The sequence below is a fragment of the Bdellovibrio sp. ZAP7 genome, from assembly GCF_006874645.1.
Taxonomy (GTDB): Bacteria; Bdellovibrionota; Bdellovibrionia; order Bdellovibrionales; family Bdellovibrionaceae; genus Bdellovibrio.
In genome coordinates, this window is the sequence record NZ_CP030082.1 from 1,671,317 (window position 1) to 1,728,987 (window position 57,671).

Below are 57,671 nucleotides of genomic sequence, written 5' to 3' on the forward strand. Positions count from 1 at the left end.
GGCATTTCGAGCCATGACGTGGTTTCACGCTTGCGCCGTATTATGGGCACGAAGTCTGTCGGTCACTCCGGCACGTTGGATCCAATGGCGTCCGGCTTAATGGCCTGCCTGATCAATGAAGCGACCAAGCTTTCTCAATACATTCTGGAAGGTGACAAGGGCTACCGTGTGCGCATTCAATTTGGAATTCGCACAGATACCCTGGATACCACCGGAGAAACTTTGGAAACCAAGCCCGTCAGTCTGGTGCAGGAAACATTGCTCTCTGAAGCCATGAAACTGCAGGGTGAGATGGAAGTGGAAGTTCCGATTTACTCGGCCATCAAAGTTCAGGGTAAAAAACTTTACGAATATGCCCGCCAGGACAAAGACGTCGTAATCCCTAAAAAGGTCATGAACTTCTGGGATGTACAGTTTCTGGGAATGGGTGAGGATTGGGCCGAGTTTGATCTTCGCTGTTCTAAAGGCAGCTACATTCGTACTTGGGTGGACCTTTTGGGGCAGGCTCTTGGCTGTGGTGCGGCGATGAGTGCCTTGCGCAGGACATATTCGGCTCCCTATCATTTGCAGCAGGGGCAGACCCTGGAAGCGATTGAGGAGTGTGTAAAAAAGAGCACTTTTTCGAGCGCTTTTGTTGCGATGGATGCCGCTTTGCCGATGGTGAAGCGTATCCGCGTGAAGGGGCAGGATCAGGTGCTTTTGGGGAATGGCCAAATCAGCCATGACCTGCGTAGCCAGCTTATAGCTGTTTTTAAGCCCGAAGAAGACCAATACGTGCAGATTCTTGCCCTGGAGGGCGGGAAGCTTTTGGCCATTGTTGGCCTCGAGCCGGGGCGAGGATTTGTCCTGAAGCGCGTATTTAAATACTAATTATTTTCACTACTTGACCCCGCTTGCGGGCTCAGATAGAACCTTACAAAACCTGCCTAGGATCGACAGCCATGACGACTAAGGTGGGGAGTTTACAAACCGGCGGCAACGCCAACACAGGAGACGCTAATGGCAGTCACTAAAGAACAAAAAGCACAGATCGTTAACAAGTTCAAAACTGCAGGCCTAGATACTGGTTCAGCACAAGTACAAGTTGCTTTGCTTACAGCACGTATCAACGACCTTACAGTTCACTTCACTACTCACAAAAAAGATTTCCACGGTCGTCGTGGTCTTGTGACTCTAGTAAATCAACGTCGTAAGCTTTTGGATTACTTGCACCGCAAAGACGTTAAAGGTTATCAAACTCTTATCAAAGAACTTGATATCCGTAAGTAATCTCATCTTAAATAAGATACTAAAGAAGGGGCGTAATAGCCCCTTCGAACTTTAAAAAACAGGAAGCCAGCTGAGAAATCGCGCTGACTTCACAGTGAACAAGATTGTTCGCTGATGACTCCTCCGACGATGTCGGAGTGCAGACAATCTCGGAATGAATTTTGAGATGGCTTCCACAAACGGATGGCGAAAACGAATTTTCGCTAAATAAGGAGATTTAATGAAAACGACTGTAACTACTTCTGTAGGTGGAAAACAGATCACAATCGAAACAGGCCGTATGGCAAAACAAGCTGATGGATCAGTTCTTGTTTCTTCTGGTAACAACATGGTTATCGTTACTGCTGTTTCTTCTAAAAAACCTTCAGAGATGGACTTCTTCCCTCTGACTGTTGAATACATCGAAAAATACTATGCAACTGGTAAAATTCCAGGTGGTTACTTCAAACGTGAAGCTAAACCAACAAACGATGCGGTTCTTATCGCTCGCTTGATTGACCGTCCAATCCGTCCTTCTTTCCCAGAGGGCTACCGCTACGAGACTCAAGTTGTAGCAACTGTTCTTTCTGCTGACGGTTCGTTCCCTCTGGAAATCCTGGCGAGCTTGGGTGCTTCTGCAGCCCTTCACGTATCTGATATTCCATTCAATGGCCCAACGGCAGCAGTTCAAATCGCTCGCGTTGATGGTCAATTCATCGCCAACCCAACTCCACAACAAATGGAAAAATCCGATATGGATATGATCGTTGCGGGAACTCGCAATGGTTTGTTGATGGTTGAAGGTGAAACGAAATTCATCTCTGAAGCAGACGCTTTGGCAGCTTTGAAATTCGGTCACCAAGCATTGATTCCTCTTTTGAACGCGCAAGACGAATTGCGTGAAAAAACAGGTTCTGTAGCAAAACGCGCTTACACAGCTCCTTCTATTGATGCAGATTTCAAATCTTCTGCTGAAGCTTTCTTGCAACCTAAAATCGCAGCGGCGCTTGCGATCAAAGAAAAACAAGATCGTTACGCGGCATCTGCAGCAGCAGCTTCTGAAGCTGAAAAAACTTTGTTGGCTTCTATCACTGACAAAGACCTTTTGAAACAACGTAAAAAAGAACTCAACACAATCATCGAAGATCTTAAATACAAAGAAGCTCGTTCTATGATCTTGGATCGCAAAGTTCGTATCGACGGTCGTAACACCACAACTGTACGTCCTGTAGCGAACGAAGTTGGTATCTTGCCACGCGCTCACGGTTCAGGCCTGTTCACTCGTGGTGAAACTCAAGTTTTGGGTACTGTGACTTTGGGTACTGGTGACGATGAACAAATGGTTGATTCATTGTTGGGCGTTCAAAAACGCAAATTCATGCTTCACTACAACTTCCCTCCATACTCTGTAGGTGAAGTAGGTCGTATGAGCGGTACTTCTCGTCGTGAAATCGGTCACGGTAACTTGGCGGAACGCGCGCTTAAAGCAGTTCTTCCTGACCATGAGAAATTCCCATACACAATCCGTATCGTATCTGAAGTATTGGAATCTAACGGTTCTTCTTCAATGGGTACTGTATGTTCTGGTTTGATGGCTCTTCTTGATGCGGGTGTACCTGTTAAAGGGAACGTTGCTGGTGTGGCAATGGGTCTTATCAAAGAAGGCGACCGCGTAGCTGTCTTGACTGACATCTTGGGTGATGAAGATCACTTGGGTGACATGGACTTTAAAGTTGCTGGTACTGCTCAAGGTATCACAGCGGTTCAAATGGATATCAAAATTGACTCTGTATCTTTCGAAGTTATGGAGCAAGCGTTGTCTCAAGCTAAAGACGGCCGTATCCATATCTTGAACGAAATGGAAAAAGTGATGAAAACTCCTCGTGGTCAAATCTCTGAATTTGCTCCACGTATCGAGACTATCAAAATCCGTCCAGACAAAATCCGCGAAGTTATCGGTTCTGGTGGTAAAGTTATCCGTGGTATCACTGAAGCGACTGGCGTTAAGATTGAAATCGAAGACGACGGTACTATCCACATCGCATCCGCTGATCCTGAAGCAACTAAAAAAGCTATCGGCATGATCAACGACATCGTGGCAGAAGCTGAAGTAGGTAAAACGTATAAAGGCCGCGTAGTAAAAATCGCAGAATTCGGAGCTTTCGTTGAAATCCTTCCGAACACTCAAGGTTTGCTACACATCTCTGAGATCTCTAACGAGCGCGTTCGCGCCGTAACAGACGTTCTTAAAGAAGGCGAAACTATCGACGTAAAAGTTCTTGAAGTTGATCGTGCAGGCCGCGTGAAACTTTCTCGCAAAGCTTTGTTGCAACAACAGTAGACTCTGATGGCGCGCCAAGGTCGAAAGACCACGGCGCATAGGAGCAGGTTATAAATACTTTGTTCAAAAAATCTGAACTTTCTAACGGGATCCGAGTGATGAGCGAGTTTCATCCAGGGTCCCGTGCCGTTTCTATCGGTATCTGGGTTTTAACGGGGACGCGTGATGAAGTCCCGGCCATTGCTGGTATGTCTCACTTGCTTGAGCATCTGGTTTTTAAAGGCACCAAAACCCGCAACACTTATCAAATCGCAAAATCTTTGGAATCCTTGGGTGGAGAGCTGAATGCTTACACGACTCGTGAATACACGTGCTATCACGCGCTGGTATTGAAGGATCATTGGGAAAAGGCGTTAGACGTGTTGTCGGACCTGGTTTCCAATATGAATTTGGTTAAAAAAGAATTTGCTTTGGAAAAAGGCGTGATCCTGCAAGAGATCGCGATGTCAGAAGACTCTCACGAAGACGTAATTTATGACGTTCTTTATGATGAGGCTTACGGCAAGCATCCATTGGGTCGTCCCATCTTAGGAACCCCTGCCTCGATTGCTTTGATGAAGCAAAAACAGGTGATGGATTATTATAAGAAAAACTATACCGGTAAAAATATCATCGTGAGCGCCGCGGGATGCCTGGATCACGACGAGTTTATGACGGGTGTTCAAAAGCACTTGGGAAAGAAAGCTAAATCCACGCTTAAAAACACGCGCAAAAAGCCATCTTGGTTACGTCGTCGTCGTGTGATGGAAAAGCAATCGGAACAAGTGCACATGCTTTTGGGGCTGCCAACAGCGAGCTTCCGTGATCGTCATCGTTTTGAAGCGGTGATCACGAACACTCTTTTGGGTGGCGGCATGACTTCGAAACTTTACCAAAGTGTGCGTGAAAAGCGCGGCTTGGTTTATTCGATTTTTTCAGGACTCAACACCAACATCGATTCAGGGATGCTGAATATCTATGCAGCTTCTGAGTTAAAGAGTGTTAAAAAAGTTGGCGAGTTGATCTCCAAAGAATTCCAAAAGATCCGTAAAAACGGTGCGACTCGTTCGGATGTGGAGATGTTCAAGACGCAGGTGAAGGGCAGTATTCTGCTGGGCTCCGACGACATTGAAAATCGCATGACATCTTTGGCAGTCAATGAAATGGTATTTGGCCAATACAAGTCAGTGGATTCGGTGATCGAAGAGATCAACGAAGTGACGGTGGATTCGGTGAACGACTATATCCGCAATGAACTGACGACTGATAAAACATCCGGCGTTTTGCTGGGCACTGGTGTTGAGGATCTCAAAGACTGGTGGGAGGAGTTTGAACTATGAATAAAGTAACTGTAAAAATTAAAACCCTTGAGAATTTCAAAGGTGAGCTTCCTCAGTATCAATCTGCTGGAGCCTCTGGTGTGGATGTTCGTGCACAACTTGATGGCCCGGTTGTTTTGGAGCCAGGTCAACGTGCGATGATCCCGACAGGTTTGAGCTTTGAAATTCCATTGGGTTTTGAAATCCAAGCGCGTCCACGCAGTGGCTGGGCGGCAAAAAACGGTCTAACTGTTTTGAATACTCCAGGAACAATCGATGCGGACTATCGCGGTGAAGTTAAAATCATCGTGATCAATCTGGGCGATGCTGCGGTCACTATCGGTGATCAAGAACGCTGCGCTCAATTGGTGGTGGCTCCGGTTTACCAAGCGAACTTTGTTATGGCTCACGAACTGAGCGAAACAGAACGCGGTGCGGGTGGATTTGGTTCAACAGGCAGAGCATAGTTTAGAAAATTACCGACATTCTGGTCATAGTAAAAAGCCATGGTTGATAAAGCCGTGGCTTTTTTTGTTTATAAAGCTTTGGCTTTTGCGTTTATAAAGCCGTGGCTTTTGTGTCTATAGCGCCGTGGCTTTTGCGTTTATAAAGCCATGGCTTTTGTATCTATAGCGCCGTGGCTTTTTTATTGAGAGTGCGCAAGGTCAGTTTTTCAAGTTGCCAAGCATAGGGGAATGCGAAAGGCTTACTTATCTAGAGGAGTTTTTATGAAAAGTTTGATGATGATTTTGAGCGCGATGTTGGTTGTTTCTGCGGCGAAAGCAGCCGACAGCAAAGTGGGTTTCGTGGATATGCAAAAAGCTGTTCAAGCAACAGCAGCCGGTAAAAAAGCCAAAGCCCAACTGGAAGCTGATTTCGGAAAAAAGAAAAAAGACATCGAGAAAAAAGAAGCTGAGCTTAAGAAATTGGGCGAAGAGATGGAAAAGAAAAAAGCTGTTTTGTCTGAAGAGGCGTTGGGTAAAAAACAAGCTGAGTTCCAAGCTCAAATGATGAAATACCGTGAAGAAGTTCAAAAAAGCCAAATGGATTTGCAAAAAAAGCAAAATGAGCTGACAGGACCGATCGTAACTAAAATGAAAGAAGTGATTTCAAAAATCGCTAAAGAAAAAGGTTACACAATCGTGATGGAAAGCAACAACGGCGTCTTGTTCTCGACACCAGATTCAGATTTGACGGACGAGACAATCAAAGCCTTCGACAAGCTCTAAAAGGTACGGCCTTACTTTGTCCAGCGATTTAAAGCTACAGGAAATGACGGAGCAAGTCCTGTCGAGATCCTGCTAATTTCTAATAATAAAAAAGGCATCCTTAGAGATGCCTTTTTTATTCTGAAGCTCGTTTTTCGTTTCAGGATCTTCCGTCCGGACCGACGCAATCAGCAACCGCAGCGGAGGTGGAAATTACATTCTCGCCACTTCGATGCGGTTGTATAGCCATAGGAAGAATACGCAGGCGAACAGGATTGTCACCAATCGCAAAGCGCGGCGTTTTTCCATCTGGAAGTTTTCGCTTAAGCCCACCGCCATCAACATCGCGGTGAAGGCAAAACCCACCAATGTGATCGGCGGAATCAACTCAGACCCTGCTTGGAAAATAAAGAACGGGATGTTTGAGAAAAGTACCAGCGTAAAGATCAGGCGAAGGGAGCATGTTCTTTTTTCGAAGACCTGGAAGTAGTAATAAATGAAAACAGCCCCAAGCCATGCCATTACCACCGCGATAAATGGAGCAAAGATCAAACCAGAACCGATACGGTAAATGTTCGGCGGAATCAAACCAGAAATCACACCCGAGATCATAGAGATCACAATGATCGTGATCAGCAAAGTTGACCATTTCCAGTCAGGAAGATGTTTGATCTTCTGAACAGGATGGCGAAGGTAATCAATCACGTAATTGAAAACTTCTTTGGCTGTTTGCATCTTAGTGTCTTTACCAGGTGTCACATCACGATAGTCAGTCATAATCCCATTGCATCATGTCGGGGAGGGCTAAGCAAGTAAGTTCAGCTAACAATGCCTCGAGGACACCGCTAGGGCTCTGGCCGCTGCATACCCCGAACTCCGCGACACGCCATCCGTGGCTCACCGTCGCCGGCTTTGCCGGTTCGCGCATCGTGCGCCGACGGAGGTCGCTGCGTTCAGGGTATGCAGCGGCCAGAGCCCTAGCGGTATCCTCGGGCATTGAAGTTGTATTTGTTTGTTAGCCTTCGCGGAGATCCATTTCGGCTAGGGATTGTGACCTCTCTAGGAGGAGGCGGGCGTTTTGAAGTTGGGTGGCTTCGATCGCACCCAATGTGCTGAGTGAGGGGAGGGGGCGGCCGAACAGGATTATTTGGTGGAGGTTATATGCCCACTTGATGAAGAAGCTGCCTTTTTTGGATGGTAGGGTTTCGATGGTGGCTTGGGGAACGATGGGAGTTGTTAGTGAGGTTGCGGTTGGTTTGGTTTCGTTTCCGTTGATTTCAGTGATGCTCATCACGCAGTCGGGGCGGAGTTCGCGAAGGACGGAATCGAACTCCTGCAGAGTGGTTGAGTCCATGATCATGTGGAATTTTCTTTTGGCTTCGTCTTGCGATTTTAGAAACTCGATTAACCGGGATTGGCGTAGCAGTGGATTGCTCCATGGCAGTCTTAAATGGAAGACTTCGTAGCCGTGCTCTGCCAGGTAAGAGGGATAGATGTTCCAGTAGTTTGAGAAATAGAAAAAGCTCCGTTGGCCTGTGACGAACAACAGGGGCCAGCGGGTCAGTAAGCAGTTCGGTTGGAGTTCTTGATCGTAGTGTTTTTGTGCGCGCGCTTTGTTGGTCAAAACGGCTAAGGCGACTAAGAAAACGAAGAGGCTAAGAAGTAGGGCGAGTGTATCCACTCGCCCAGTATTGCGAATTAAAGAGAAGTGTTCAAGCGAAACGCGAAGTCAAAAGAGTCTTTGTCAGAAGGTTTGTTAACCAAGGCTGTGCGCGCGCTGGCTTCAACGCCGACAGAGATGTTTTGGTGAATTTGTGCGAACAAACCGCTGGCAATAACCAAAGAAGGCGTTGTTTCATCAACATGCAAATCCTGAATGGCATTGTCGTATTTCATCATGCGTGCAGAAAGACCCGTGCTTAAAGAGTAGTTCCAAACTCCCTGGATCGCATTTGTGTAACCAAATTTACCTTCCAGTTCGCGCAGCGAAAAAGAATCGCTGGTGCTGTCGTTCGAACCATAGTTGCGGAAGATCACTTCGCCGTAAAGATTGCGAGAGCTTAGATCGCGACCCGCAGAAAGTTGAACCCCTGTTGTGCGGCGATTGAAATTCGCACCGCTTGTAGAGACATTGGTGAAACCGTTGACGTAACCAATTCCGATGTGTGATTGAGGGCCATCAGCATCTTTTTTGATTTGTTCATAGCTGGATTTTTTTTGGCTTAATTCATTCACCAAGTCGTCATAGCTGACTTCCTGATAATCCGCGCCAGAAGCGGCCCAGACCATTGTAGAGGAGCAAATTGTAAAAAGGGAAACTACAGCGAATTGGATCGTTTTTAGTTTAGTCATAAGGTGATTCTAGCAAGGCTTTGTCATTTCTCAAAAATTGATCTTTCTTTCTGGACCTTGTTTCCGGCAGACTAGATATATGTTTTCTTTTTTCAAGTCCAAGCACAACTGTTACTGCGCCTTTTGCAAAACTCCCCGCAATATTTACCGTAAGAAAAATATCGGGTTGATGAATATTTTTGCAGCCGCGATGGCTTCTATCGTGGTGATGTTCGCGATCTGGCAGGAGTATGATCCCCGCGTGATGATCGCTTTCGTGGTGTGCTTGGCGATTTCGGAAGTGTTCGTGCAAATCCGCTGGCGTTTATCGGTGGTGTGTCGCACTTGTGGCTTCGATCCAATTCTTTATGTTAAAGATTCTGCTGCAGCGGCAGAGAAGGTGAAGTTCCAATTGGATCTGCGTAAGCAAGATCCTAAGTATCTGCTGACGAAACCTTTGAATTTGCCGACCATCACGCCTAAGAAGGTCGAAGCCCTTGAAACCAAGGGTAAAGGCAAGCTCGTTTCTCGATCTATTTAATGAAATAGCCGTATTTTACGCTTTATGGCCCTTCCGGAGTTGTTGCCAGCCGCAGAGGTTTATGCCAATTTAGGGGCATGAAAACTCTGATTGTGATTCCTACCTACAATGAAAAAGAAAATGTGCAGACAATCGTGCCTGCAGTCTTTGCTCAAAATTTGGGCGTTGATATTTTGGTTGTCGACGACAATTCTCCGGATGGCACAGGTTCCATCGTGCGTGAAATGCAAAAATCTCTACCACAATTGAATCTTCTTTCTCGCCCGGGCAAACAAGGCTTGGGTAAAGCCTATATCGCCGGTTTCCGCTGGGGTATCGATCAAGGGTATGAGGCCATTGTGGAAATGGATGCAGACTTCTCCCACCGTCCTGAAGATTTGGGTCCTCTTTTGAATACTTTGAAAAACAATGATTTCGCCGTGGGTTCTCGTTATGTCGAGGGCGGTCGCACGGTAAATTGGGGTATCATGCGCAAGATTATTTCTCGCGGTGGTGGTATCTATTCTCGTCTGATCTTGGGATTCCCCTTGAATGATTGGACGGGTGGTTTCAATGCCTGGAAAAAGGAAACTTTAATCGGTATTGATCTGGCAACTGTTGAATCCAACGGTTATAGCTTCCAAATTGAATTGAAATACAAAGCCATGAAAAAAGGCTTCAAGGGAGCCGAGTCTCCGATCGTTTTTGAAGACCGTCGCGTGGGGCAAAGTAAAATGTCTCTAAAAATCGTGCTTGAGGCATTCTGGCGTGTTTGGCTTATGCGCTTTAAGTAAGACCGTTTCGCTTCGAATTTTTCGAAGTGCGGCGGCTTTGCTTTTCTTATTCTGTCTGGTTCCTACATTAGTGCTTGCGCAGGCACAAAAAGGAACTGTCATTGCCGATGAGGCACAAGTTTATAAAGACCCTGATTTTGATGCGCCCGTGATGGCGGTCTTAAAACAGGGTCAGGTCTTGCAAATTTCCAAAGGAAAAAAAGGACCCTTCTATAAGGTCCGCTTGAAGCCAGGAAAAACCGGTTGGATTTCTGATGCAGAAATTCGTCCTGGTGTGATTACAAAACAAGACATGCATGAAGCTGCTCAAGAGGCTGAGGAAGCAGAAGAATCATCGGCTCGAGGCAAAAGACCTTTCTTTGCCAGTCGCTATCGCGGGCTTTCTTTGGATTTTATCGACTATGCTGAAGACACCATGGGTGGTCGTCGCAATGCTCAAACAATGTTCTTTGGTTTGAAGTTCAATGGTTATAACACGCTTTTTTCAGGCGACATGTACACCGAAAGCAATATCCTGTTTCACTCGGGCGCACCGTCTTACTACAAAGATTATACGGGCCACGACGGTGGTGGTTACATCGTGATTTTGGATTTCTTATTCCAAACGGTTTTGCCTAAAGGCAGAGATCTGATTTTCTTTTATGGCTTTGGACCGATGTTTAAGTACTCGCACTTTGATCTGACTTTAACAGGCTCTCCAGATCCATACTCTGCAGACGATATGACCCTGGGAGTATTATTCAATGTCGGCGCGGCCTATCGAATCAAACGGGTGTCGATCCGTCCTGACCTGAAATACTATTGGGAGAAGTCCTCCTACTGGGGTTACGGAATCAATCTTGGATTAGATTTCTAAAAGTGGATTCATATTAAGTTAGATTTTTGCCGCGCGTTAACGGTGACGAGTTGGACGCGGCTGGGTTACAACGCCGTCCATGCTTAAATCTATTTATCTTATCGGTCTTGTTTCGGTTTTGTTCTCTTCTTTGGCATTTGCTGGCGATATCAATGCCGCATTTGAATCTATTAAAAATACCGGAACTAATTTTGATCCAGATGGCGCGGTTTGCGAAGAGCTTGAGCGTGTTCGTTTGTCTCAGCAGTATCCTGCCGATAAGTTTTTGATTTCAGGCGATATTGAATACAGCACGGGTGGCCAGACCGTGGGTGAGCTTGATACGGTTGTGATCGACCGCACTACAGGCAAAGTCGTTTTGTTGGGTGAAGTAAAATGCTGGAAGAATTTTGATGGAGCTTTGCTTAAAGCCAAATCTCAGTTGCAGCGTTTCTTCTGGAATCTTCAGCAAAACCCAGCAGCGATGGCATTCACGTCGTATGACGGAATTCAATACTCAGCGGCACAATTTCCCTTGGACACTCCCGTATATACGGTGGGTCCTCAAGGTGCCGTGGCTAAGGGCTTTACCTATGAGTTTGATCTGACGCTAAAGGAAACCCATCAGCTTAGAATGATGCTCTTAAAGTGCCAACAAAACGGTGAATGCCCGCGTCCTCAGCACTAAGTTTACGCGTCGCACATGCAAAAACCGGCAGGCACCTTTTTGGTGATTTAATCGCGTCGGTAGGGCATCTTTTCGCCCATGTCTATTCAAGTTTTATCTCCGGAAGTTGTCGACCAAATTGCTGCTGGCGAGGTGGTCGAGCGTCCTGCTCATCTTGTGAAAGAGTTGGTTGAAAATTCCATCGATGCGGGCGCAACTCGCGTGCATGTGGAGTTCTTTGATGGCGGTCGTATTGTTAAAGTCATCGATAACGGGAAGGGCATGTCTCCTGAAGATTTGCCAAAAGCCTTGGATCGCTTTGCGACCAGTAAAATTTCAAAATCAGATGATCTGTGGAGTTTAAAAACCTTCGGTTTTCGCGGCGAAGCTTTGGCGAGTATTTCCTCGGTCAGCAAAATGACTTTAACCACTCGTCGCGAAGGTGACGAGCAAGCTTTCCAACTGGTGAGCTTGTACGGAAAAAAACAACCGATTGATCGCGTGGGTGGTTCACAAGGCACGACTGTGCTGATGGAAAATCTTTTCGAAAACATGCCGGCGCGGTTGAAGTTTTTAAAATCGGATTCGGCAGAGCACACTGCCATCAAAACGACTTTGAAAGCGATGGCGCTGGCTCACTTTGATGTGGAATTTCGCATACAGGAAAACAGCAAGTTGGTTAACTTCTGGCCGGCCTGCAAAGACCGTAAAGAGCGTGCAGAACAAATTCTGGAAATCAAACCACTGTTCGTGGGTGAAGCGTCTCGTGAGTATGTAAAGGCCTATGCGGTTTTCGCAGATCCTCACAACGTCGCAAAGACCGCTAAAAATATCTGGTTGTTTGCGCAGAATCGTTGGATTCAAGATCGCAGCCTTCAGGCCGCAGTGAACGAAGCGTACCGCAGTCTTTTGATGCACGGGGAATTTCCGATCGCAGCTGTTTGGGTTGAAACAGATCCTGAATACATTGACGTGAATATTCACCCGACAAAATCACAAGTAAAATTCCACGATCCGTCCTTGGCATTCCGTGCTGTGGCGGGAGCTTTGCGGGGAACTTTGGAGAAAGCTCCTTGGATCCAGCAAAGTGGTCAGCTTCGTTCGCAAGCGCAATTTGGTTCGGCTGGTGGAGCTGTTGACTATTCTGATCCTGCAGCGACGTATCCTTCAGCAAAAGGTCTCCCGAATTTTGCGACGAGCGAAAATGGAGCAAAGGTCGCTCAGGCTGAAATGCCCAAGGAAAACCTGGCCTTCCAGGATTCCACTTTCAAAACAACTCAGTTCCAGAAAAAGGATTTCAGTTTCCCGACGACATCAGTCCAGCAACCTCAAATGAGTTATCAAACTTTGGCCGAGGCGGCAGAGTCTCGCCAGAATTTTGAAGTGCCCGCAAAAAACGACGCAGCAGCGACCGTGAATGCAGAAGCCGTGGCGCCGGTGAGCGGCGGTTACTGGTCCTCCTTGGAAGTTTTGGGGCAGGCGAATCTGACGTACATCGTGACTCAACATCGCGATAAAATGGTTTTCGTCGATCAGCATGCGGCCCACGAACGTGTGGCTTACGAAAAACTGATGAATGCCTGGAAGGGCGGGAAAATTGATATTCAAGATTTCCTTTTCCCTTTAGCGATCGACATGTCACCTGAAAAAGTCGAAGGTCTTTTGTTGTTAGCAAAAGACATCGAACGCCTGGGTGTTTTCATTGAAGCCTTAGGACCTGGCACGGTGGGCGTGAAAGCCGCTCCACTTTTCATTAAGGAATCTGTACTTGGTAAAGTCCTGGATCGGATGGCTAATGAAGTCGTTGATCAAGGTGGCAGTTACTCTTTGGAAAGAGCCGTAGGCGATATCTGCGCAACAATGGCCTGCCATTCTGTGGTTCGTGCCGGACAAGCGTTGAGCATCGATCAAATGAAAAATCTTTTACGCGAAATGGATCATTTCCCACTTTCAAGTTTTTGCCCTCATGGTCGACCGGTGAGTGTGGAGTATCCTTTCTATAAACTTGAAAAGGACTTTGGACGAATCGTTTGATGAATAAAAATAAGCCCGTCATTTTCGTTGTAGGTTCAACGGCCACTGGCAAAAGCGAGTGGGCGCTTAAACTTGCGCAGGAATTTAAAGGCGTCATCATCAATTGTGATTCGGTTCAGTGTTATACCAAAGTTCAAATTGGTGCAGCAAAACCTACCGCGGAAGAGCTGCAGCTGGTTCCTCACTATTTAGTGAGCTACGTCGATTCTCCGAATGAAAGTACGGCTGGCAGCTATTGTCGCGATTTTGCTGAGGTGATGAAGAATCTTCCTGAGGGCGTTCCGGCTTTTGTTGTCGGAGGAACAGGTTTTTATTTTATGGCCATTGAAAAGGGCATGTACCCGGTGACGGAAGTTTCGGAAGAAATGAAAGCCCAGGTAGCTAAGGAAATGGCGGAACCGGGCGGAGCTGAAAGACTTCACGCCGAATTAAGTGCTGTGGATCCGGAGTATGCCGCGAAAGTAAATATCGCCGATCACTATCGCATCGGTCGCGGCATTGAACTTATTCGCACTCAAGGTAAAGGTGTGACTCAAATTCAAAAAGAATTTGATGAAACCAAAGAGCCCTTTGCTTATCCACTTTTGAAAATCGGTCCGGATTGGGAGCGTGAACGGTTGCGCGAGCGCATTGCCTTGCGCACTCACAAAATATTGAAAGACGGATTGATTGATGAAGTGGAAAAACTCCTCGACCAAGGTTTGGAGGGGTGGGCTCCCATGAGCAGTGTTGGGTATAAAGAAACCATCGACTTCATTAAGGGCGTCATTAACGAGGATGAGCTTTTAGAACAAATTACGACAAATACTCGGCAGTTGGCGAAGCGCCAAAAAACCTGGTTCCAACGAGACAAAGACATCCACTGGTTTGATGGCGCCCGGGGATATTTGGAAGCACGGGGAGTGGTCGAGAAATTCCTGAACTCTTTGACCACAAATAGCGCTCCCGACAAGAATGGAAATATATGAAAAGTATGACTGGTTACGGAACTGCGAAAGTTCAATCAAAAGATGTTTCGGTAGAAGTAAGCATTCGTGCTGTGAACGGACGTTTTTTGGAAACCCGCTTTCATTTGCCTCGTGAATTCGTAGCCCTTGAAGGGGAGCTTAAGAAAACTTTAAGCGCTTCTTTGTCCCGCGGAACCGTTGATATTTTTGTTTCCCGTAAAGTCAAAGCTTCGGCTTCGGGCAAAGCGCAAATGACGGTCAACGATGCTCTGGTTAAAAAATATGTGACAGCTTATAAGCACCTGGCAAAAGAATTGGGCATTTCCTACCAAGTGCACTTGGAAGCGATGGCTCGATTGCCCGATGTGATTAAGGTTGAGGAAAGCTATGAGCTTTTCACCGGCGAAGAAAAGGTTTTGAAAAAAGCCTTCGCCGAAGCCTGTGCAAATTGCGATAAAGAGCGTGTGCGTGAAGGAAAATCCCTTCGTAAAGACCTGGAAAAGCTTTTGGTCGCTTTGGATAAAGAGATCAAAGTCATCACGGATCTTCGTGAAGAAGCCAATGCGCAACTTCAAGAACGTTATGAAACTAAGATTCGCTCTCGTATGAAGGGGAACGAAATTGATCCCGCTCGTTTGTCTCAGGAAATCGTGATTCAGCTGGAAAAAGCCGACATCAACGAGGAATTAAGCCGCTTAACTGAGCATATTAAGAACTATCGCCAACTGATTGCCTCTCAGGATGCTGAAGGTAAGAAACTTGATTTTTACACTCAGGAATTGCTGCGCGAGGTGAATACGATCGGTTCTAAGTCTCAAGTAGCCAAGATCACTCAAAGCGTGGTACAAGCGAAAACCCTCATCGAAAGATTAAGAGAACAGGTTCAAAACGTTCAATAATATGAAAACGCGAATGATTATTGTCGCTGCACCCAGCGGCGCAGGAAAAAGTAGTTTCGTAGCAAAGGCGATTGAAGAGCTTCCAAAGCTCGTGGATATCGTCACGTTCACGACTCGCAACATTCGCAAAGGGGAGAAAGATGGCCTTCAGTACCATTTCATCTCTCACGATGAGTTCAAACAAAAAATCGAACAAAATTTCTTTGTGGAGTGGGCGAAAGTTCACACCAACTTCTATGGAACGTCCTACGAGTCCCTAGAATCCACCTGGAAGGCCGATAAGTGCGCCATCATGGATATCGACATCCAGGGCGTACAAACGTTCAAATCCAAATATCCAGATGCTAAGACCATCTTTATCCTGCCGCCCTCAATCGACGAGCTGCGTCGTAGAATCGAGAAAAGGGACGGGGGCATGCCTGCGGATATCGAAGTTCGTATGGCCAATGCGGAAAAAGAGATCGCCGAGGCCGAGAAGTTCGACTTTCAGATCGTGAACGACAACTTCGAGCATTCCTATGCCGAATTTAAGAAAATCATTGAAAAGTTACTAGCTTAAGGGTAATTTCCTCGTTTGAATCGATGAATTATTTGCGCCCGGAGGCATTAAATGGCTCGTGTAACCGTTGAAGATTGCTTGGAAAAAGTTCCTAACAGATTTGCTCTTGTATTGATGGTTGCTAAAAGAGCGAAGCAACTTCTTAAAGGTGCTGAAGCGACAGTTTCCACTCGTTCGAACAAATACATCGTATCGGCACTTCGTGAAGTTGCGATCGGTAACGTGGGTTATGAAGTGGCGATGGATCCTAAAGACGCTCTTCTTCAAATCGAAAAAGACTTGAATAAATAGTCTAGGACGAAGGTCCTAAGTTCCTAAAAATACTAATAAATTCCGATTATAAAGCGAATCTATTTGGAGCCCATATTCTTGTCAGGTAAACTGATTAGAATATGGCGGAACCCCAAAAAGAGACTGGTCTCTCTCATAAACCAGTCAAAACAGTTGATGATCTTCTTAGTCGCATTCGCAGCTACTGGCCGAATGCTGATCTTAAATTCATTGAAAAAGCATACTACTTTTCTGAAAAACATCACGAGGGTCAAATCCGTCGCAGTGGTGAGCCATATATTTCTCATCCACTTTCCGTTGCTGCCATTCTTGCTGATCTCCGACTTGATCTAGATACAATTGCCACGGGTCTTCTGCATGACACAGTCGAAGATACCGATGCCACACTCGAGGATATCCGCCGGGAGTTTGGCGATGCCGTTGCTCATCTAGTTGATGGTGTGACTAAAATTGGTCAGATGAAGTTTAAAAACTCCCACGAAAAACAAGGCGAGAACATTCGCAAAATGATCGTCGCGATGGGGAAAGACGTGCGAGTGGTGTTGGTGAAATTAGCCGATCGCTTGCACAACATGCGTACTTTAAATTTCATGCCGTTTGATAAGCAGGAAAAAATCGCTCTCGAGACTCTGGAAATTTACTGTCCACTTGCGGGTCGTATGGGTATCAGCTCTCTGAAGATTGAGCTCGAAGATTTATGCTTCAGGTACTACCGCCCTGACATGTACTATGAACTTATCCAACAAGTGAAGAAAACCGAAGCTGAGCAGAATCGATATATCGAGGAAGTGAAGCATTTAATTTCTAAAGAGTTAAGCAAAGTCGGTTTCAAATTTGAAGTCTATGGACGTTCAAAGCATTTATGGTCCGTCTATCGTAAAATGCAAAGTCGTAATTTGGATTACGATCAAGTTTACGACGTATTGGCATTCCGTGTGATTGTTGAAAGCGTAGCTGAATGCTATGCGGCCCTGGGGTTAGTGCATTCGCTGTGGAAACCAGTCCCGGGTCGTTTTAAAGATTTCATCGCCATGCCGAAAACCAATAACTATCAGTCGTTGCATACGACGGTGGTGGGGCCTGGCGGGGAGCGCATCGAAATTCAAATTCGTACCAGCGAAATGCATTTGATTGCCGAGATGGGGATCGCTGCTCACTGGAAGTATAAAGAGCGCGGGAAAATGGAATCCGATGAGATGCAACAGGCAAACTGGTTGCGTGATTTGGTTTCGTGGCACCAACAAGTGCGAAGTCCCGACGAATTCCTGGATACTGTAAAAACCGACCTGTTCGAAACTGAAATTTACGTCTTCACTCCAACCGGGGAAGTGCGTGAGTTCCCAGAGGGTGCGACCCCGGTCGACTTTGCTTACGCTGTTCATACGGAGCTCGGTAACAAATGTGTTGGCGCTCGCGTGAATGGCAAGATGGTTCCTTTGAAGCACCAGTTAAGCAACGGGGATACAGTTGAAATCATCACGGGCAAAGGACAAGAGCCGTCGAAAGATTGGTTGAAGTTCGTTGTTACCAACAAAGCCAAAGCGAAAATTCGCGCCTTCGTTAAGGAAGAGCAGCGTCGTCGCTCGATCTTGCTGGGTAAAGAGTTGGTGGAAAAAGAATTCCGCAAGTTCGGCATGGCTGCAGTGAAATATCTGAAGGGCCCGGCATTTGAACAATATTTAAAAGATTTTGGATTAAAAGATGTCGAAGAACTTTACGTGACTGTCGGTTACGGAAAGCTTGAGACCCGTGTCCTGGTGGAAAGACTTTCTCCAGAGAATATCGCCAAAGAAGCGGCAAAAACTGAAGACTCGACATTCATGGAACGAGTCATGCGGGCTGCGACTCATAAAACGCGTAAAACTAATTCCCTGGTTTCCGTGGATGGCATGGATGATATGTTGGTGCACTATGCAAAGTGTTGTCATCCGATCCCTGGTGATCCGATTGTGGGCTTTATCAGCCGTGGTCGTGGTATCACAATTCATCGTAGTGACTGCAGTAAAGCCTTTGAATTTGACCAGCTTCGCAAAGTGGATGTCGCTTGGAATGTTAAAGTGGCAGGTGAGGGGCAAGAGCGTATCGTTCGCCTGAAAATCATCTCTCAAGACAACCCGGGTTTATTGAAATCGATGTCTGAGGCTTTTGCCCAGCAGGGGATCAATATTCAGTCCGCTCAAATTCGCACGACAAAGGATAAGAAGGCCGTTTGTAATTTTGAAGTCTCAGTGAAGGATGCCTTACAATTAAACCAGGCGATTTACGAGATTCAAAAGATCAAAGGCATTATCGGTGTCACGCGTGTCATTCAATAAGTATCTACCTAAACTTCACAACATCCTCGCCTTTGTCGTATTGACGGTGGCGGTGGTGGTGATGTTGGGCTGGATTCTGCAAAATCCCAACGCGATTCGTTTTAGCTCTCATTTGATTCCGATGGCGTTTAATACGGCATTTCTGTTGTGTTTTCTGAGTATTGGAATTCTATTTTCTGATCGGGATCATTTCAGAATTGGGCGCGCCTGTGCCGCTGTGGTTATGTTTTTTTCAGCCCTTATTTTCTCCCAATATCCTTTGGGCGTGGATATGGGGCTTGATTCCTTCTTCGTAAATTACTTTATCGAGCCCGAAATGCTTTATCCGGGCCGCATGGCAGCCAGTACTTGCATTGCGCTTTTTCTTTTAGGTTTGGCATTGTTCTTTAATAAAAGTTCATTGCTCTGTCAGTTTGTTCGCGTCACCACCGCGGCGACGGTCTGTTGTGTGGGCCTGGTTGGTGTTGCGGGCTATGTTTTTAATATCAACTCCCAATACGGTTGGGGAAGTTTTTCGCGAATGGCCCTTCATACAGCCATTTGTGTGATTGTTTTGGCGATTGCCCTTCTTGCACAGTTGTGGATGCGGATGGGGCGTTTGGGAGCGCACCGCAGGCGCTTTGCGCCATTCTATGTTTTGACCGCCGGGATCTTTTTCACCGTTGGTTTGATGCAGCTATTGTATATTCAGGATTATCAAAAAAATCGTTCGATCACCGAAATTCGTACGGCTGCTATCTTGGAAAATTTTGATAACATTTTTCGCCCCTTAACGCGTTCCCTGGGGCGTATGGCAAATCGATTTATCTTGGATGACTATAAAAATCGCCAAGCCTGGGAAGTCGATGCTGAAATATACTCTTCAGATTTCAAAGGTGTTCGACGAATCATCTGGTCGGAAAAAGACCTTGTTGCCAAGTGGGTGTATCCCTTGAATCGCAATGCTGAGCAGGTGATAGGGGCGAAGATGACCCGTCAGCGTGGGGCCGAGGGTATCCTTGAGCAAATTCAGAAAACTCGCAAGCCCGCCATCTCGGGTGTTTTACCATTGTTGACGGGTGGTGATGGAGTCGTTCTTTATTACCCAGTTTTCAGGGGTGATGATTTTCTGGGCATTTTAAGCGTTGCCCTGGAAGCCGATGTTTTTTTTGCGGAAGCAGCGGTGGCCCCAGGTTATTTCGTGGAAATTAAAGACAATGATGGCCACGAGTTTCTAAATACCGGAAATGCCGGTCTTGTTTACATGCGCGATTGGGGCAATACAGTTGTCTATCGGGCGCTGAATGCGAATTGGGTGTTTACAGTGACTCCCAAGCCGGATGTGGTGCAAAAAAATTCGTCTTATCTCCCTGGCGTCGTCGGAGTCTTCGGTATCAGTATTTCTTTACTCTTGGCGATCAGTCTGGTCTTTTATTCTCGTTCACGTGAGTCTGAGCGTCGTATGAAGGACTCCTTTGACTGGCACAAGGCCGGGCGAGACAGTATTTCTTTGTTACTTTTGCAGCTGGATAAACATGGTAACGTCTCCAGTATCAACAAAGCCGCCGAGGATCTTTTAGGTTATACCGAACCTGCAATAGTCGGGAAGCCTGTATTTATTTTGGGTGAGTATTCCGAATTGATGATGCATCGAGGACGAATGGAAGCTCAACTGCAAAAATCATTGGCCTCCGGTGATGATTATTTGGAAGCGATTTTTGAAATTGGTGAAAATCCCAGCTTTGAACGCACGCTCGTATCTAAATCAGGCAAGCCCTTTCATATGGCTATGTCCTTGCACCGGGTGACTAATGATTTGGGCGAGATTAATGGCTATCTGGTTGTTGCCGAAGATATCACCCAACGTAAAGAGCGTGAGCGTTTGTTAAAAGAGCGCGAGGAAAAAGTCCTGGTGTCTTCGCGTTTAGCGACATTGGGTGAGATGGCAGCAGGGATCGCGCACGAGATCAATAATCCCCTGACCGTGATCGGTGGCTATTTGAGTATGCTTCGTAAGAGCCTGGCCCAAAAAGGCATGGGCCAAGATGTCGAAATCAATCGCCGTATTGATTCTGTGGAATCAATGGTGGGGAGAATCGCTAAGATTGTCAGAGGTCTTCGCAGTTACGCCCATGAATCTGTTATGGATGACATGGAAGAAGTTGAAATCGCGATGATCATCGATGACACGCTGGCATTCTGCCACGAGAAATTTAAATTGAACGACATTCAACTGACTGCCTCTGTTGAGCCTGGGCTGACAGTGAGGTGCCGTCCTTATCAAATTTCTCAAGTCCTTTTGAACCTTTTAAACAATGCCTATGATGCTGTCGCATCAGCACCTGTTAAGAAGGTCCGCATTGAAGCCTCATATCAAAGCGGTGGAATTGAAATCAGTGTGACGGACTCAGGGCCCGGTGTGCCTATGGAGTTAAGAGAAAAGATCATGCAGCCGTTCTTTACCACAAAAGAAGTCGGTAAAGGTGTGGGGCTGGGGCTTAGTATCAGTATGGGCATCATCCAGGCTCACAACGGAAAATTCTTTTTGGACAATGAATCCCTCCAGACCAAATTTACGGTCTGGCTTCCTCATGCACCTCATCTATCCATTTAGCAAAATAGGAAACCTTCATCGCCGTGGAGCGGCCCTTCGTGCATGTCACGTGGCCTGCGAACTTTTTTTCGCCTGTTACAAATGAAGTCACACCAATCAAACGAGGCACGCCATTCACGTTAATGAATTGGCCCGATCCCGAGTCACCACTACAGATGAATTGAGTGTTGCCGTTACTTAGAATCGCGTAACGATCTTGCATAAGCCCGTAACCGCCATTTACTTTGACGACGGCTTTATGAAGGTCACCAGCGCTGCCGTAACCGATGGCGAAAATTTCTGCAGAGTCTTTGGTTTTGCCGTAGCCATAGATGTTTAAGAAATGGTTTTGATAGTTCTTATTTTGATCTCGCTCAATTTCGATCGGTTCAAAGCCGGTCGGTATACCGCCTGCGAAAAAACCAATGGCCATGTCATTTAGGATGCCGACCTTGGAATATCGAAATTCTGGATGAACTACGATCTTAGATCCGTTGCGTGTATGCTCCCGAGTATTGAAAAGTCCCTTTTCATTTGCAAAAACGATTTTAAATCTGGAAAGAGTCGGAGATTTCTTTTTATCGAAACAGTGCGCAGCCGTCAGGAAGCTGTGATCGCTGATTAATGTTGCTGTGCAGATTCCGACTGTCATTCCTAAGCTGTTTACGGGAAGGAAAAGCACCACGCCGCGGGATCCATCATCGCGACGTGCAGTAACTTTGGTACCATTGATAACGCCTGAGGAGTCGTCGTTTAAACTGACGGTGGAATCGCTTGATCCTGGTCCACAAGCAGACAGCGTAATTGCAATGGATGTTACCAGGCTTAAAAGCACAGAAGAATTTTTCATGGGATCTGTATACTCGATTTTCCGGCGAAAAAGAGCCGAAAAAGATTATATTTTTGATTCTTAATAGTATGAATGAATCAATATGAATGGAGTCAGCTGCTAAATCCTGTAATTATTGCCAGCCGTAACCCACACGAAACAAGATGGCATTGGCTGTGACGGTGTCAGAAGGGGGAAAGTATACGTACTCCACACTAAATGGAATGAACGTTTTGCGGTTGAGTTGGTATTCGCCACCAGCAGAAATCGTCAAAACCTGATTGGTCGCGATTTGGTTTTCATCAAGTGCCGTTGCTGATTTGGACATCGCGATCAAAAAGCCACCGCCTAAGCCCGCCCAAGTGCGCAGTTGGTTCGTGGTGAAATAGTATTTTGCTAAAGCATAACCTGATAGATAGGTGATGTTGGCACTACAATGTGTCGAGCCTTTGCAACCCACGTTTTTGTTAGTTTGTCCTGAAACGTTGTATTGTTCTAGCATGCCGAGTCCGCGCAAGGTGATGTTGCGAGTCAGCACCCACTCATAAAATCCACCAGCGCCCAATCCTGTGCCTTTAAGCTCTGGTTGCTCTGGGGGATTGATGGCTGGATTTTCTTTGATCGTGGGTTTCATGGTATCCATGCCGTACTGACCTAAAACTCCATAAGAATTTTTAAGCGTTCTTAAGAAACTCATGTCGCGGGCTTTATCAAACACCGAAGCTTCTTCGTCTGGAGTAGAGGCGCGATTCAAAGCTTCTTGTTGGCGACTCGTGTCCGCCTTCGGGGCTGTTTTTGATTTCGCGACGGAAGCAGAGCCAGCGCCTTTGGCTTGGAGTGTATTGCCAGTGGCGCCGCGGCCTTTAATAACATCAGCGACAGCACGATCCTCTTTGGTTTGCTTGATACGAATGATACCGATTTTTTTGTGAGTTACAGAATCGATCAAAAAGAATTCATCGCCAGGATGAACTTCCGCACCTTGAAGTTTCACCATCACTCTGCCATTTTTAACAGCGGTCACTTCCGCCGCCAGGGCAGAGACACTGAGAATCAAACTAAGGCAAAGCAGAGTTAAGGATTTTTTCATTCGCTGATCATCAAGTTGTTTTCAAGTTCACGAACAAACTGCTCTTTATAAAGATCCCAAACGGCCAGGCTCGAAAATTCATAAGAACAAGCCTGAACATTTTTATCACTGCGCTGAATCGCTTTCACTTCCACAGTGCCCGGACGAGTGGTGCGCCAAATCTCCAGATCATTTTCCATCACCACAAGTTCATAATTCACACGAGGAAATTCATCATTAAACCAAGTCTCAAGGCGACTCTGATTTTTACAGCCGGTAAGAGTATAGATTTCCGAAGAAGATGAAGAGGGAGCCACCAAAGAAGCCCCATTAATTTTAGAAGGAGCTGCGGTTTCGAATTGGTTGCGACCATCCGAACGATAAACCGAACAACCTTCTAGAAACATTAAAGAAATAACAATCAAAGCTGCTGACTTCATATTTAAAAGTATAAAGTTCGGGGAGGGGAAACACAAAAAGGGCTTCGACAATCTAGGCCTTCGACCAACCGGCGGGAGCGAGCCTGCCTTGGTCGCCGTATCCTGCCTCCTGCGCATTCCGCGACACGCCTTCCGGGCTCAACCGTGGCTCGCCTTCGGCGAGTTCGCGCCATCGTGGCGCCCACGGAGGTCGCTGCATGCGCAGGAGGCAGGCCCCAGCGCCCAAGTCAGGCTCACTCCCGCCGGTTGAACAAGTTCAACCTCGCGAACCTTTTTTGTTTGAGGGACGACATAAATTCTTCTTCGAAATCGAATCGCAGTAGCGATTCAATTTTTCAATGGTCCTCGCGCGGTCAGAGAAGGGGGAGGAACCACGGGACTTCGTGTTTAGGTTTTCTCTTTTTCTCCGCTCGCTCGGAAACGGGGGAACTACGATTTCAATGTAGATTTTTTTGATTGCTGTTTTTGCTGAGCTTTTTAGCTAAGAGGAGAAAAGTAAGAATTTTTACCTCGAAATAGCGAAAGCCATCTCCCAAGGGAGGCTTAACGACGAAATTCATTTCAAGGATTGTGTGCGAATGATTGCTTCGGGATTTTCAGAGTTATGGAAAGCCCTGTGGAGCGAACCTCCGGGCCCGCACGATGCGGTATCAAAGCCCGGCAAGGCCTGGAAGGCCGGGTGAGCGGAGCAGGGCTTTCCATAACTCTGAAAAGCCCGTACCGCGAACAACGAACGAAGATCCTAGAAAGGAATTTCGTCGTTTGAGTTGAAGCTTGGTTCTGGACCGAAATCGTTGAAGTTGAAATCGTCGCCGCCACCTGAATTATTGTTAGAACGTGAACCAGCTTCTGCACCAGCAGCGCCAAGGAATTGAACAGTGTTAGCCACGATTTCCGTAGCGTAGCGTTTTTGTCCTTGTTGGTCTTCCCATGAGCGTGTTTGAAGTTTACCTTCAACGTAAACTTGGCGACCTTTAGAAAGGTGTTTGCCGCAGATTTCTGCCAATTTGCCCCATACAGTTACACGGTGCCACTCAGTTTTTTCCTGACGTTGACCGTCTTTAACCCATGATTCGCTTGTTGCGATGTTAAGGCGAGCTACAGTGCTCCCGCTTCCGATTGCTTTCACTTCTGGATCAGCACCAAGACGACCTACGATAATAACTTTATTTACTCCAGACATTGTCCCTCCAAAATATTAACCCCTATGGTTTTTTGTCAGATCGGGAGTTATGTCAACAGTCGACAACTCCCTTCATTTATTTGGATTTGGAGCTGAGCAACATTTAAGCACAGCTCTGTGTCAGATTAATTCAATAAGAGATGGGGAAGTGCTTGGGCTGCGGACTAGCGCGCAGCGCCAAAGCTTGGAGGCATCATAGGATTTGATGCTGAAAGTTTAAACTTATACTGAGCGCCATCGGCCGTTGGGGACTTGAAGTTATCAATGAATGTCAGGAACAAGCCGGCCTTGTCTTGAAAGCTCTTTTTTGCACGCAAATCGATATCAAAATTGTAGGCGCCGATCTGTTGTCCGAAGGCACCGCCACGATTTACGATCGTAAGGCCAATATCGCCTTTCACAGTGCCTTGAAGCTCATCGCCCGGCTTACCAATGGTACCGCTCTCGATGACAAGTCTGCCGGCAGCTAAGCGGCCTTTAAGCTCAATAGAACTCAATTTCAATTCAGGTACAGTCAACGGACCCATCGGTGTGTTAACGTTTGCGGGCGGAAGTTCAAACTGATTGATCGTCAGATTGATTTCCACGTCCGGTTGTTCCTGGAAAGTTAAATCAGCCAAAGCAGTTGTTTCTAAGTTCAACTGACCTTTTAAAAGCACCGGAAGATTTGCAAACTCACGGATGTCATTCAGCGCAACTTTTTTAGCGCTCACTTCAATGCGGTGTCTTTCGACGCCATTGTCGCTGCGATTGCCTTTACCCATGGAGACATTCACGTCACCTTTTAAAAGACCTTTCGCAGAAACCGATCCATAGGGTTTTTGCTGAATCAAGCCCGTGATGGACGGAGTGATGACCAATTCCTGAGCGGATATAGCGGGAGTGCGCAGGGATTCGATATACACATGGTCCATTTGCACACCGGGTTGCGGGAACAAGCTCATTTTCAAACGGTCGAACTGAACATAGACCGAGTTGTTGGTGACTTTCGCCACCTGTGAAGAAATCAAGTCACTCAAGTCATCAAAAGGGAATAGGACGAAAAGAAAGATGAAGGCCGAAACCACCATTACAAAGAGCTTTCCTTTGTTTTCTTTAAGCCATTTGAAAAACTTAGAGATATTTTCCATTACTCTTCCGATTCCGCTCTGGATTTTTTATTACGATTGAAACCCTTTTTCGGCGTCTCGGGCTCGGCCTGAATAACCGGCGGAGCAGGGACGGCCAAGGCAACCAGCTTGTAAACTACGTCAAAGTAACGATTGTCTTCACGGTTTGCAGTCATAACCATATCGCTCATTTTTACGCTGGCTGAAATATTGCTGAACTTATAGCCCAGATCCACAACCTGGCGCAGATTCAATTTTGCCAGCTGAATTTGCAAACCACCTTCACTCAAATTTGAAGGGATTAAATTTGATCCCATCGTCGTTTGTGTGCCTTTGATTTGTTCAGGTAAAAGATTCGCTGATTTGATTGTAGAATCAATATTCGCACGAAGCATATCCATGGAAGGAGCCGGGGGGATGGCTGGCACTTCGGCGGCTTCGCGTGATACTTTTAAAAGCTCGCGAATCGTCATGCGTTTTCCTTCGAATTCTCCCACAGCTTCTGATGAGCCGTTGAAATAACCGTAAGGAACAGACAGCACCATCAGTGTCACAACAGCAATTCCACCATACATCGTCAACTGCTGCATGGCTGGAGTCATGTTCTCATAGCGGTCACGCAATTGGTTGTAGGTGCCACTTTCCTGGATGCGATCCCAAGTGGCGCGAAGTTCAGTTGATAGCTTGTCTTTCAAATCATCTAAGTTCATCTCGTCACCTTCTGAATACCGCGGTCTACGTTAAAGCTAAAGGAGAATGCCTGGCGTCCTGGAAGAGTTCCCAGAGTCGGCGTTTGGCTTTTAATTTGTCCATCGGCTGTGATATTGGATAGAGACTTTTGCAGCAGGCTTAGTTGTTGGGGATTGTTTACGTACCCTTCAAGAACTACGTGAGCATCTTTGATGTTGAAGGTGCGCACATCCAGCGTCACTGCGTTTTTCGCAGGAGCCGCATCTGTCACTTTCTTCATGATATCCAGGGCGGAGTTCATATTCGCGACACTCGCCAACGTTTTTAAATCAGAGGCACGTTTTTTATTGTCGCGGATATATTTTTTGATTCCGGCTTCAGAGGCATTTCTACCTTTGAGGTTTGCCACGTTCTTAGCTTGAGTTTTCAAAACTTCCTGAGAGCGTTCCGCCAAACTTAGCGCGAAATCCTCACGTAAGTAGGAGTAAACGAAAAGCACCAGCAAAGCTGCTGTTGCAAGTTTCGCTGTATGGCCCCATTTCTCCCAAATCACCTTGAATTGGTGATTTTGACGGGCAAATTCACCGCGAAGGAAATTGATTGGAGGATTGCGGGGTTTCTTGAAGCCTTCAATCGCAAGACCAATTGCCACGCCCAATTTTGCTGAATTAGCTTGGGAACGTTCAAAAGCAACATTCGGAATCGTATCCAAGATAGCCAAGCGATTCGCAGGAATTTCTAAGGCTTGAGTCATAAAAGGACCCAAGTTTTGAATTTGCGAAGTGCCCCCCGTTAAACCGATGTTCATGATTTCAACGTTGAACTCGGATTTGATTTCCAGAATGGAAAGTTGCAGGTCGCGAGTCATCTCGCGAACACATTTGGCAATCGTTTCTGAGAACGTCACTTGGTCAAAAGTAGCACCTTGTTTGTTTGTCAGAATAAAGGCTTTTGTTTGCAGTTCGCGCAAAGCTTCGATGTAAGGAATTTCATACTTCTTGGCGATGGCTTCAGCGATATTTTTTCCACCCCACAGCAAAGAGCGGATGCCGATTACAGAGCTTCCCTCGATAGCGCACACTAACGTGCGTGTGTGGCCGATGTTCAATACCAGACGGATATGACGAAGAGGTTTATATTCCGTGATGTCGTAGTTTTGGGGATTGCTGATTTGTGCCGGTGGGGCTTCATTCCAGCGTTCAAAAATATTGCTGAAAGCCGCACCCTCTGTGGAAATCAAATAGGGCTCAACGCCAATGTCTTTCGCGCGATCCACCAGATTCTGCACATGAACTTTAGGAGCCGCACATGCTAGGACTTCCGCACCACCACCGACGGTGCGGATGATTTTTGCATCAAAGACTGCATTGTCAGAGGAGAAGGGAAGATCTTCTTCAAGTTCAAAAGCCAAACTTTTAAAAATCTTAATACGATCGCTGAATGGGAAAAACTTATTGCGAACGGCGACGCGATCCTGGCGCAAGCCAAGAATAAAGCGGGTTTGCGAGTGATCATAGCGGGCAAGTAGATCGCGAAGATATTCGATGATCTCCAACTCAGAATCACTTTGAGGGTTGGTGCTTAGAACATGCTCAAAGAACTGAACGACTTGAAAGCCCTTCGTCGTTGATTGCATTTCGACAACTTTAATGCTGCTTGACCCGATGTCGATACCAAGTGATTTCAAAGACCGTTCCTCCATGAACGAGATAATGGTCTAAGTATATGTTGCCTTTGGACTTAAGTAAAATCATTCCTCAGTCGAGGGACTCGACTAAGGACTATCTTTCTGACCAATAAACGATGCGAGGAGGGCCTTTGGAGATGGCATCCGCTTTTTGCTGTTGGTTGCCACTTTGGTTGCCAGGTTGCTGACCGATTTGACCTTTGTTTTGGTTGGCAGGATCATTCGGGTCATTGGCATTCGGGTTTTGAGCTTTTTTGTCTTTATCCACGTAGTCTTTGATTTTCGCGACGGTTTTATTGAAATCCATCGTGATAACCGTGATCTCACTGGTAGAGCGCGCGAATTCGCCCGTGCTGCGGATACGGAAGTTAAAGACGGAATCAAACACTAAAGGAATTTCGTCGGTTTTACCTTCCAGACGAGCATTTTTAGACTGTACGAAGTTCCAAAAGTCAGCGGCATCCTTAAACGGGCCCCCTTGGTTCTGGTCATCCCGGCGTTTGATGATTTCTGTCACAACTTCTTCGGTCATACCCGGATCTAAAGATTTCAAAACTTCTTTGCTGGCGATGTTGGGATTGATGCCCTTCATGCCGTAGATTGTGATACGTGGTTCGATTAAATCATAAAGGTCATCTGTCATCTCAGGAACGAAATGAAGCTCTGAAAGAGTCCGGAAAGCGCGATTGGGTGGGAAATAGTCTGATTGCGCTTCAGAATTCAAATTAGCGTAGTTCGCGCGCTTATCGCCACCATTCGCAGACGTGGCTTTGTCACTCATATAGTCGGCGATGTTGTTGATGATTTTTTCAAAATTTGTGTTTGAATGCTCGCGGCCCCAGGCTTCGTCTTCCTTCATTTTTTGTTGGAAGATATTTAGAAGCTGTTGCTTCGTCACTTTACGCAAAGTTTCAGAAGGGGAGGTCAAGTCATTGATGTCGATCTTGGAGCCCTCGTCCTCGATCGTCGTGATGTAACTTGCATCCATGGCGGATTCTTTGGTCAATTTCTTAAAGGCATCTTTATCAATGGCCGTCAGTTCGTCGGGGACCGGCAATGGCCAAGCAAACGGGAATTGCCAGATCATATTTAACAAGGGACTGTTGCTGCCCAGCTGCGCGCCGAACTTGCTTTGCGCCTGCTGATAGATTTTCACGCGCAAAAGTGCCAACTGCATTCCAGATTTCGCGGCATAGTAAGCTTTGATACGATTTAACCCTGCTGAGTTCACTTCGTATTCGATACGCGTTTCAGACACCAGTTCGGTCGCAAAATACATGATGAACATTAAGCAGGCCGTCACCACGATCAAAGCCATACCACGTCTGTTGCGAAGGGGTTTAAAAATATTCATTATTGAAACCCTCCATTTGGTCGCTGCTGTTGTTGTTGACCCTGTTGCTGCTGTCCTTGCTGTTGGGCTTGCCCAGTTGCAGAGTCATCAGGATTGTTGGTGAAATGAATCGGAACGATCACTTGCATAGAGTACTTGCGATCTTTGCCGCCGGTTTTTTTAGTAACCGTCACAGAAAGTTCCACCGCTTGTGGGAATTTTCCTTTGGTCGCACCGTCGCCCGCTTGATCGGTTCTCCAGTCAGTAACCCAATCCTGTTTTCCCTTACCCATATAGCGGAATTTAAACTCGGTGACGTTTTCAAGTAGAACCGTTTCCGTCCCACCTTTGGTCACATCTAAATCCACCCACGGAGAAGATCTGCGCCACACGCATTTAGAAGTGCCACCATTTGGATCCAGGCTTTTGCATTCTTTTAATTCGTAACCGACTTCGATAAAGTCTGCCTGTTGGGTGTTACGAACGGTGCGGGCGTTATTCATGGTGACGAAATTCAAAGTCTCGGCGTTGCCGATAAATTGTGTTTCAGGATCTTTGCGTGGAACTTCACGATTTTGTTGTTGCTGTTGAAACCCGCCTGGTTGTTGACCCATGTTTGGATTTACGAAGCCGGGTTGGTTTAATCCAGGGTTTAATTGTCCCTGGTTTTGATTACTTTTTTTAGCTAAAAGGTCGGCGATTTCTTTTTCGACATCGCGATAATGATAGGCCATGTTGATGTCTTTTTGAATCAAGCGAACGGCATCACGCAGATGGGACACTTCGTCGATTTGTGTCGTCACCTTGGTTTTCATTTTAATACTTTGCTGAATGGATTGTGCCACCAGAATAATCATCACGCTTAAGATCGAGATCGTGATCATCATTTCAATCAAAGTAAAACCGCGGTTCAGCTTTTTCATTATTGACCGGCCCCGCCAGGAACGCCTGGCATAGGAATTTCACGGTCATAATCGACAAAGTATTGAGTGGCAGAAAAATTCATCGGTTTTTTGCCACCTTTATAAAACACAGTGACTTTGACTTCTTTGATGGATTTTGAAAGATGCTGCGTCAGCGTCTTCATAAGGGTCAGGGACATTTCATCCGCTCCACCATCACGGGCTGTCAGTGTTGCGGAGATGTCGGGAACTTCAAACTCTTTGGATTCCATTTTCCACGAGTACTGCGGAAATTCAGAACCGAAATCGTCTTCTTTTTCTTCCGGGATAGAGTCTAAGGATTTGCCGGTGTATTCGATTTCGATCTCGGCCATTTTACGTTCCAGGAGGGCGGTGACTTCGGTTGCGAACTGCGCCTTGCGCACGAACATAAAGCTTCCACCCCAGGAGTTCGCTAACAGAACCAAACCTGAAGAGAGGATGACCAACGCAAGGACGGTCTCGATCAATGTGAAGCCTTTATTTTTCACCGCTGAATATCCTTTAACGATTGAGCTTTCTCTATGATATCAGCTTGACCCGTTAAAGGATTAAAAACAAGTGTCCAAACTAAATTATTTCCGCCGGAAATCTGCACGGCAGCGGCTTCAACAAAGCCTTCGGCGAAAAAGTGAATGTAAGCGGCACCCGTCGTAATGGGTTCCTTGGCGGAGGAAGTTTCAACTTGAGTGAAACGGAATCCATCGGGAAGGTGAGCTTCCTTTTTTAAGACAGAAGTATCTATCGCATACTTAGGCGGTGGAGCTTCATCGTCTTTGGATTTATTCTTTTGTCTTTCGCGCTCTTTTTCCGCGGAATCTGGATCAACAGGAATAGGACCATTGGCTCTTTCGACCCAATAAGTACCGGCGTTATCGCCATCCAGATTTAAAACCAAGCGGTAAGTGGAGTTGTAGATACGTGCTTTGTTGCGCACGGTTTTAGTCAGAGACATGAATTGACGAGTCGTCGCTCTGATATTGGTCTGTTTCTTAAACAGACGAGGGGCTCCGATAACAACCAGTCCAGCGATAATTGCTAGAACGATCATCACCTCAATGAGGGTGAAGCCCCTGCGATTCACGATTAGTTCAAATCTTCCAACGTGATGTCAGTGTCGTAACCAGAGCCGCCTTCGCGACCATCTTTACCCAAAGACTTCAAGTGGTATTCGCCACCGTTGACTTCGTAAACATATTCGTGATCCCAACGATCTTTGATAACTCTGATGTAAGGTTCTGGGCCCCAGTTGCTGCAGTTAGGATCTGCTTTAGTTAGACCTTCTAACGTTTGCGGATACTTGTTGCAATCTGTGTAGTACATTTGCAAAGCATTAGAAAGCTGACCCATGTGGATCTTAGTTTCTTTAACTTTTGCTTTGTCTGTAGCACCTTGCATACGAGGAAGTAGAAGAGCTGAGATACCGGCGATGATAGCAAGTACGATCATGATCTCGATCAAAGTCATACCCTTGCGATTGCTAATGAACATTCGAAACTCCTTGTTAACAGTTAGAAATCATAACAGAAACGCCCATCACGGTAAAGCTTCGGTTCTGACTTGGCACATTCTTTTGTCTTGTTGTCTTACAGGGATTTCGGTCCTCCCTTTGGTGTTGGGGAGGAAGGCTCGCTTACCTCGGACAGTCCTCGCTCGTTTTGGTCGTTTGTTGTTTAGTTTTGTTGTGGCTCGATTTTTGTTTATTGGCTTCGTTTGTTTCAGAATGGCCTGCGGAACTCGGACGCGAGCCTTTCTCCCCAACACCAAACGGAGAAGAAGTGTTGAGACAACAAGGCGAAAGAATGTGCCAAATCAGAATCGAAACAATGAGATAGCTGTTTTTGTTAAATTCAACTTTAAGTCGAGTTTGAAGTCCGATTAGCTTAAGAAGGCAGGAGCATGAAGTTCAACTTTAACTTTTGTGATCAGCCCTGCGAACGAAAAAAGGGACCTTTGGGTCCCTGTATTCCTAATTTCCAATTTCCAATTTCAAATTTCCGTTAGGCGCAAAGCGCCTAACCAGCCATGTTGGTCATTTCGAACATTGGGATCATGACGGCGAATACGATCATGGCGATGGCCATACCCATGAGGACTGTGACGACTGGACCCATGAGGGAGGTCATGGATTCTAGTTTGTTTTTTACTTGGAAGTCGAAGGCGTCGGAAACTTGCATGAGCATGTTTTCCAGGTCGCCTGTTTTTTCACCGATGTTGACCATGTGGATGACGATCGGCGGGAACTGGCCTGACTTTTTTAAAGGTCCTGCGATGGACTCACCCTCTGCGATGTTGCTGCGGGCTTCATCGATGGCGATGGCTAGGACGTGGTTGTCGACGACGTTTTTAACGATGTCCAATGCTGTTAGCATGGGAACGCCGCCTGTTAATAGAGTCGCAAGCGTTCTGGTAAAACGAGATACGGCGACCATTCTTACTGCGGGGCCTGCGATCGGGAGTTTCAACGAGATGGCGTCCCATTGATTTCTTCCTGTTGGAGTGGATTTCCAGTTTCTAAACATCACGATCGCAACGGCGATGATACCAAAGATGATGTACCAATAGTTCACCATGAATTGGGATGAGTTGATCAAGGCGATCGTGTACCACGGCAACACTAGGTTGGGAGTGGACTCGAACACCGTCACCATTTTTGGGATCAAGAAAATGAAAAGGAACGAAAGTAAGGCTGTCGTTACTACCAGCATGATAACCGGGTAGGTCATCGCGCTGGAAACTTTGGCGCGAAGTTCGGCTTGAGCTTCAGTGAACTCTGCCAGACGCATCAGGATGACGTCCAAAGAACCTGACATTTCACCGGCTTCAACCATGGAAACGTAAATTTTCGTAAAGATCGTTGGGTATTTCTGCAGGGCTTTTGCGAAGGGTGAACCTTCGTTAACCATGTTCTTACAGTCTGCAATCGCCTCTGATAAAGTTGGATTTTCAACTTGTTCAGCGATAGCGGCGAGTGCATCAACCAAAGGGATGTTGGCTTTTACCAGGGTCGCCAACTGACGAGTCATCAAAGACAAGTCTTTAACGCCAACGGCTTTTGTCGCTTTGGGCCCTTTGGATTTTTTGGTGTCGATCTTCTTTTTATCACGAATATCGACAACGTAAACATTATCCTTTTTTAGGCGAGCACGGGCTGCGCGCAGATTTTCTGCGTCGATGATACCCTTGGTGTTTTTTCCATCGCGGGTCAGGCCCTTGTACTCAAAAATTGGCATATTATAGATCCAGTTGCGTATTCGTAGTTAGCTGTTCAATTGTAGTCACACCAGCTAGTACTTTGGCAATACCATGGTCACGGAAAGTTTTCATTCCGTTGGCCAAAGCTTGTTTCTTGAGCGTCGCGCCGTCTTTTCGCTGCATGATCAAAGAACGAATATCGTCGGTCACAACCATCAGCTCACTGATCGTCGTACGACCTGAATATCCTTTTTGCCCACACTCTGTGCAACCCATGGCTTTACAAATGTGGCTGTTGCGAGCAACTTCACGAGTAACTCCCAATAGAGACAATTCGAAATCAGACGGTTCGTGCGGAGCTTTACAATGCGGGCAAAGAACACGCACGAGACGTTGAGCGACAACACCCATAACAGATGTTGCGATCAAGAACGGCTCAACCCCGAAGTCAATCAAACGCGGGAAGGCGCCGGCCGAGTCATTTGTATGCAGAGTCGATAAAACCAAGTGACCCGTAAGGGAGGCTTGAATCGCAAGTTCCGCTGTTTCCAAGTCACGAATCTCACCGACCATGATGATGTCGGGGTCTTGACGAAGGAAAGATCTTAAACCCGCAGCGAAAGTTAAACCGATCTTCGCGTTGGTTTGCACCTGACCAATCCCATGAATACGTTGCTCCACCGGATCTTCAACTGTCAGGATATTCACGTCAGGTTTATTTAATTTCGTTAAAGCTCCGTACAGAGTCGTGGACTTACCAGAACCCGTTGGACCTGTAACAAGCATGATACCGTCATTACGTGAAAGCAGATCATCTAAGCGATCCAAGTTCTCTCTTGAAAAACCCAGTTGCTCAAGTTCCAGGATGACAGTCGATCTATCTTGAATACGCATCACCAGGCGCTCACCATGAGCCGTGGGTACTGTGGAGAGACGGATATCGATGTCTTTACCGCCGACTTTCAAAGGGATACGACCGTCTTGAGGAAGACGTTTTTCTGCGATGTTTAAGTTCGCCATAACTTTGATACGGGAAGTAACAGCGTTTTGCAGTTTTTTAGGTGGTTTAAAGACGTCCATCAAAACACCGTCCGTACGGAAGCGCACGACCATGTCTTTTTCGTAGGGCTCGATATGGATATCTGACGCTTTTTCTTTTACGGCGCGGAACAAAAGGCTGTTCACCATTTTGATTACGGGCGCATCGTCTTCGCCAGCTTCCAGCAGATCCACGATCGGATCATCCAGATCGTAATCTTCTTCGTCAATTTCATCCAAGCCCGAAAGATTCGCTGTGGATTTTTCGTAAACTTTATTGATCGCATCTTGGATGCGGATCACTGTCGTGACTAACGGGCGAACTTTTTTACCGAATAAAACTTTCAAGTCATCCAGTGCTCTCAGGTTTACCGGATTGCTGGTCAATGCGATCAGCTGATCTGGTTCATCCTTGTAGGGGAGGACTTGGTGTTGTTTTGCGTAGTTGATCGGAATATCCCGGATCAAGTCAGCACTGATGTCTGCAACTGGAATGTCGCGGATAAAATCCAATCCCAACTCTTTGCAAAGATCACTGACGACTTCATCCGCCGTGGAGAATTCTTTCGAGTTTAAAGCTTCGCCGACTGTGACGGGTCTCACCACAGAGGGATTTGCAAGCACAGAACGCAGTTGATCCTGTGTTAACGAAGTTGCTTTTGAAAGAATTGTCAGAACATCCACAGTGGCCATTAAAGTTCCTTCTTGGTATCGAAAAGGCAGTTCCGGTTTTAAGGGAACTGCCGCAAAAAACTACTCTTGAACGTCTTCTGAAGGAGCGGCGGCTCCCTGAGCTTTTCTGTAAATTGGATCTATCTTAGCACCATATGGGTCTTTTCCGCCCTGGCCTTTGATATATTCAATACGTTCTTCAAGACGTTTCGAGACAACCTCATTTACATCGCCGGAATTGCGAATAATTTTGGGAGTCAGGAATGAAACCATGTTCGTTTTTGTCTTATTCAAGCTGCGAGATTTGAACAACCAGCCCAAGATAGGGATATCGCCCAACAGAGGAACCTTCACAACTGTTTCAACATCGTCTTCCTTAATCAAACCACCAAGAATCGCGGTGTCGCCGTTTTTCACGTTAATCATTGTGTTGATCGAACGTTTTGCCAGCGGTTGCGTATTGTTTTGGAAGTCTTTAGGCGCTTGTACAGAAGAAAGCTGTGTCACACTTTGCTTGATTTCCATACGGATCGAGTTTGAAGACGGGCTGATGAATGGTTTGATGTGAAGTTTGATCGTCGCATCTTCCATTGTTGGCGTCGTCGTCACAGTACCGCTCGTACCGGAAACGTTTTGCTGCATGCTGGTTACAACTTTATCACCCACTTCGATCTCAGCTTCGTTGTTATCCAAAGCGATGATCGTCGGAGTGGAAAGGATGTTGGCTTTTTTCGTTTGTTTCAAGAAATTGATGAAACCCACAAGGCTTGGGATGGTGATTTCAGAGCCGCCCGGAGGAGTGACTTTGATCATTTTTCCAGAGCCGAAGCCCAAGATCGCGCCCGTACCGCCCACTGGATTTAACATCTCTTGAAGATTGATACCACCGTTGAAGCCGACTTTACCATAACCGTTTTCACCGTACTGGTAATAGCCGACGCCCCAAGAATCAAGATCCGAAGCACTCATCTCCATGATGATCGCTTCAACGTAAACTTGATCGCGGGCGATATCGATTTTATTCAGGATGTTCATCACAACTTCATAGTCTTGTTTGCTCGCTGTGATAACCAAGCTGTTGGTAGCTTTGTCGGCTGTGATTTTCACGTCGCCGCCAAAGATTTCTTGAGGCGCTTGCATTTGGCCACCAATAGGGGATAGCAAGCTTGGGCCTGTACTTGGTTTTGGAGCGGCATCTTTCGTTACGCCAGACAGTGTTTGCGCGATTTTCTCGGCATCACCATTTTTAACGTAATAAACGTACACGCCACCAGAATCTTCAGCGCGGATTTTAAAGTCCAACTGAGAGATCAATTTTTTAATACGAACGATACCAGATTTATTACCCACCACGATGATAGAGTTTGTTCTGTCATCCGGGATCGCCATAAAGAAGCTTGCACCCTGTTGAGCAGAAGTTCCTGATGAACGAGAGAATCTTGGAACGCCCGCTGTAAATGTTCCTGGAGCAGATCCAGATGATTTACTGCCTTTATTTACGATTTTGTCTACCAAGTCTGCCAAATCTTTAGCTTTCGCGAACTTAATAGGGATAACTTCAAGTTGTTCTTCAAATCCTGGAACGTCCAACTGGCTGATGATGCGCATCACGCGGTCAATGTTAGAACCGTAGTCAGAGATGATGATCGAGTTCGTTGGTTCGTAAATGTTCATCTCGCCATCTTTTGAAGGCAAGATACGAAGATCACGATTCACTTGAGCCGCCGAGATGTGCTTTAAGTGAATGATACGAGTGATCATTTGATCTGTATTCGGGTAGTAAGCACCAGAATAAACTTCGATATTGTCACGTTGGGCATTTCTTGCGGATTTAACTTTTAAGAAGCCACCAGAAGGAACAACCGTGAAGCCGTTGATAGCAAGTGCTGACAAGAAAGCGTTGTAGGCTTCTGCCACTGTGATTTTAGACGGAGCGCTGATTGTGATTTTACCACGAACGCCTGGATCGACGATAAAGTTCTTACCAGTCAATTCGCCCATGGCTTTAACCAGCTCAGAGATCTCCACATTCGGATAATCGAAAGATTCGATTGTCTGAGGGAAATTTGCGCTGTTGATGTCCTCAGTGGGCGCTTTGGCGAATTTTTGCTTTTGGCTCTTGTTCAGAACCTGGCCTTCGTCACCAGAAGAGTGTGAGCCACCGCGAGTACCGCCAGCTGCTGCTGGTGCATCCGGAGTTGCAAAGCCACTGTTATCCGAATTACCAAAATCCGGAGGTGGCGGTGGTGGAGGGAAATTTTCAAATTGAGCATGCGCAGTGGTTCCTACCAACTGAGATGCAGTCATCAATGAAGCAATTCCTATGCTGACGGGCTTGATGGGTTTTTTCATCTCTCTCCTCCTGAGGGAGTTTATTGAATATTATAAGTCATGTTTTCAGTTTTACCGTTGCGCTCAACTTGAAGAACAACTTTCGGGTTGTTTTTCAAAGTTTGGTACAACTCCATCGCCTTGGCAGGGCTGTCGACCGGGTTACCGTCGACGGATTTAATAACATCCATTCTTTGGATGCCAAGCTGTTCATAAATACTGCCAGGTTGCATGTCTAAAATACGGAAGCCGTTGATGTTGCCGGTGCCAGGTTCACGATTTGGAACTGCGCGGGCTTGCATCAGGATGCTGGAAAGATCATTCGTGTACTTCAACAAGTCAGAGCGTTTGATCGCGAATGTGTTGTCGCCTGTCTTTTTAACTTCTTGGCCAGATGTTGTGGTTGAGGGTTTGCTGGCAGCAAAGCTAACTTTTGCACCTTCTTTTTTGATTTCGATGAACTCCAGGCGGTTGGTGTTCAGATTTCTGAAAACCACTTTCTGTCTTTCGATGCGAACGACATTGGCCATGTTTTCGATTTCTTTTCCTGGAGAGTATGAAATCACCTGATTTTTTCCGCGGATCTCAATCGACGCGATGGATTTTTCCGGAATAGAATGCACCAGTGTGCCGATCAGATTCAGAGGCAATTGCGATGGAACCGGATCTGCCTCTTTCTCTTCGACACCTTTGTTTTTATCAACCAGTTGATCTGGGATGATTCCGTTCGATGCAAAAATATTTCTGGAAGCAATATTGTTGTAGTAACCCGGATTCACGCTTGTCGTGACGGGCGGGGCTTTAGGGTGAGCAGGTGGTGCAGATTGCGGAAGCATGCGATCGCGATAGGAAAGAATTGCCAGGTCAGCAAGGCAGTAACCGATAAAGATGAATAATATATACGCATACCATTTTTCGAATGGTGGACGCTGATTTTTCTGGTTACGTGAAATCACAGTTGCAAATCCTTTGTTTTTTCCAGCACCTAGTCCTTGGGCCTCAGACTATCGTACCAAAAAGGTAGGGCAGCTGCATCAAAAAATACATGCTGGACCATGGTCCTAACGCTCTGATTTTCATTTTAAAAACGGAAAGATAAGCCATGATAGAACTATGAGAATTCTCTACTTCACGGATGGAGCAGGAATTGATCTATTAGGGATTCGCGAATCAGTTTTGCGTATTCCCGAAGTGCTTACCTCGCTACGTCGCGGCCAGGAGCAGGCTCGCTATGTAGACTTGATGCAGGTAATGTCACTGTCTGACGGAGAATTTCGTCAGATACCGAGTGTGTTACGCACTCTTTTGATCAACCTTGTGCAAAGAGGCTTACACCAACGCTGGGTCAATCGAGATCAGCGTGCGGATTTGATTCTGAGAAGAATCAATCACCGTTCTTTAGATGAACTAAAGAACGTCGTGCACAATTTTATCAATGCCAAAGTGGCGGGTGCTTCCGTTGCTACCAAAGATCTTCATTTATTGCATTTCATGGACAAAGTCGAAATCACGGTGATCGGGCCGGGTTACGATGAAGTTGAGTTCTGGTTGCGCAAGCAAGTGGCAACGCGCAAAGACATCGAAGTGCAAATCAAAGACGTTATCGCAGCTGATCCAAACCTGGAATGGTTCTGGCCTCAGGTGAAGGATAGCTTCATCGAATTCCAACAAGCAGTTATCTAACTATGAAAATCCTGAGTTTGTGTGGCAGCATCAGAGAGGGCTCATCAAGTGGGCTCTTGTTGGATGCTTTTCGTTCGGTTTTACCTGTTGGTGGCGAGTGGTCTTCGGTTAATCTCAAATCCCTGCCATATTTCGATCCCGCTTGTCAGTTCTCGAATGTGCCTGCCGTGGTTACCGAAATCCGACGCGAAGCTTTTTTAGCAGATTACATAGCCATCGCCACACCCGAATACGCTCACGGCATTCCAGGAATTCTAAAAAACGCGTTAGAGTGGCTGATTTGCGAAGAAACTATGAAAAAGAAAGTCGTTTTATTCGTAGCCTCACCAAGCGGCGGCGAATATGTCCTGCAATATTTAAGTGAAACGTTAAGAACGATGGATTTGCTGCTATCTGCTGAGTTAACCATGGTCATTAACAACGCCCGAAACCAATTGTCAGCAGACGGCACCATCGATCCAGGTTTAAAAAACTCCCTCATCGAACTATCTCAGCATCTTTAATCCCATTCTTGAAGCTTCTGATAAATTATGAGTTCGGCAAAGGACTCGTAAATTTTTCTGCTCATTTGATCCTCCCAATGCGATTGGTCGAATATGATCAAATTGAAGTTGAAACTTCGAACCGCATTTAGCTCCTGAGATAGGATGTTCGTATTCACAACAATATCCTGCCGAAAGCAAAAGCTTACGTTTCGAGGTGACTTTAATATGCCCACGTTTTTGCGCTACCAAGAAGCTTTGCATTGATTTTTTAGTTCCCGTTTTCTTTGGCTCAGTTCTCAAAGGCTTTGTTTCAGTTGAGGGATTTTTAAAAGTATTCTTGGGGCCTTGTTCTTTATTCAATGTGACTGGGCGGATATTAAATTTCGAAGATTCCTCTTCACCCAAAATCTTTTGAATTTGCTTCTGTGCTAGTAAAGTCAAAAGTTCTGCCCAGTTTCCATCTGGAAGAACATGCGACATAAGATCACGTGCAGTTTCCAATGTTTTGAGTTGTTCTGTGCTTAAAGTGACTTCCAAGCGAACAGAATCATCGCGTTGAGGTGTGACGGTTTCGCTAGTCGCAATAGGAAGATTAAATTCCTGCGCCAATGTTTTCTTAGTTTCGAATGAAGACTTGTGTTCAATTTTCTCCAAAATCTTTGGAACTATCGCTGAAAGAGACTTTGAGTCTTCGCCAGTCTTTCTAATTTCCTGACGAAGTGCTGATTGAACCTGCGTTAGTTGAGTCAAAGTCAAACGACCATCTTCAAGCCGTTCCGCGACCTCGGGAGATTTTTTAAGCAGGCGAGCAGCACTCAATCGGCGATAAGCAGCGTCCTCGCTGTATTTCAAATGTGTCGTCAAATAGCGAAACATTGAATCAAAACCAAGTTCCGCGTAAAGGCGACGAGATTCCATTTCATTAATATGACATAAAATAACATGCGTCAGCTTACGTTCACTCTGAGCAAGTTTCTCAAGTCGTCCAACCAATTCAGAATTAGAAATGCCGTTTAAATTCATGCAAGTCTCCTTTGCTGAGATTCTTATAGCACGAGTTTTAAATCGCGATTTTTGCCATGTTTCGGTTTTGAATTCTCAGGGGAGAGTGAGTTTTTATTGCCCTCCATTTGTCGCCAAAATTCACTCTATAAAGAGGGGATAAATAAAATACGCCGGTCCACGAAGAAAGAAATATCGTTCGCCTTTGTCGCTCTAAAGAACGCAAAAACCTTGGCAAGAATTATTTCCTTAGATTTCTGCAAGTGAAACACCGCTTCTTGGTAGCGCAAAACCTGTCAGGAATAGATGGTGGGGAGAAAGAGGAAGAAAGAAAGAAAGAAAGAAAGAAAGAGTGAGTGAGTGAGTGAGTGAGTGAGTGAGTGAGTGAGAAGACAAAGAGTAAGAAAGAGAAAAGAAATATTATAGGAGGACTTAAGTCGGAAAAACTTAAAAATATACGACACGTAACTGTTCGCCAGAAAGAATATGAAACATTCCTTATACATCCCATAAAAATTAATGAGCTGACTTTGTATCTCAAATCCTAAATTATGATTTAAGGGAGCCACTATGAGAATCACCCCAGAATCTTTCAGAACCAAAACCGGTAAGATCATAACTCTTCGTTCGCCTGAAGTCCAAGATGCAAAGGCATTAAGAGCAATGATGATCGAGGTCGCGGAAACGGCTCCCTATATATTGAGTACCGCTGAAGACTTTAGATCAAAACCTGAAGACGCCGAACAGAAATGGATCGAAAAATATGAGCAGTCTAGCCGGGACATGATCATTTTAGCGATTCACGAAGGAAGCATCGTCGGTAATTTGGACTTCAGTGCGTTCGTGAGGTTCAAGAATTCCCATCGTGGACACTTAGGTATGTCAGTAGCCCCGCGCATGCGAGGGGAAGGCATTGGTGAATTGTTGCTGAGAAAATTATTCGCCGAAGCGCCCAATGTTGAAGGTTTAACTCAGATTGAATTAAGCGTGATGCATCTCAACGTCGCGGCCCTTAATCTATATAAGAAGGTCGGCTTCAAAGAATGCGGTCGAACGCCCAACGCGTTCAAAATGCAAGATGGCTCATTTGCCGATCAAATCGGAATGTATGCGACAATTGCTCTTTGAGTGTTCAACAAAGTAGTGAGCAAATTCTGAACACACAAGAACAGCCGTATCATCTATGCCGTGAAGCTGCGTGCTGATGCGACTCCACTTGCAACTCCATCAGTGTTCCGCAAATTCGCCCAGGAAAATCCGCGTAACCAAGAAACATTGCGTTGAATTGTCAGGGTTGTGTTAGGGGTATTGACCAAACTTTGTCAAAGTCGATAGCCTCTACAGCATTTCAAGGGACATTCAAATGCTGATGGATAGACTCAAAAGAGTAAATTTTTCGTCGCGTTTCCGACTGAAGAAGTGGGAATCGGGGGACTCGTACCCGTGCTGCCACCAAAATCTGGGTCGAACTCCCGTCGTGTCACCAAAAAACCCAAAATCAAATTCAAATATCTGTATCAATAAAGGCGTCCGTATCGGCGCCTTTTTTATTTTTAAAGTGGCATCATTGACGATGCCACAGTTTTAGGAGCGGTCGATGTGTGGAGTTGTCGGGTTGATTGGAGAGGATAAAGCAGGGGAGAAATTGTTCCCGGCATTATTCGCCCTTCAGCACCGTGGGCAAGATGCCGCGGGTATTTTAAGTTTCGATTTCTCCCGAGGAGAATTTCACCTCGAAAAAGATCTGGGACTGGTTTCTCAGGTGTTTCCCATGGAAAAACTTGAAAAGATCAAAGGCAGTATGGCGTTGGGACACACTCGTTATTCAACGATTGGCACCGTCGACAAAGCGGATCTTCAGCCACTGATCGTCAGTTATCCCAACGGCATAGGCATGGCCCATAACGGGAACGTAACTAATTATAATGAGATCGTTGAATACGTTCGCAAACGTCGCAGCCGTTGGACTTTCACCCGCAATGACTTGGAACTGCTATTACATATGATGTCGATCGGAGTTTCTGATCAACTCGAAGCGGGGAAAAATCTTTCTGCGGAGGTTATGGCCAAAGCCGCGCAACAGGTCGTTGAAAAAGTCCAAGGTGCCTACAGTGTTGTTGGCATGATGGCTGACGAGGGCATGTTTGCCTTTAATGACACGCAGGGAATTCGTCCGCTATTAATTGGACGAAAAAAAAGTGATACCTCTGAAGTCAATGATACAGCTGGTGTCGATAAGAATAAAAATATTAAATATAGTTACTGTTTTGCCTCTGAAAAACAGGTGTTTTTCGCTCTGGGCTTCGAGTACTTCCGTGATCTGAAGCCCGGAGAGTTTGTTTTCGTCGACAAAGACCAGAACTTTCATTCTTTCCCCCTATCCGAAAAACAAGCCAGACCGTGCATGTTCGAGTGGATTTATTTCGCCGGAGCTGAAACAGAATGGCACGGCAGACCCGTATACGATGTTCGCCTCCGTTTAGGCGAAGTTCTTGCCAATGAAACACGCCGCAAAATGCAGGAACAAGGCATTGAAATTGATGTCGTGGCACCTGTACCGGACACTGCAAGAGCGGCGGCACTCCGTTTGGCTGAAGTTTTAAAAACTCCTTACCGCGAAGTTTTAATTAAAAATCGCTACGTGCAAAGAAGCTTCATCGTCAATGAACCTGCGGTTCGAAAAGCCATGGTGAATCTTAAACTTTTGCCAGTGGAAAGCGAAATTCGCGGCAAAAATATTTTACTAGTAGACGACAGTATCGTACGTGGAACAACTTCCGCCCGCATCATTCAATTATTAAGAGAATCCGGTGCTAAGAAAGTTTACTTGGCAAGCACATGCCCACCGATTCGCAATCCATGTTTTTACGGTATCGACTTCCCCGAAGGGGAAGCTTTGGTCGCACATCAAAGAACCGAAGACCAGGTGGCAGAACTTTTGGGAGTGGATGGATTAATTTATCTGCCACTTTCCGAATTAAAAGATGCCATCGGCATTCCAAGCATGTGCAGTGCCTGTTTGGATGGCGATTATCCCGTTTCCGTTTCTAAAGCAGATTTCATCAACACTCGCAGCCACAACATCGGTGGCGGTGGCAAAAATGAGGTGAACCCATGAGAATTCAAGTTCTTTTCGGCAGTCAAAGTGACGAGCGTGTCTACGCTCCTTTATGTCAATCCCTGGAAAACATCGCCAATGTAAAAATGGAAGTGGCTTCAGCCCATCGCCATCCGGAACGTGTGCGCGAAGTGGTTACAACTTGTGAAGCCAATGCTTTTGTAGCGGGAGCAGGTCTTGCGGCACATCTACCTGGTGTTGTGGCTTCATTGACTAAAAAACCCGTTTTCGGTGTAGCGATCAATGGTGCTTTCGGAGGATTGGATGCTTTCCTATCTATCGCACAAATGCCTAAAGATATTCCAGTGGCCGCAGTCATGGAAAACCAAATCGAAATTCTTCCGGAAATTTTGAAAAAGGCAAAGTCCTTTAATCAAAGCAAAATTGAAATCTCCTGGAATCCATATCGCAGTGAAGTTCCCGTACTTGCAAAAACGTTGCAGGACCTTCGTGAAAAAGCGGGAGTGGAAATCACGTGGGTTGATCCCAACAGTCCTGAATGCCAAGGCGAAATCGTGATGGTAGGCGAAAAACCTCAGGGCAAAAACGTCTGCATGTACATCTGTGAAAAAGAAGAACTAAAAAACACGGATCTTGCGAACGAATTCTTCGCGGTGGCGAAAACGGGCGGGGCCTGGGTTGGTGTGAACAACATCGTGAACTTCCTATTGCAAATCAAAAAGATGAAAGAGGCTTTGTCATGAACCTTCTTTACCGTGGCTCTGTAAAAGACATCTACAAAACCAACGAAGGCTTGCTTTTTAAATACAGCAATCGCTATTCGGTTTTTGACTGGGGCGAAATGCCAAATGAAATTCCTCGCAAAGGGGCGGCGCTCGCTGCCATGGCGGGACTTTTCTTTGATCACTTGAAAGACAAAGGCATTGCTTCCCACTATATGAAACCTCACAGCGAAGATTCTATTTTGGTGAATGAGGTCGCAGTCATTCGTCCTGAGTGGGAAAACGGTGTTTATGATTACTCTGTGTATTCAGATAAACCCACAAACTGCCTGGTTCCGTTGGAAGTGATCTTCCGTATTTTGCTCGGCAAAGGAAATTCCCTGGAAGGCCGTCTGAAAAAGAACCCAGCTTACATGGCGGAGCTTGGTTTAGCGCAAATTCCAGATTCTACGATGTCTTTCAATCCACCGATCGTTGAGTTCTCGACAAAATTGGAAACGACAGACCGCTATTTGACTCGTCAAGAAATCAGCGATCTGAATGTGATCGAATCCGGGGAGCTAGAACAAGTTCGTAAACTAACAGGAGACATCGCAGATCACTTGCAAAAGCTTTTTGCTTCCTTCGGTGTAAAACTTTGGGATGGTAAGTTTGAGTATGCCTTCGGTTCGCAAACTCCTAACGGTCGTTCTTTGTTCCTGGTGGACTCGATCGGTCCAGACGAGCTTCGTCTGACTTACGAAAACGCGCCGTTATCAAAAGAATTCCTGCGCCAAATCTATGCGCCAACATCTTGGTATCAAGCCGTGGCTAAAGCCAAAGACATCGCCAAAGAACGTGGCACAAATAACTGGAAAGAAATCTGTGCGAATGAACTAGGTGAAAAACCGCAAGTTCTGAACAATGAACAAGTAAATGTCGCGACCATGCTTTACACATCTTTGGCCAATGAAATGGCCTGGGCTTTGGGTAAAACTGCGCCATTTGAAAAGGAAGCTAGTCTTAAAAACTGGAGACAACAGTGCGCGTCCTGGTTGTAGGCAAGGGCGGTCGTGAGCACGCGATCGCACAAAAAATTTCTGAATCTAAAATGCTTGAATCCCTATGGGTGGCCCCAGGCAATCCAGGGATGAGCAAAGCAGGTTTGAAATGTGCGAGCGTGGAAAAAACGCCCGAGATTCTGGCGTTCTGTAAAATCAATCGTGTGGACCTAGTGATCCTGGGGCCTGAAGCTGCGATTCTTTCTGATCTTAAGGAAACTTTAGAGAAAAACGATATTTCTTGTCTGGCACCGTCACGTGAAGCAGGTCATTTAGAAGCCTCCAAATACTTCTGTAAAGAGATCCTGCAAGACGCCGGTCTTTTAACGGCGGCTTTTAAATTGGCAAACTCGGTGAGCGAAGCTGAAGCGTTTATCGCTCAGCATGACTTCAAAAATCCGATTGTGGTAAAAGCTGATGGTCTGGCACAAGGAAAAGGCGTTGCAGTCTGTGAAAATGCTGAAACAGCTTTGACAGCGATCAAAGACTTGTCCGCGACGTATGGATTTCCCATTTTAGTTGAAGAGTGTCTGATCGGCCGTGAGCTTTCCGCTTTCGCCTTGTGCGACGGAGAAGATTTTGTGGTCCTGGGCACAGCTTGTGACTATAAACGAATCACTCCTGATCCATTTAGTGCCAACACGGGTGGAATGGGGGCATTCAGTCCTTGTGATTTTATATCTAAAGAAGATGAATCCGCCATCGACAATATCTTTAAAAAGTCTCTTAAATCTTTAAAACAAAAAGGAAAACCCTTTGTTGGCTTCCTGTTTGCGGGTTTGATGAAAACTGACAAAGGACTTTATGTCTTGGAATTCAACGTGCGACTGGGGGATCCAGAAACACAAGCGTTACTTCCAAGAATCAAAAGCGATCTTTTGGATTTGTCGGTGAAAGCTGTGCAGGGTCGCTTGCAAAAGCAAAAAACTGAATTCCACGATTTCCGCTCGGTCCACGTGGTGGCAGCGAGTGCGGGTTATCCTGGAAACTCTATGGATTTGGGCCACACGATCCAAGTTCCTGCAAAAACAGCTGAGGGCACGCGGATTTATTTTGCGGGGGTCTCTGCAAAAAATGAGACTTTGGTAAATACGGGTGGCAGAGTTTTGGGAGTGACGGCACTTGCGAAAACTCGCGACGAAGCTCGGGCGCTTGCTTACCAGGAAATGCGCAAGGTGCAATTTCAAGGCTTGTACTTCCGTGAGGACATCGCGCAATGATGAAACCTGTTCGTGTCGCCATTTTCGCCTCGGGGACTGGATCTAATGCAGAAGCATTGATCAAAAAGATGCAGTCGTTGGGTAGCGCGGTTGAGTTTGTCTTTTCTGATAAACCAGCCGCTGGTGTTTTGGCAAAAGCCCACGCTTTAAACACGAAAACCTATGTGATTGAAAAATCACAAGGCCGTGCTCATCACGAACAAGAAGTCTTAAGACTTTTATTTGAACACAAGGTTGATTGGGTTTTGCTCGCAGGTTACATGCGTTTGTTGTCTGCTGATTTTCTAAAAAAACTGGCTGGTCGTCACGAGGGGCATTCTCAAGTGGTGAACATCCATCCCAGTCTGTTGCCAGCCTATCCGGGCAAAGATTCTTTAGAGCGCGCCTTTGCTGACAAAGTCGAACAAAGTGGCGTGACCCTGCATCTGGTTGACGAAGGCATGGATACGGGCGCGGTTTTGAAACAAGTGGCTATTCCGCTCAAGGGCTTTAATGTCTTTGGGGACTTCAAAGCCAGCATCCATCGTTTGGAACATCAAATATATACTGAATTTTTAGAACAAATTGTGACCGGGCAGATTGCCACTCACTCTTTTAAGGAAACTATAGAATGTTAAAGCAACGTGTGGCCATTCGCAGTCGCATCGAAAACTCGCAGGAAGAACACCTTAAAAAGTTGTTCAATCCTTTAACTCCGACCCAAGACTTGAAGCTTTCAAGAGTGTTTTGGTTGATGGAAAAAACACCGGGAGCTTTTAAGCAGTGGGATCTTAAAAAAGATCTGCACAAGGTGTTTTGTGATGCGATCACCGAAGACATGGATTTTGGTTTTCCGGAATATCATGACAATAAAATTTATGTCGAAGTTCGCTATTTGGCGGGTGTGACGGACAACTGGGCGCGTTCAGCAACAGAGGCTCTTTCTTTGGTTTCCGGGGGCGTGACCAAGTCCTGGCAGGATTTTGATTTTGAAGTGCACAGCGGCTGGCAAATTGAGATGAGCGAAGACCTTTCTCAGTCTCAAGTTGAAAAAGTCCTGTTTCAATCCCTGGCAAATCCGTTACTTCAAAAAGTTCAGGTAAAACGCGGGGAAGAATTGAAAGGCGCTAATTCTTTTGCAGACTTCCATGAATATTGGAAAGTTGAAGCGGAACACAAGCCAGAACTAAAACTTTTTCCTCTCACAGCAGATGTTCTTGAAAATTTAAATCAAGAGCGTGGTCTGGCCCTTTCCGCAGTTGAAATCCAAACGATCATCGAGCATTTTTCTTCTCCGGAACAAATGAAAGCTCGTGCTCCCATGGGTTGGGCTGGTTTTGTCACAGAAGTTGAAGTCGAGTGTTTAGCCCAAACGTGGAGTGAACACTGTAAGCATAAAATCTTTGCTGCCAATGTTGAATACTCTGAAGCAGAAGTTAAAGGCGTTCCGATGCTGGGGGCGCAAACCATTAAAAGTCTTTATAAGTCTTATATCCAAGCGGCGACAAACAAGCTGCAAGATTGTGGATATCTGGTTTCTGTCTTTAAGGATAATGCCGGAATCGTCGATTTCGATAAAAACGTCAATGTCTGCGTAAAAGTGGAAACTCATAACAGTCCATCAGCACTAGATCCGTTCGGTGGCGCGATCACAGGGATTTTGGGAGTGAATCGCGATATCCTTGGTTGCGGGGTGGGTGCAAAGCCCATCGCGAACATGGATGTGTTTTGTCTTTCAAAATCTGATCTCTTCCCAAAAGTCGATGATCCAAAACGTCCTGAGCTTTTAAAAGATCCAGGGGTTATCTTCCGAGGCGTTCATCAAGGCGTTGAAGAGGGCGGCAATCAAAGTGGTGTTCCCACAGTGAATGGTTCTTTTTGTTTTGCGAGTGAATTCGCAGCGAAGCCTTTGATCTTTGTAGGATCTTTAGGTGTGATGCCCAAACAAGTTCACGGTAAAAACAGCGAACTTAAAGAGATCCGCCCGGGTGATTTGATCGTCGTGGCAGGCGGTCGTTTGGGTAAAGACGGTGTGCATGGCGCGACATTTAGTTCTTTGGAGCTCAATGACAAAGTCGCATCAAACGTTGTGCAAATTGGTGACAGTATCACGCAAAAACGTCTTTTAGATTTCACGATTATGGCTCGCGATAAAAATCTGATTCAAGCCATCACGGACAATGGTGCGGGCGGAGTCAGCTCCTCGATCGGCGAGATGGCGACACTTTCAGGTGGCGCACGTATGGATCTTTCAAAACATCCGGTAAAATACCACGGTTTGGAATTCTGGGAGATGCTGGTCAGTGAATCCCAGGAGCGTATGTCCTTTGCGGTGGCGCCTAAAAATCTTCAAGCCTTTTTGGATCTAGCAACTAAAATGGGAGTAGAAGCATCCTGCCTGGGGGAGTTCACGAATTCAGGAACTTTTGAAGTGTATTACGCTGATAAAGCCCTGGCCAAACTGGAACTTGAGTTCCTGCATGACGGCCTGAGTAAAATGGAATTGAAAGCCCGTTTTGAAGGACCTAAAGAATACACTGAGTATTTCCGTGCGACTCCGAAAAAGAAAGTTTCGCCGACTTCTGCAAATATCTCAGAAGTTTTAAAAACCATCTTGGCAAATCCCAATGTAGCTTCTCGTGAACCTTTAGTTCGTTATTACGATCATGAAGTTCAAGGGGCGACTCGTGTTAAACCTTATGGTGGAAAAACGCAGCAGGGGGCAAATAACTCTGGCGTCATTGATTTAGCAGTTCACGGTGGGGCCGAGAATAATGCCGTCGCGGTATCGAATGGTCTATGCCCACAACTTTCTTATTACGACACATACCTAATGGCCCAACGTGCAGTGGATGAATCCGTTCGTAACTTGGTTGCGACGGGAGCTGATCCTGACAAAATGGCTTTGGTGGACAATTTTTGCTGGCCGGATCCGACTCCGAAAAAATCAAATCCAGATGCAGAACACAAGATGGCACAATTAGTTCGTGCTTGTGCCGGGATCTATGATGCGGCCTTGGCTTACCGTGCACCCTTAGTCAGTGGTAAAGACAGTATGAAGAATGATTTCATTGGCAAAGTGAAGTCAGGAGAGACCGTTAAGATTTCTGTGCCTCCAACTTTATTGATGACAGCAATTGGACAAGTGCCTGACGCACGTAAGACGGTGAATGGCTTCTTTGCGAACAGTGGCGATCAAGTTTATCTGCTGGGTCAGCCCACGCAGTCTTTGATTGGTTCGGTTTTCTCTCAAGAATATGAAACTATTTCTGCTTACCCGGAGTATCCGAATCTTGCAAAGAATCGCGATTTGTATCGCTTAGTCTTTGGCGCAATTCAACACGATCTTTTAAATTCCTGCCATGATATTTCCGAAGGCGGCTTGATGTCAGCTTTGGCGGAGTGCTGCTTTGGAAATCAATTGGGTTTGGAAGTAAATCTGCGTGATCTTTCCTGGGAGAATATTTGGTCTGAAATGGGCTCTCAATTTGTGGTGAGTGTTCCGGCGGCTAAGATTCCACTGTTTGAAAGATACTTTGATCGTTGTTCGATCAAGCTTGGGCAGGTCACGGACAAAGATGAATTCAAATGGACATTCAACAGCGAAACCCACTCATTGAAAGTAACTGAACTTCAATCCCTTTGGTCTCAGGGAGTTTTAAATGTCTACAACGCCTAATTTTATGATTTTATGGGGTGACGGCATTAACTGCGAAAACGAAACGGCGCGAGCGGTGGAGTTGGCTGGTGGTAAGGCCGAAAAAGTGCACATCAATGATCTGGTGGAAAAGCCCGAGATGCTTCGCGATTTTCAAGGCCTGGTGATTCCCGGTGGTTTTTCTTTCGGAGACCATTTGGGCAGCGGACAGATTCTGGCGTTAAAGCTAGAACGCTTCGTAAAAAAAGAATTGGAAGCTTTCGTTAAAAAGTTCCCGGTGATGGGAATTTGTAACGGTTTTCAAACTCTGGTGCGCTTGGGGCTTTTGCCGGATGCAAATTTTCAGAAATCTTGCTCCTTAGTGAAAAACGAACAAGGCCACTTTCAAAACGAGTGGGTGGAGCTTGAGCGCAACGCCAAGTCGCCTTGTGTATGGACCAAAAATCTTCCTGAAAGCTTTACTTTGCCAGCTCGACACGGCGAAGGCCGCTTTCTTTGTGAAAGCGACGAGGTTCTAAAGGGTCTGCAGAAAAATCAGCAGATTGTTCTTCGTTATAAGGAAAACTTTAACGGCGCCGTCGATCGTATCGCGGGCGTTTGTGATTCTTCGGGACTGGTCTTCGCATTGATGCCGCATCCGGAAGCGGCGATCCACGATTGGCATCTGCCTTTCGCGGGACAAGCCTGGGGTTTGGAATTTTTTAAAAGTGCTTTGCAATATTTGAAAGGTCGCCATGAAAATTAAAAGAGCTCTGCTGAGTGTTTCAGATAAAACCGGTTTGATTGAACTTGCGCAAACATTGCATAAGCACAACGTGGAATTGATCGCCAGCGGCGGCACGGCAAAATCCCTTGAACAAGTGGGCTTGCCTGTGACGGCTGTGGAAGAAATCAGCGGCAATCCGGAAGCTTTTCAAGGTCGCATGAAAACTTTGAGTTTCGAAATTTCGTCCTCGCTTTTGTTTCGTCGTAATGACGAAGCGGACGTGGCGAAAGCTCAAGAATTAAAAATCAAACCGATCGATCTGGTTGTCGTAAATCTTTACCCATTCCATCAAACAGTGGAAAAGGGAAGCGAGTTCGCAGAGTGTGTTGAAAACGTCGACATCGGTGGTCCAACAATGCTAAGAGCGGGAGCAAAGAACCACGAATCCGTGACGGTTCTTTGCGAGCCTTCTCAGTATCAAGGCTTTGTTGCGAATATGCTCGAAAATGGTGGTAATACTTCTTTGGAATTTCGTAAACAGTGTGCTGCCAAAGTTTATACGATGACTGCGTTCTATGACCTGGCTATTGCCGGTTATTTAACTCAAAGCACAGGCCAGCAACTTCGTTATGGTGAAAATCCTCACCAAAAAGCGGTGCTTTTGAAAGATCCTTTCTCTGAAGGCTTGGCCCATAAAGAAACTCTTCAAGGGAAAGAGATGTCTTACAATAATTTCCTAGATGCAGACTTCGCAGCTCAGTCTTTGAAAGATCTTTGGGCATGGCAGGGAGATTATGCTCATCCGTCAGCAGTGGTTGTGAAACATAACACTCCTTGCGGGTTGGCTATCGCAGAAACGCCGATGCGCTCCTTGGAACTGGCTTGGAAGGGTGATGAGAAAAGCTCTTTCGGTGGAGTTCTCGCTTTAAGTTTCACGGTCAATGCGGAAGTGGCAGCTTTTTTTGCTGATAAATTCGTGGAAGTGATCATGGCTCCCGAATTTACTCCTGAAGCGCAGACGATGCTAAAAAAGAATTGCCGTCTGGTTCCGATTACTCTGCAAAAGAAATCCAGCTGGCAAGTAAGAACGATCGAAGGTGGGGCCTTGGTTCAAGAGAAAGACCATTTCTCGACTGAAAACTTTAAAAACGTCACAACGAATACGTTCCCCGCTGACAAACAGAAACTCGCGGCGTTTGCATTTTTGTGTGTAAAAAACCTGAAAAGCAATGCGATCGCGATATGCGCACAACGTGGTTCTGAATTTGAAATGGTCACTTTAGGATCAGGTCAAACCAACCGTGTTGATTGCATTGAAAAGTTGGTGATCCCGCGGTTGCAGGAAAAAGGCGTTAAAGATGCCTCAGACATGGTTCTGGCATCAGACGCATTCTTTCCATTCCCGGATTCGATCGAAATCGCATCTAAAGTCGGTGTGAAATACATCGTACAGCCGGGCGGTTCTATCAAAGATAGTGATGTGATCGCCGAAGCCAATAACAGAAATATCTCAATGATCTTTACTGGTCGTCGCCATTTCTTGCACTAGGAGTATAGAATGTCAGAAGTAATTGATTACGCAAAATCCGGTGTAGATATTCAAAAAGGCGACGCCTTCGTTGAACGCATCAAGATGTTGGTGCCAACGACCCACAACGACCAAGTCCTGCAAGGGATTGGCGGATTCGCAGCCCTTTACAAAGTCAGCGACGATCGTATTATCGCGAGCAGCACAGATGGCGTTGGTACGAAGCTAAAATTAGCGCAGCAAATGAACAAACATCACGGCGTCGGTATCGATCTGGTCGCGATGTGTGTGAATGACTTGTTGTGTGTCGGGGCAAAACCGTTGTTTTTCCTAGATTACATGGCCTTCGGAAAACTAGACACTCGCGTGAGCGAAGAATTGATCGCAGGTATGGTCGACGGTTGTAAACAATCCGGCATGGCCTTGATCGGCGGCGAAACGGCTGAAATGCCAGGCATGTATCAAAATGACGAATACGACGTGGCGGGTTTCAGTGTTGGTGATGTTCATCCTAAAGACATGTTTCAAGAAGAAAACATGGAAGAGGGGGACGTCTTGTTAGGTCTTGCTTCCAGTGGCTTTCATTCCAATGGTTATTCTTTGCTAAGAAAGCTTGTTAAAGAAGACGAAAAGGAACTGATCAACCAATTGTTGGTTCCAACTAAGATCTATGTAAAAACCGTGAACTCCATTCGCAACAACGCTCCATCAGCTTTGTTGGCCATGGCGCACATCACAGGCGGCGGTATTCACAACATTCCACGTATGAGTGATAAGTTTGATTACGTATTAAATGGATGGCCTTCTTTACATGAGACTGCTCCCGTGATCAAAACCATTGTGGAAAGATCGGGTCTTTCGAATGAAAAGCTGTTTGAAACTTTCAATATGGGCATCGGCTTGGTTCTATTGGTCAAAAAGGCTTTTGTTGAAACCATTAAAGACCATCTAAAATCCCAAGACGAAAAGTCCTGGGAAATCGGTTATATCAAAAAAGGCACCGGCCAAATTAACGTACCAATCTAACTTTCGCCCTACCAAGAAGAGCTGCGTCAATCTCGATGGTCCTGTGATGGCGTTGTTACTGTTCTCAGGTTGTCGGATGACTAGAACAATCGTTGGATCAGATGGGACGCCTCATCAACTTATTAGTTGTTGCACAACCGCATCTTGTTATGAAAAAGCTCGCGACGTATGCGGTAGGAATTATAAGATCATCTACACTTCGACAGAAACTTCGGGCGACGCAAACGCAACGTCTAGTTCCATCAACCTCATGGTGAAATGCGAAAACCAAAAGTAGCTCCATTTGGAACTATCCTGCGAAGTACGCGAAAGCGTCTTTGCCATTCGTTACTGTTAGGGAAGCTGATTTGCACACAGAAATTTGCTACGAGATTCGCAATCCCGATTTCGCCTATCAACCGGCCGATGGATTTCATCTAAAGTGCGGTTACGCAAAGACGGGAGAAAATTTCCATCCCGTGTTGTCGGTGGCCCAATTTTCAGTCGTTTTTGATAAGAAATATTGATCGTTAACAAACACTTTTCATCAGTCGCTCAAATTTTCTTGAAGCTTGTACCATTACTCTCTTTCTTAAATCTCGACATGTTATAGTTTGTTTAGTCCGGCCTTATCTGTTTTTTGGGCCAAGGAGTCGTCTTGGAGAAGGGCACGAAAGGTACTAAAGCTGAAAAAAGTCTCTTCTGGGGAGGGGCCCTGGCAGTTCTGTGTTTGGTGGTAATGGGAATTTATTTGCAAAATAATCTAGATAACATCGCAGAGGCTGGTATTCAGCGCGCAAAACTCCGAAAAAGTGCTCTCCAGATAAAGATTTTGAAATCGCTGATTGTCGATGCTGAAACAGGACAAAGGGGGTTCTTGTTAACCGGAAATCAGCGGTATCTTCGACCTTACAACGCCGTCGCGGAAGATATTGACGATAAATTTGCAGAATTGGAAATCCTGCTAAGCAATAGCCCCGCGCAGCTTGAGCTACTTCGTCGGGCCCGGGAGTTAACGGGAGAAAAATTGAATGAGCTTAAGCGGACAGTCGACTTAAAACGTCGCGGCTTCACTCCGGAAGCTTTGGAGATTGTGAAGTCTGACAACGGCCAAGAGGCGATGGAGTCTCTGCGAAATATTTTTGATGAAATGGAGATTTTCCAAGAAGCTCAAATCGTCTCTTTGAGTGGCGCCTTTGTGCAGACTATCCGTAAAAGTAAAAAAGTGAATTTTTTAGGCACTACATTTTTGACACTGCTCACGCTGGGTCTTATCTTTCTCTTCCAAAAAAATGTTCGCATTAGATCTCATCTTCACAAGTCATTGGTCGAATTAGTCGCATCTCTTCGAAAGAAAGAAGAAATTCGCTCGGAAGTTATAGCCATCCAAAATGATATTGCTGCTTCTTACTTCGATTTGCATTTGATGTTGGATAAAGTCGTCCATCTATCAATGCACCTGACAAAATCGGATGGGGCGCTCATCGAGGAGCTGGATCTTGAAAGTGGAGACTTGGTTTATCGATATGCCGCAGGTGCAGCGGTTCCTTACTTGGGTATCCGCGTGCAGGCGAGGAATAGTTTTTCCGGATTGTGCGTGCGGGTGGGACATCCGTTGTTATGCAAAGATTCCGAGGTAGATGATCGGGTCGACAAAGAGGCTTGTCGCCGCGTTCATTTGCGATCAATGATTGTGGTGCCGCTCTATTATGGTGACCGATTGTTGGGCGTCCTGAAAAACTATTCGGAACATCCAAACTATTACAGTGAGGAAGTATTTGAGGCACTCTCATTGGTGTCTGGCATGTTGTCGTCCTCCCTTGGTCGGGCAAAGGAGTTTGAAAAGACTCAGGAGGAAATCCAAGCGCTTCGTCGACTTTCATCTTGAGGTTTATGCACTTTGTTGGTTTTTATTAGCGCCAAACAGTTCATTCAACGCTTTAAGGCAGTTAGCGTCCAAAAGTCCCTGCTTCGTTTCTAGCAGGACCCGATTCGCGCTATAGCCATCCATCGGTTCATCTATGTCTGGATTTTTCAAAGTTAAACAACAGAAGTGATCTGCGGTCGAGATAATACGAGTGAGTGGATGGATCTTTTTTTTATCTATGCCTCGAGGATATCCTGTTCCCATCATGTCCTCGTGATGTTCATAGGTGATTTGAATAACGTCCGTAGGAATGCCTTTTATGGATTCCAGAATTTCTTTTCCTCGAATGGGATGAGACTCGATCATAAGGCGTTCTTGCTTGGAGAGTTTAAATCGACTTTTCTTGAGCAAATCTGCAGGCAGTTCTTTGAATCCAATATTGTGAAAGATGCCAGCCATGGCAATTTTAAATAGATTTTGTGGTGAATTAATTCCCATTTTCTTTGCTATCATAACCGAGTACATGCTAACGCCCAAACTATGTGCATAGAGTGAATCGCTATTTTCGTTAAGCTGATCCAAAACTGTAAGAGCATCCTCGGATTCAGTTATTACAGAGACACAGGAGCTTAAGAAATCCTTGGCGTTGTTGAAAACGGATTTATCTGTTCCTTGCACAAACGCTTGTTGAACGATTAATCCCCCCGTGTATTGCATGAAGCGCAATTTTTTTGGGTCTGTCACCAAAGTGCTATTGTTGACGGCTTTGGAAAGATGTACCGTAAATCCAACGATGCGAGAAAAGTCTACCTGTTTGACATACAGATCGTGGACGCCTTTCTGCTTAAAGATTTTTATTTTGTCTTCAGGTATTTTGCCTCCCTTATGTGCGATTTTTATATATTTATCTTTTGCGACTTTCACGAAGATGCCAAATTCAGTATCTTTTTCTGTTAAAAAGTCTTCGACCGGTAGGGAGCAGAAATCTTCGTCTTTTCCGGCATCGGCAACGAATGCATGGGGCGCAGTTTCTTGGTGAAGCAGGTGGCTTACTTTTTGTAGCAGATCAGAGGATTTAAAGGGTTTAGGAATAAAATCTTTTGCACCCAATCTGTGGGCACTTGTAGTCTCCAAGATTTCAGAAAAGCCAGTCATCAGCATTACTGGAACGTTTGAGCGGTATTGAATAACCCATTTAAGGAGCTCGATACCTGTGCATTCGGGCATTTTGATATCAGAAATTATCAGATCAGGAGTTTTTTCACTTAAGATTTGTTTCGCCTGATTTCCATGTTCCGCTTCGATTACTTCATAAGATTTCTTTAAAAAGTCTTTCACCGCGGAACGGAAGAATTCATCGTCCTCAACTAAAAGTATGGTTTTTTTCATGTGATGCTGCCTTGTAGTTCTGATAGTTCAATTTCTAAGGTTTGTTTTTTTGGAATTTCAATCACGAAACTGGTATTCAAATCTCCCGGATCAATGAAGAGTCTGCCATTGTGACTTTTTATAATTCCTACGGAAATACTGAGACCTATGCCAGTTCCTTTGCCAATTTCCTTAGTGGTGAAAAACGGATGAAAAATTTTTTCCAGATATTCCGGTGCGATACCGGCCCCGCTGTCGGTCACTCTGAATTGAACGAAGTCTGGAGTGTCATCGACTTGAACGGTCACCCATTTTTCAGATAGTTTTGAAACGGCGTCGAGGGCATTGTTCATTAGATTTAATAACACCTGAGTAATTTCAGTGGGGCGGCACTCGATCACGATGGTAGAAGCGGGAATTTTCCAGCGAAGATCTACCGACTCACTTTTGAACCGGTCTTCGCAAAGAATGACGGCGTCTTCTATGCACTCTTGAACAGAGAATTCTGTAAAAGGATCAAGTTCACCGGCTCGAGCGAAAGTTTTTAGTCCTTTGATGATTTTAGCAATTCGGTCAATAGTTGCATCCGATTTATGAACATAGTCAGCGAGAGCATCCTTGTCTGACTGTTCGCCTTTTTCGAGCTCCGAAATGGCTTCATTCAGGAACATCTTGATTGCAGCTAGGGGGGTGTTGATTTCATGAGCGATGCCTCCGACCATTTCACCTAAGGCCGACATTTTCGCTGCTTGTAATGCGATATTTTTTTGTTCATTGAGTTCGAGGTTAGCCGCTTCGGACATTTTGTGAATGGAGGCCTGAATGCTTTTCTGTATTTTTAGGATAACTATCGAACAGAGCAGGGTCATGGCGGAAAATAGAATGGTTAGCAAAACAACTACATCGAACACCGCATCTACCGGAAGCTGTTGTTTTTTTATGGAGATATTTGC

General features: G+C 45.8%; 52 protein-coding genes (2 of these 52 running past the window's edge). 30 read left to right on the forward strand and 22 right to left on the reverse strand.

Annotated elements, in window-relative coordinates:
• The 6 genes from truB to DOM22_RS08130 form a co-directional block, all read left to right on the forward strand.
• Window positions 1–870, forward strand: partial view of a tRNA pseudouridine(55) synthase TruB gene (gene truB / locus DOM22_RS08105; protein WP_142699879.1) — the 3' portion only. Its footprint begins 90 nt before the window's first position; only the last 870 of its 960 coding nucleotides appear in the window; the start codon falls outside the window, past its left edge; it ends in the stop codon at window positions 868–870.
• A gap of 129 nt (window positions 871–999) precedes the next feature.
• Complete coding sequence (gene rpsO / locus DOM22_RS08110; RefSeq protein ID WP_088614323.1) at window positions 1,000–1,269, forward strand: 30S ribosomal protein S15; 270 nt, start codon at window positions 1,000–1,002, stop codon at window positions 1,267–1,269.
• Between the two features lie 220 nt (window positions 1,270–1,489).
• A complete protein-coding gene (gene pnp / locus DOM22_RS08115; protein ID WP_142699880.1) occupies window positions 1,490–3,589 on the forward strand; it encodes a polyribonucleotide nucleotidyltransferase in 2,100 nt (699 codons plus the stop codon).
• A 59-nt stretch (window positions 3,590–3,648) separates the two neighbouring features.
• Window positions 3,649–4,908 (forward strand): pitrilysin family protein, encoded by a 1,260-nt coding sequence (locus tag DOM22_RS08120; protein WP_246845899.1) that lies wholly within the window; start codon window positions 3,649–3,651, stop codon window positions 4,906–4,908.
• Window positions 4,905–5,354, forward strand: coding sequence for a dUTP diphosphatase (gene dut / locus DOM22_RS08125; protein ID WP_142699882.1), 450 nt, complete (start codon window positions 4,905–4,907; stop codon window positions 5,352–5,354). The genes DOM22_RS08120 and dut overlap by 4 nt, the downstream gene beginning before the upstream one ends.
• A 261-nt stretch (window positions 5,355–5,615) precedes the next feature.
• Window positions 5,616–6,116: an OmpH family outer membrane protein gene (locus DOM22_RS08130; protein WP_142699883.1), complete on the forward strand. Its 501-nt coding sequence runs from the start codon at window positions 5,616–5,618 to the stop codon at window positions 6,114–6,116.
• 192 nt (window positions 6,117–6,308) lie between these two features.
• Here the strand turns inward: DOM22_RS08130 and DOM22_RS08135 are convergent, their stop codons facing one another.
• From DOM22_RS08135 to DOM22_RS08145, 3 genes are all read right to left on the reverse strand, one after another.
• Window positions 6,309–6,872, reverse strand: coding sequence for a Yip1 family protein (locus DOM22_RS08135; protein ID WP_142699884.1), 564 nt, complete (start codon window positions 6,870–6,872; stop codon window positions 6,309–6,311).
• A gap of 238 nt (window positions 6,873–7,110) precedes the next feature.
• Complete coding sequence (locus tag DOM22_RS08140) at window positions 7,111–7,776, reverse strand: hypothetical protein (RefSeq protein WP_142699885.1); 666 nt, start codon at window positions 7,774–7,776, stop codon at window positions 7,111–7,113.
• Between the two features lie 17 nt (window positions 7,777–7,793).
• Window positions 7,794–8,447 carry a hypothetical protein gene (locus DOM22_RS08145; protein WP_142699886.1) on the reverse strand — a complete coding sequence of 218 codons (654 nt, stop codon included), beginning with the start codon at window positions 8,445–8,447 and terminating at the stop codon, window positions 7,794–7,796.
• A gap of 79 nt (window positions 8,448–8,526) precedes the next feature.
• Here DOM22_RS08145 and DOM22_RS08150 point away from each other — a divergent pair, with 79 nt between their 5' ends.
• The 11 genes from DOM22_RS08150 to DOM22_RS08200 all read left to right on the forward strand — a co-directional run bounded on the left by DOM22_RS08150 (window position 8,527) and on the right by DOM22_RS08200 (window position 20,880).
• Window positions 8,527–8,967, forward strand: coding sequence for a hypothetical protein (locus DOM22_RS08150; protein ID WP_142699887.1), 441 nt, complete (start codon window positions 8,527–8,529; stop codon window positions 8,965–8,967).
• 77 nt (window positions 8,968–9,044) lie between these two features.
• Window positions 9,045–9,740: a polyprenol monophosphomannose synthase gene (locus DOM22_RS08155; RefSeq protein ID WP_142699888.1), complete on the forward strand. Its 696-nt coding sequence runs from the start codon at window positions 9,045–9,047 to the stop codon at window positions 9,738–9,740.
• Window positions 9,741–9,777: 37 nt separating this feature from the next.
• A complete protein-coding gene (locus DOM22_RS08160; RefSeq protein WP_246845900.1) occupies window positions 9,778–10,596 on the forward strand; it encodes an SH3 domain-containing protein in 819 nt (272 codons plus the stop codon).
• A 79-nt stretch (window positions 10,597–10,675) separates the two neighbouring features.
• A complete protein-coding gene (locus DOM22_RS08165; protein WP_142699889.1) occupies window positions 10,676–11,263 on the forward strand; it encodes a hypothetical protein in 588 nt (195 codons plus the stop codon).
• A gap of 78 nt (window positions 11,264–11,341) precedes the next feature.
• A complete protein-coding gene (mutL, locus tag DOM22_RS08170; protein WP_142699890.1) occupies window positions 11,342–13,276 on the forward strand; it encodes a DNA mismatch repair endonuclease MutL in 1,935 nt (644 codons plus the stop codon).
• Window positions 13,276–14,244: a tRNA (adenosine(37)-N6)-dimethylallyltransferase MiaA gene (miaA, locus tag DOM22_RS08175; RefSeq protein WP_142699891.1), complete on the forward strand. Its 969-nt coding sequence runs from the start codon at window positions 13,276–13,278 to the stop codon at window positions 14,242–14,244. The genes mutL and miaA overlap by 1 nt, the downstream gene beginning before the upstream one ends.
• Window positions 14,241–15,122 (forward strand): YicC/YloC family endoribonuclease, encoded by an 882-nt coding sequence (locus DOM22_RS08180; protein ID WP_142699892.1) that lies wholly within the window; start codon window positions 14,241–14,243, stop codon window positions 15,120–15,122. Before miaA ends, DOM22_RS08180 begins: the two co-directional genes overlap by 4 nt.
• 13 nt (window positions 15,123–15,135) lie before the next feature.
• Complete coding sequence (gene gmk / locus DOM22_RS08185) at window positions 15,136–15,681, forward strand: guanylate kinase (protein WP_246845901.1); 546 nt, start codon at window positions 15,136–15,138, stop codon at window positions 15,679–15,681.
• A gap of 51 nt (window positions 15,682–15,732) precedes the next feature.
• Window positions 15,733–15,972, forward strand: a complete 240-nt coding sequence (rpoZ, locus tag DOM22_RS08190; RefSeq protein WP_088614336.1) for a DNA-directed RNA polymerase subunit omega — start codon at window positions 15,733–15,735, stop codon at window positions 15,970–15,972.
• 101 nt (window positions 15,973–16,073) lie between these two features.
• Entirely contained in the window at window positions 16,074–18,287 is a 2,214-nt protein-coding gene (locus DOM22_RS08195; protein ID WP_142699894.1) for a bifunctional (p)ppGpp synthetase/guanosine-3',5'-bis(diphosphate) 3'-pyrophosphohydrolase, read from the forward strand.
• Window positions 18,274–20,880 (forward strand): ATP-binding protein, encoded by a 2,607-nt coding sequence (locus tag DOM22_RS08200; RefSeq protein ID WP_142699895.1) that lies wholly within the window; start codon window positions 18,274–18,276, stop codon window positions 20,878–20,880. Before DOM22_RS08195 ends, DOM22_RS08200 begins: the two co-directional genes overlap by 14 nt.
• On the opposite strand, the gene DOM22_RS08205 is transcribed toward DOM22_RS08200, so the two are convergent.
• The 16 genes from DOM22_RS08205 to gspC form a co-directional block, all read right to left on the reverse strand.
• Window positions 20,840–21,709, reverse strand: a complete 870-nt coding sequence (locus DOM22_RS08205) for a trypsin-like serine protease (protein ID WP_142699896.1) — start codon at window positions 21,707–21,709, stop codon at window positions 20,840–20,842. The two genes, DOM22_RS08200 and DOM22_RS08205, sit on opposite strands and share 41 nt — an antisense overlap.
• 112 nt (window positions 21,710–21,821) lie before the next feature.
• A complete protein-coding gene (locus tag DOM22_RS08210) occupies window positions 21,822–22,778 on the reverse strand; it encodes a hypothetical protein (RefSeq protein ID WP_142699897.1) in 957 nt (318 codons plus the stop codon).
• A complete protein-coding gene (locus DOM22_RS08215; RefSeq protein WP_142699898.1) occupies window positions 22,775–23,197 on the reverse strand; it encodes a hypothetical protein in 423 nt (140 codons plus the stop codon). The genes DOM22_RS08210 and DOM22_RS08215 overlap by 4 nt, the downstream gene beginning before the upstream one ends.
• Before the next feature lie 742 nt (window positions 23,198–23,939).
• Complete coding sequence (locus DOM22_RS08220) at window positions 23,940–24,380, reverse strand: single-stranded DNA-binding protein (protein ID WP_142699899.1); 441 nt, start codon at window positions 24,378–24,380, stop codon at window positions 23,940–23,942.
• A 164-nt stretch (window positions 24,381–24,544) separates the two neighbouring features.
• Window positions 24,545–25,510: a type II secretion system protein GspN gene (gene gspN / locus DOM22_RS08225; RefSeq protein WP_142699900.1), complete on the reverse strand. Its 966-nt coding sequence runs from the start codon at window positions 25,508–25,510 to the stop codon at window positions 24,545–24,547.
• Window positions 25,510–26,199: a hypothetical protein gene (locus DOM22_RS08230; RefSeq protein ID WP_142699901.1), complete on the reverse strand. Its 690-nt coding sequence runs from the start codon at window positions 26,197–26,199 to the stop codon at window positions 25,510–25,512. The genes gspN and DOM22_RS08230 overlap by 1 nt, the downstream gene beginning before the upstream one ends.
• A complete protein-coding gene (pilM, locus tag DOM22_RS08235; RefSeq protein ID WP_142699902.1) occupies window positions 26,196–27,866 on the reverse strand; it encodes a pilus assembly protein PilM in 1,671 nt (556 codons plus the stop codon). Before pilM ends, DOM22_RS08230 begins: the two co-directional genes overlap by 4 nt.
• Window positions 27,867–27,960: 94 nt before the next feature.
• Window positions 27,961–29,220 (reverse strand): general secretion pathway protein GspK, encoded by a 1,260-nt coding sequence (locus DOM22_RS08240; protein ID WP_246845902.1) that lies wholly within the window; start codon window positions 29,218–29,220, stop codon window positions 27,961–27,963.
• Window positions 29,220–30,122, reverse strand: coding sequence for a type II secretion system protein GspJ (locus DOM22_RS08245; protein WP_142699903.1), 903 nt, complete (start codon window positions 30,120–30,122; stop codon window positions 29,220–29,222). Before DOM22_RS08245 ends, DOM22_RS08240 begins: the two co-directional genes overlap by 1 nt.
• On the reverse strand, window positions 30,122–30,631 hold the full coding sequence (locus DOM22_RS08250; protein WP_142699904.1) for a prepilin-type N-terminal cleavage/methylation domain-containing protein: 510 nt from the start codon (window positions 30,629–30,631) through the stop codon (window positions 30,122–30,124). The genes DOM22_RS08245 and DOM22_RS08250 overlap by 1 nt, the downstream gene beginning before the upstream one ends.
• The gene (locus DOM22_RS08255; RefSeq protein WP_246845903.1) at window positions 30,628–31,224 is read right to left on the reverse strand and encodes a Tfp pilus assembly protein FimT/FimU; all 597 of its coding nucleotides are present in this window, start codon (window positions 31,222–31,224) and stop codon (window positions 30,628–30,630) included. The genes DOM22_RS08250 and DOM22_RS08255 overlap by 4 nt, the downstream gene beginning before the upstream one ends.
• 2 nt (window positions 31,225–31,226) lie before the next feature.
• Window positions 31,227–31,631 (reverse strand): type II secretion system major pseudopilin GspG, encoded by a 405-nt coding sequence (gene gspG, locus DOM22_RS08260; protein WP_142699905.1) that lies wholly within the window; start codon window positions 31,629–31,631, stop codon window positions 31,227–31,229.
• A 524-nt stretch (window positions 31,632–32,155) separates the two neighbouring features.
• Window positions 32,156–33,373, reverse strand: a complete 1,218-nt coding sequence (gene gspF, locus DOM22_RS08265; RefSeq protein ID WP_142699906.1) for a type II secretion system inner membrane protein GspF — start codon at window positions 33,371–33,373, stop codon at window positions 32,156–32,158.
• A gap of 1 nt (window position 33,374) precedes the next feature.
• Window positions 33,375–35,066, reverse strand: coding sequence for a type II secretion system ATPase GspE (gspE, locus tag DOM22_RS08270; protein WP_142699907.1), 1,692 nt, complete (start codon window positions 35,064–35,066; stop codon window positions 33,375–33,377).
• Between the two features lie 60 nt (window positions 35,067–35,126).
• A complete protein-coding gene (gspD, locus tag DOM22_RS08275) occupies window positions 35,127–37,397 on the reverse strand; it encodes a type II secretion system secretin GspD (protein ID WP_142699908.1) in 2,271 nt (756 codons plus the stop codon).
• Window positions 37,398–37,417: 20 nt separating this feature from the next.
• Complete coding sequence (gene gspC, locus DOM22_RS08280; protein WP_142699909.1) at window positions 37,418–38,332, reverse strand: type II secretion system protein GspC; 915 nt, start codon at window positions 38,330–38,332, stop codon at window positions 37,418–37,420.
• 157 nt (window positions 38,333–38,489) lie between these two features.
• Between gspC and DOM22_RS08285 the strand changes: the two genes are divergently transcribed.
• Window positions 38,490–39,059, forward strand: a complete 570-nt coding sequence (locus DOM22_RS08285) for a hypothetical protein (RefSeq protein WP_142699910.1) — start codon at window positions 38,490–38,492, stop codon at window positions 39,057–39,059.
• 2 nt (window positions 39,060–39,061) lie between these two features.
• Window positions 39,062–39,562: an NADPH-dependent FMN reductase gene (locus tag DOM22_RS08290; RefSeq protein ID WP_142699911.1), complete on the forward strand. Its 501-nt coding sequence runs from the start codon at window positions 39,062–39,064 to the stop codon at window positions 39,560–39,562.
• Here the strand turns inward: DOM22_RS08290 and DOM22_RS08295 are convergent.
• Entirely contained in the window at window positions 39,545–40,567 is a 1,023-nt protein-coding gene (locus tag DOM22_RS08295; protein ID WP_142699912.1) for an HNH endonuclease, read from the reverse strand. The two genes, DOM22_RS08290 and DOM22_RS08295, sit on opposite strands and share 18 nt — an antisense overlap.
• Before the next feature lie 549 nt (window positions 40,568–41,116).
• Between DOM22_RS08295 and DOM22_RS08300 the strand changes: the two genes are divergently transcribed.
• From DOM22_RS08300 to DOM22_RS08350, 11 genes are all read left to right on the forward strand, one after another.
• Complete coding sequence (locus tag DOM22_RS08300; protein WP_142699913.1) at window positions 41,117–41,674, forward strand: GNAT family N-acetyltransferase; 558 nt, start codon at window positions 41,117–41,119, stop codon at window positions 41,672–41,674.
• A 469-nt stretch (window positions 41,675–42,143) separates the two neighbouring features.
• The gene (gene purF / locus DOM22_RS08305) at window positions 42,144–43,664 is read left to right on the forward strand and encodes an amidophosphoribosyltransferase (protein WP_142699914.1); all 1,521 of its coding nucleotides are present in this window, start codon (window positions 42,144–42,146) and stop codon (window positions 43,662–43,664) included.
• Window positions 43,661–44,368, forward strand: coding sequence for an AIR carboxylase family protein (locus DOM22_RS08310; protein WP_142699915.1), 708 nt, complete (start codon window positions 43,661–43,663; stop codon window positions 44,366–44,368). Before purF ends, DOM22_RS08310 begins: the two co-directional genes overlap by 4 nt.
• Window positions 44,365–45,387: a phosphoribosylaminoimidazolesuccinocarboxamide synthase gene (locus DOM22_RS08315; RefSeq protein ID WP_142699916.1), complete on the forward strand. Its 1,023-nt coding sequence runs from the start codon at window positions 44,365–44,367 to the stop codon at window positions 45,385–45,387. The genes DOM22_RS08310 and DOM22_RS08315 overlap by 4 nt, the downstream gene beginning before the upstream one ends.
• The gene (gene purD / locus DOM22_RS08320; protein WP_142699917.1) at window positions 45,369–46,607 is read left to right on the forward strand and encodes a phosphoribosylamine--glycine ligase; all 1,239 of its coding nucleotides are present in this window, start codon (window positions 45,369–45,371) and stop codon (window positions 46,605–46,607) included. Before DOM22_RS08315 ends, purD begins: the two co-directional genes overlap by 19 nt.
• A complete protein-coding gene (locus DOM22_RS08325; RefSeq protein WP_246845904.1) occupies window positions 46,604–47,224 on the forward strand; it encodes a phosphoribosylglycinamide formyltransferase in 621 nt (206 codons plus the stop codon). Before purD ends, DOM22_RS08325 begins: the two co-directional genes overlap by 4 nt.
• Window positions 47,218–50,265 carry an AIR synthase-related protein gene (locus DOM22_RS08330; RefSeq protein ID WP_142699918.1) on the forward strand — a complete coding sequence of 1,016 codons (3,048 nt, stop codon included), beginning with the start codon at window positions 47,218–47,220 and terminating at the stop codon, window positions 50,263–50,265. Before DOM22_RS08325 ends, DOM22_RS08330 begins: the two co-directional genes overlap by 7 nt.
• Window positions 50,249–50,989, forward strand: a complete 741-nt coding sequence (locus DOM22_RS08335; RefSeq protein ID WP_142699919.1) for a phosphoribosylformylglycinamidine synthase subunit PurQ — start codon at window positions 50,249–50,251, stop codon at window positions 50,987–50,989. The genes DOM22_RS08330 and DOM22_RS08335 overlap by 17 nt, the downstream gene beginning before the upstream one ends.
• Window positions 50,979–52,499: a bifunctional phosphoribosylaminoimidazolecarboxamide formyltransferase/IMP cyclohydrolase gene (gene purH / locus DOM22_RS08340; RefSeq protein WP_142699920.1), complete on the forward strand. Its 1,521-nt coding sequence runs from the start codon at window positions 50,979–50,981 to the stop codon at window positions 52,497–52,499. The genes DOM22_RS08335 and purH overlap by 11 nt, the downstream gene beginning before the upstream one ends.
• Before the next feature lie 9 nt (window positions 52,500–52,508).
• Window positions 52,509–53,504 (forward strand): phosphoribosylformylglycinamidine cyclo-ligase, encoded by a 996-nt coding sequence (purM, locus tag DOM22_RS08345; RefSeq protein WP_142699921.1) that lies wholly within the window; start codon window positions 52,509–52,511, stop codon window positions 53,502–53,504.
• A gap of 637 nt (window positions 53,505–54,141) precedes the next feature.
• A complete protein-coding gene (locus DOM22_RS08350; RefSeq protein ID WP_142699922.1) occupies window positions 54,142–55,371 on the forward strand; it encodes a CHASE3 domain-containing protein in 1,230 nt (409 codons plus the stop codon).
• 3 nt (window positions 55,372–55,374) lie between these two features.
• On the opposite strand, the gene DOM22_RS08355 is transcribed toward DOM22_RS08350, so the two are convergent.
• Window positions 55,375–56,739 carry a response regulator gene (locus tag DOM22_RS08355; RefSeq protein WP_142699923.1) on the reverse strand — a complete coding sequence of 455 codons (1,365 nt, stop codon included), beginning with the start codon at window positions 56,737–56,739 and terminating at the stop codon, window positions 55,375–55,377.
• On the reverse strand, window positions 56,736–57,671 hold the 3' portion of the coding sequence (locus DOM22_RS08360; protein ID WP_142699924.1) for a sensor histidine kinase. It continues 117 nt past the right edge of the window; the window shows 936 of its 1,053 coding nt (coding positions 118–1,053); its start codon lies beyond the right edge, outside the window — the gene reads right to left on this strand; its stop codon occupies window positions 56,736–56,738. Before DOM22_RS08360 ends, DOM22_RS08355 begins: the two co-directional genes overlap by 4 nt.

Excerpts from the sequence above, each read along its gene's own strand:
- rpsO (WP_088614323.1), top strand. The coding sequence starts at position 1,000 with ATGGCAGTCACTAAAGAACAAAAAGCACAGATCGTTAACAAGTTCAAA.
- pnp (WP_142699880.1), top strand. The coding sequence starts at position 1,490 with ATGAAAACGACTGTAACTACTTCTGTAGGTGGAAAACAGATCACAATC.
- dut (WP_142699882.1), top strand. The coding sequence starts at position 4,905 with ATGAATAAAGTAACTGTAAAAATTAAAACCCTTGAGAATTTCAAAGGT.
- DOM22_RS08130 (WP_142699883.1), top strand. The coding sequence starts at position 5,616 with ATGAAAAGTTTGATGATGATTTTGAGCGCGATGTTGGTTGTTTCTGCG.
- DOM22_RS08135 (WP_142699884.1), bottom strand. The coding sequence starts at position 6,872 with ATGACTGACTATCGTGATGTGACACCTGGTAAAGACACTAAGATGCAA.
- DOM22_RS08145 (WP_142699886.1), bottom strand. The coding sequence starts at position 8,447 with ATGACTAAACTAAAAACGATCCAATTCGCTGTAGTTTCCCTTTTTACA.
- DOM22_RS08150 (WP_142699887.1), top strand. The coding sequence starts at position 8,527 with ATGTTTTCTTTTTTCAAGTCCAAGCACAACTGTTACTGCGCCTTTTGC.
- DOM22_RS08155 (WP_142699888.1), top strand. The coding sequence starts at position 9,045 with ATGAAAACTCTGATTGTGATTCCTACCTACAATGAAAAAGAAAATGTG.
- DOM22_RS08165 (WP_142699889.1), top strand. The coding sequence starts at position 10,676 with ATGCTTAAATCTATTTATCTTATCGGTCTTGTTTCGGTTTTGTTCTCT.
- mutL (WP_142699890.1), top strand. The coding sequence starts at position 11,342 with ATGTCTATTCAAGTTTTATCTCCGGAAGTTGTCGACCAAATTGCTGCT.
- miaA (WP_142699891.1), top strand. The coding sequence starts at position 13,276 with ATGAATAAAAATAAGCCCGTCATTTTCGTTGTAGGTTCAACGGCCACT.
- DOM22_RS08180 (WP_142699892.1), top strand. The coding sequence starts at position 14,241 with ATGAAAAGTATGACTGGTTACGGAACTGCGAAAGTTCAATCAAAAGAT.
- gmk (WP_246845901.1), top strand. The coding sequence starts at position 15,136 with ATGATTATTGTCGCTGCACCCAGCGGCGCAGGAAAAAGTAGTTTCGTA.
- rpoZ (WP_088614336.1), top strand. The coding sequence starts at position 15,733 with ATGGCTCGTGTAACCGTTGAAGATTGCTTGGAAAAAGTTCCTAACAGA.
- DOM22_RS08195 (WP_142699894.1), top strand. The coding sequence starts at position 16,074 with ATGGCGGAACCCCAAAAAGAGACTGGTCTCTCTCATAAACCAGTCAAA.
- DOM22_RS08205 (WP_142699896.1), bottom strand. The coding sequence starts at position 21,709 with ATGAAAAATTCTTCTGTGCTTTTAAGCCTGGTAACATCCATTGCAATT.
- DOM22_RS08210 (WP_142699897.1), bottom strand. The coding sequence starts at position 22,778 with ATGAAAAAATCCTTAACTCTGCTTTGCCTTAGTTTGATTCTCAGTGTC.
- DOM22_RS08215 (WP_142699898.1), bottom strand. The coding sequence starts at position 23,197 with ATGAAGTCAGCAGCTTTGATTGTTATTTCTTTAATGTTTCTAGAAGGT.
- DOM22_RS08220 (WP_142699899.1), bottom strand. The coding sequence starts at position 24,380 with ATGTCTGGAGTAAATAAAGTTATTATCGTAGGTCGTCTTGGTGCTGAT.
- gspN (WP_142699900.1), bottom strand. The coding sequence starts at position 25,510 with ATGGAAAATATCTCTAAGTTTTTCAAATGGCTTAAAGAAAACAAAGGA.
- DOM22_RS08230 (WP_142699901.1), bottom strand. The coding sequence starts at position 26,199 with ATGAACTTAGATGATTTGAAAGACAAGCTATCAACTGAACTTCGCGCC.
- DOM22_RS08240 (WP_246845902.1), bottom strand. The coding sequence starts at position 29,220 with ATGAATATTTTTAAACCCCTTCGCAACAGACGTGGTATGGCTTTGATC.
- DOM22_RS08245 (WP_142699903.1), bottom strand. The coding sequence starts at position 30,122 with ATGAAAAAGCTGAACCGCGGTTTTACTTTGATTGAAATGATGATCACG.
- gspG (WP_142699905.1), bottom strand. The coding sequence starts at position 31,631 with ATGTTCATTAGCAATCGCAAGGGTATGACTTTGATCGAGATCATGATC.
- gspF (WP_142699906.1), bottom strand. The coding sequence starts at position 33,373 with ATGCCAATTTTTGAGTACAAGGGCCTGACCCGCGATGGAAAAAACACC.
- gspE (WP_142699907.1), bottom strand. The coding sequence starts at position 35,066 with ATGGCCACTGTGGATGTTCTGACAATTCTTTCAAAAGCAACTTCGTTA.
- gspD (WP_142699908.1), bottom strand. The coding sequence starts at position 37,397 with ATGAAAAAACCCATCAAGCCCGTCAGCATAGGAATTGCTTCATTGATG.
- DOM22_RS08285 (WP_142699910.1), top strand. The coding sequence starts at position 38,490 with ATGAGAATTCTCTACTTCACGGATGGAGCAGGAATTGATCTATTAGGG.
- DOM22_RS08290 (WP_142699911.1), top strand. The coding sequence starts at position 39,062 with ATGAAAATCCTGAGTTTGTGTGGCAGCATCAGAGAGGGCTCATCAAGT.
- DOM22_RS08295 (WP_142699912.1), bottom strand. The coding sequence starts at position 40,567 with ATGAATTTAAACGGCATTTCTAATTCTGAATTGGTTGGACGACTTGAG.
- DOM22_RS08300 (WP_142699913.1), top strand. The coding sequence starts at position 41,117 with ATGAGAATCACCCCAGAATCTTTCAGAACCAAAACCGGTAAGATCATA.
- purF (WP_142699914.1), top strand. The coding sequence starts at position 42,144 with ATGTGTGGAGTTGTCGGGTTGATTGGAGAGGATAAAGCAGGGGAGAAA.
- DOM22_RS08310 (WP_142699915.1), top strand. The coding sequence starts at position 43,661 with ATGAGAATTCAAGTTCTTTTCGGCAGTCAAAGTGACGAGCGTGTCTAC.
- DOM22_RS08315 (WP_142699916.1), top strand. The coding sequence starts at position 44,365 with ATGAACCTTCTTTACCGTGGCTCTGTAAAAGACATCTACAAAACCAAC.
- DOM22_RS08325 (WP_246845904.1), top strand. The coding sequence starts at position 46,604 with ATGATGAAACCTGTTCGTGTCGCCATTTTCGCCTCGGGGACTGGATCT.
- DOM22_RS08330 (WP_142699918.1), top strand. The coding sequence starts at position 47,218 with ATGTTAAAGCAACGTGTGGCCATTCGCAGTCGCATCGAAAACTCGCAG.
- DOM22_RS08335 (WP_142699919.1), top strand. The coding sequence starts at position 50,249 with ATGTCTACAACGCCTAATTTTATGATTTTATGGGGTGACGGCATTAAC.
- purH (WP_142699920.1), top strand. The coding sequence starts at position 50,979 with ATGAAAATTAAAAGAGCTCTGCTGAGTGTTTCAGATAAAACCGGTTTG.
- purM (WP_142699921.1), top strand. The coding sequence starts at position 52,509 with ATGTCAGAAGTAATTGATTACGCAAAATCCGGTGTAGATATTCAAAAA.
- DOM22_RS08355 (WP_142699923.1), bottom strand. The coding sequence starts at position 56,739 with ATGAAAAAAACCATACTTTTAGTTGAGGACGATGAATTCTTCCGTTCC.